The 57,671-nt window shown below is 52.6% G+C and carries 48 protein-coding genes and 2 pseudogenes (1 of these 50 cut by a window edge); 26 read left to right on the top strand and 24 right to left on the bottom strand.

Annotation, left to right across the window (positions count from 1 at the left end):
* Positions 1–484: RNA-guided endonuclease InsQ/TnpB family protein (locus GEI7105_RS29020; RefSeq protein WP_017659291.1), on the bottom strand; the 484-nt coding region annotated here is incomplete at its 3' end.
* 408 nt (positions 485–892) lie between these two features.
* Complete coding sequence (gene ispE, locus GEI7105_RS0104470; protein WP_026097426.1) at positions 893–1,843, bottom strand: 4-(cytidine 5'-diphospho)-2-C-methyl-D-erythritol kinase; 951 nt, start codon at positions 1,841–1,843, stop codon at positions 893–895.
* A 78-nt stretch (positions 1,844–1,921) separates the two neighbouring features.
* Here ispE and GEI7105_RS33115 point away from each other — a divergent pair, with 78 nt between their 5' ends.
* Together GEI7105_RS33115 and GEI7105_RS0104480 are read left to right on the top strand one after the other, a co-directional pair.
* The gene (locus tag GEI7105_RS33115) at positions 1,922–2,938 is read left to right on the top strand and encodes a hypothetical protein (protein WP_017659293.1); all 1,017 of its coding nucleotides are present in this window, start codon (positions 1,922–1,924) and stop codon (positions 2,936–2,938) included.
* Positions 2,939–2,989: 51 nt separating this feature from the next.
* Complete coding sequence (locus tag GEI7105_RS0104480) at positions 2,990–3,799, top strand: MORN repeat-containing protein (protein ID WP_017659294.1); 810 nt, start codon at positions 2,990–2,992, stop codon at positions 3,797–3,799.
* A 23-nt stretch (positions 3,800–3,822) separates the two neighbouring features.
* Here GEI7105_RS0104480 and GEI7105_RS0104485 read toward each other — a convergent pair whose 3' ends face one another.
* The 6 genes from GEI7105_RS0104485 to hypE all read right to left on the bottom strand — a co-directional run bounded on the left by GEI7105_RS0104485 (position 3,823) and on the right by hypE (position 9,203).
* The gene (locus tag GEI7105_RS0104485; RefSeq protein ID WP_017659295.1) at positions 3,823–4,488 is read right to left on the bottom strand and encodes a Uma2 family endonuclease; all 666 of its coding nucleotides are present in this window, start codon (positions 4,486–4,488) and stop codon (positions 3,823–3,825) included.
* 74 nt (positions 4,489–4,562) lie between these two features.
* A complete protein-coding gene (folE, locus tag GEI7105_RS0104490; protein WP_017659296.1) occupies positions 4,563–5,225 on the bottom strand; it encodes a GTP cyclohydrolase I FolE in 663 nt (220 codons plus the stop codon).
* An 87-nt stretch (positions 5,226–5,312) separates the two neighbouring features.
* Positions 5,313–6,290: a CobW family GTP-binding protein gene (locus GEI7105_RS0104495; RefSeq protein ID WP_017659297.1), complete on the bottom strand. Its 978-nt coding sequence runs from the start codon at positions 6,288–6,290 to the stop codon at positions 5,313–5,315.
* An 8-nt stretch (positions 6,291–6,298) separates the two neighbouring features.
* Positions 6,299–6,757, bottom strand: coding sequence for a SufE family protein (locus GEI7105_RS0104500; RefSeq protein WP_017659298.1), 459 nt, complete (start codon positions 6,755–6,757; stop codon positions 6,299–6,301).
* A gap of 177 nt (positions 6,758–6,934) precedes the next feature.
* A complete protein-coding gene (locus GEI7105_RS34405) occupies positions 6,935–7,408 on the bottom strand; it encodes a 6-carboxytetrahydropterin synthase (RefSeq protein WP_035492439.1) in 474 nt (157 codons plus the stop codon).
* 793 nt (positions 7,409–8,201) lie between these two features.
* Entirely contained in the window at positions 8,202–9,203 is a 1,002-nt protein-coding gene (gene hypE / locus GEI7105_RS0104515) for a hydrogenase expression/formation protein HypE (RefSeq protein ID WP_051044175.1), read from the bottom strand.
* 348 nt (positions 9,204–9,551) lie between these two features.
* Here hypE and hoxE point away from each other — a divergent pair, with 348 nt between their 5' ends.
* From hoxE to GEI7105_RS0104565, 9 genes are all read left to right on the top strand, one after another.
* Positions 9,552–10,103, top strand: coding sequence for a bidirectional hydrogenase complex protein HoxE (gene hoxE / locus GEI7105_RS0104520; protein WP_026097428.1), 552 nt, complete (start codon positions 9,552–9,554; stop codon positions 10,101–10,103).
* 140 nt (positions 10,104–10,243) lie between these two features.
* Positions 10,244–11,881, top strand: coding sequence for a NuoF family protein (locus GEI7105_RS0104525; RefSeq protein WP_017659303.1), 1,638 nt, complete (start codon positions 10,244–10,246; stop codon positions 11,879–11,881).
* Positions 11,878–12,240 carry an antibiotic biosynthesis monooxygenase family protein gene (locus GEI7105_RS33130; RefSeq protein WP_017659304.1) on the top strand — a complete coding sequence of 121 codons (363 nt, stop codon included), beginning with the start codon at positions 11,878–11,880 and terminating at the stop codon, positions 12,238–12,240. Before GEI7105_RS0104525 ends, GEI7105_RS33130 begins: the two co-directional genes overlap by 4 nt.
* 51 nt (positions 12,241–12,291) lie before the next feature.
* A complete protein-coding gene (gene hoxU, locus GEI7105_RS0104535; protein WP_017659305.1) occupies positions 12,292–13,008 on the top strand; it encodes a bidirectional hydrogenase complex protein HoxU in 717 nt (238 codons plus the stop codon).
* A complete protein-coding gene (locus GEI7105_RS0104540; protein WP_026097429.1) occupies positions 12,996–13,544 on the top strand; it encodes an NADH-quinone oxidoreductase subunit B family protein in 549 nt (182 codons plus the stop codon). The genes hoxU and GEI7105_RS0104540 overlap by 13 nt, the downstream gene beginning before the upstream one ends.
* Before the next feature lie 139 nt (positions 13,545–13,683).
* Complete coding sequence (locus GEI7105_RS0104545; protein ID WP_017659307.1) at positions 13,684–15,114, top strand: Ni/Fe hydrogenase subunit alpha; 1,431 nt, start codon at positions 13,684–13,686, stop codon at positions 15,112–15,114.
* 294 nt (positions 15,115–15,408) lie between these two features.
* A complete protein-coding gene (locus GEI7105_RS0104550) occupies positions 15,409–15,687 on the top strand; it encodes a (2Fe-2S) ferredoxin domain-containing protein (protein WP_017659308.1) in 279 nt (92 codons plus the stop codon).
* A gap of 131 nt (positions 15,688–15,818) precedes the next feature.
* Positions 15,819–16,337, top strand: a complete 519-nt coding sequence (locus GEI7105_RS0104555; RefSeq protein ID WP_017659309.1) for a PAS domain S-box protein — start codon at positions 15,819–15,821, stop codon at positions 16,335–16,337.
* A gap of 490 nt (positions 16,338–16,827) precedes the next feature.
* Complete coding sequence (locus GEI7105_RS0104565; protein ID WP_017659311.1) at positions 16,828–18,027, top strand: SpoIIE family protein phosphatase; 1,200 nt, start codon at positions 16,828–16,830, stop codon at positions 18,025–18,027.
* Between the two features lie 109 nt (positions 18,028–18,136).
* Here GEI7105_RS0104565 and GEI7105_RS0104570 read toward each other — a convergent pair whose 3' ends face one another.
* Entirely contained in the window at positions 18,137–25,477 is a 7,341-nt protein-coding gene (locus GEI7105_RS0104570; RefSeq protein WP_017659312.1) for a laminin G domain-containing protein, read from the bottom strand.
* 1,110 nt (positions 25,478–26,587) lie between these two features.
* Here GEI7105_RS0104570 and GEI7105_RS29040 point away from each other — a divergent pair.
* Positions 26,588–27,079 carry a hydrogenase maturation protease gene (locus tag GEI7105_RS29040; protein WP_017659314.1) on the top strand — a complete coding sequence of 164 codons (492 nt, stop codon included), beginning with the start codon at positions 26,588–26,590 and terminating at the stop codon, positions 27,077–27,079.
* Here the strand turns inward: GEI7105_RS29040 and GEI7105_RS29045 are convergent.
* From GEI7105_RS29045 to GEI7105_RS0104595, 3 genes are read right to left on the bottom strand one after another with little or no spacing between them, the layout of a single operon-like run.
* The gene (locus GEI7105_RS29045; protein ID WP_051044115.1) at positions 27,067–27,774 is read right to left on the bottom strand and encodes a DUF3318 domain-containing protein; all 708 of its coding nucleotides are present in this window, start codon (positions 27,772–27,774) and stop codon (positions 27,067–27,069) included. The two genes, GEI7105_RS29040 and GEI7105_RS29045, sit on opposite strands and share 13 nt — an antisense overlap.
* Positions 27,775–27,829: 55 nt before the next feature.
* Complete coding sequence (locus tag GEI7105_RS0104590; RefSeq protein WP_218959058.1) at positions 27,830–27,997, bottom strand: hypothetical protein; 168 nt, start codon at positions 27,995–27,997, stop codon at positions 27,830–27,832.
* Between the two features lie 35 nt (positions 27,998–28,032).
* A complete protein-coding gene (locus tag GEI7105_RS0104595; RefSeq protein WP_245555369.1) occupies positions 28,033–29,799 on the bottom strand; it encodes a sensor histidine kinase in 1,767 nt (588 codons plus the stop codon).
* Positions 29,800–30,163: 364 nt separating this feature from the next.
* Between GEI7105_RS0104595 and GEI7105_RS0104600 the strand changes: the two genes are divergently transcribed.
* Together GEI7105_RS0104600 and GEI7105_RS0104605 are read left to right on the top strand one after the other, a co-directional pair.
* Positions 30,164–31,909: an alpha/beta hydrolase gene (locus GEI7105_RS0104600; RefSeq protein WP_144053666.1), complete on the top strand. Its 1,746-nt coding sequence runs from the start codon at positions 30,164–30,166 to the stop codon at positions 31,907–31,909.
* 277 nt (positions 31,910–32,186) lie between these two features.
* Entirely contained in the window at positions 32,187–33,419 is a 1,233-nt protein-coding gene (locus GEI7105_RS0104605; RefSeq protein WP_017659319.1) for a hybrid sensor histidine kinase/response regulator, read from the top strand.
* Positions 33,420–33,439: 20 nt separating this feature from the next.
* Here the strand turns inward: GEI7105_RS0104605 and GEI7105_RS0104610 are convergent, their stop codons facing one another.
* Positions 33,440–34,435, bottom strand: a complete 996-nt coding sequence (locus GEI7105_RS0104610) for an aspartate carbamoyltransferase catalytic subunit (protein ID WP_017659320.1) — start codon at positions 34,433–34,435, stop codon at positions 33,440–33,442.
* 30 nt (positions 34,436–34,465) lie between these two features.
* On the opposite strand from GEI7105_RS0104610, the gene GEI7105_RS29050 reads away from it, so the two are divergent.
* Both GEI7105_RS29050 and GEI7105_RS0104620 read left to right on the top strand, forming a co-directional pair.
* On the top strand, positions 34,466–34,954 hold the full coding sequence (locus tag GEI7105_RS29050) for a hypothetical protein (protein ID WP_017659321.1): 489 nt from the start codon (positions 34,466–34,468) through the stop codon (positions 34,952–34,954).
* 235 nt (positions 34,955–35,189) lie between these two features.
* Positions 35,190–36,485 carry an RNA-guided endonuclease InsQ/TnpB family protein gene (locus tag GEI7105_RS0104620; RefSeq protein ID WP_017659322.1) on the top strand — a complete coding sequence of 432 codons (1,296 nt, stop codon included), beginning with the start codon at positions 35,190–35,192 and terminating at the stop codon, positions 36,483–36,485.
* A gap of 77 nt (positions 36,486–36,562) precedes the next feature.
* Here the strand turns inward: GEI7105_RS0104620 and GEI7105_RS0104625 are convergent, their stop codons facing one another.
* On the bottom strand, positions 36,563–38,398 hold the full coding sequence (locus GEI7105_RS0104625) for a ribonuclease J (RefSeq protein ID WP_017659323.1): 1,836 nt from the start codon (positions 38,396–38,398) through the stop codon (positions 36,563–36,565).
* A gap of 55 nt (positions 38,399–38,453) precedes the next feature.
* Between GEI7105_RS0104625 and GEI7105_RS36705 the strand changes: the two genes are divergently transcribed.
* Positions 38,454–38,666 (top strand): hypothetical protein, encoded by a 213-nt coding sequence (locus GEI7105_RS36705; RefSeq protein ID WP_144053667.1) that lies wholly within the window; start codon positions 38,454–38,456, stop codon positions 38,664–38,666.
* A gap of 29 nt (positions 38,667–38,695) precedes the next feature.
* Here GEI7105_RS36705 and dapA read toward each other — a convergent pair whose 3' ends face one another.
* Together dapA and GEI7105_RS0104635 are read right to left on the bottom strand one after the other, a co-directional pair.
* Positions 38,696–39,589 (bottom strand): 4-hydroxy-tetrahydrodipicolinate synthase, encoded by an 894-nt coding sequence (gene dapA / locus GEI7105_RS0104630; RefSeq protein WP_017659324.1) that lies wholly within the window; start codon positions 39,587–39,589, stop codon positions 38,696–38,698.
* Positions 39,590–39,597: 8 nt separating this feature from the next.
* On the bottom strand, positions 39,598–40,653 hold the full coding sequence (locus GEI7105_RS0104635) for an aspartate-semialdehyde dehydrogenase (RefSeq protein ID WP_051044176.1): 1,056 nt from the start codon (positions 40,651–40,653) through the stop codon (positions 39,598–39,600).
* A gap of 35 nt (positions 40,654–40,688) precedes the next feature.
* Here GEI7105_RS0104635 and GEI7105_RS0104640 point away from each other — a divergent pair, with 35 nt between their 5' ends.
* The 4 genes from GEI7105_RS0104640 (at position 40,689) to clpX (ending at position 44,901) form a co-directional block, all read left to right on the top strand.
* Positions 40,689–41,060, top strand: coding sequence for a hypothetical protein (locus tag GEI7105_RS0104640; RefSeq protein ID WP_017659326.1), 372 nt, complete (start codon positions 40,689–40,691; stop codon positions 41,058–41,060).
* 146 nt (positions 41,061–41,206) lie between these two features.
* On the top strand, positions 41,207–42,592 hold the full coding sequence (gene tig / locus GEI7105_RS0104645) for a trigger factor (protein ID WP_017659327.1): 1,386 nt from the start codon (positions 41,207–41,209) through the stop codon (positions 42,590–42,592).
* A 155-nt stretch (positions 42,593–42,747) separates the two neighbouring features.
* Entirely contained in the window at positions 42,748–43,413 is a 666-nt protein-coding gene (gene clpP, locus GEI7105_RS0104650) for an ATP-dependent Clp endopeptidase proteolytic subunit ClpP (RefSeq protein WP_017659328.1), read from the top strand.
* 159 nt (positions 43,414–43,572) lie between these two features.
* Positions 43,573–44,901, top strand: coding sequence for an ATP-dependent protease ATP-binding subunit ClpX (gene clpX / locus GEI7105_RS0104655; protein WP_017659329.1), 1,329 nt, complete (start codon positions 43,573–43,575; stop codon positions 44,899–44,901).
* Between the two features lie 4 nt (positions 44,902–44,905).
* On the opposite strand, the gene GEI7105_RS33135 is transcribed toward clpX, so the two are convergent.
* The 6 genes and pseudogenes from GEI7105_RS33135 to GEI7105_RS38220 all read right to left on the bottom strand — a co-directional run bounded on the left by GEI7105_RS33135 (position 44,906) and on the right by GEI7105_RS38220 (position 51,512).
* Positions 44,906–46,321: an EAL domain-containing protein gene (locus tag GEI7105_RS33135; protein WP_071591968.1), complete on the bottom strand. Its 1,416-nt coding sequence runs from the start codon at positions 46,319–46,321 to the stop codon at positions 44,906–44,908.
* A gap of 22 nt (positions 46,322–46,343) precedes the next feature.
* Positions 46,344–47,201 (bottom strand): annotated as a pseudogene (locus tag GEI7105_RS38975) (response regulator); the annotation flags it as partial.
* A gap of 230 nt (positions 47,202–47,431) precedes the next feature.
* The gene (locus GEI7105_RS0104665; RefSeq protein ID WP_017659331.1) at positions 47,432–47,878 is read right to left on the bottom strand and encodes a response regulator; all 447 of its coding nucleotides are present in this window, start codon (positions 47,876–47,878) and stop codon (positions 47,432–47,434) included.
* Between the two features lie 33 nt (positions 47,879–47,911).
* Positions 47,912–50,185, bottom strand: coding sequence for an ATP-binding protein (locus tag GEI7105_RS29060; protein ID WP_017659332.1), 2,274 nt, complete (start codon positions 50,183–50,185; stop codon positions 47,912–47,914).
* Positions 50,186–50,344: 159 nt separating this feature from the next.
* A pseudogene (locus GEI7105_RS34415) lies at positions 50,345–51,097 on the bottom strand (FtsK/SpoIIIE domain-containing protein).
* Positions 51,098–51,368: 271 nt separating this feature from the next.
* Positions 51,369–51,512: a hypothetical protein gene (locus GEI7105_RS38220; RefSeq protein WP_158413161.1), complete on the bottom strand. Its 144-nt coding sequence runs from the start codon at positions 51,510–51,512 to the stop codon at positions 51,369–51,371.
* 105 nt (positions 51,513–51,617) lie between these two features.
* On the opposite strand from GEI7105_RS38220, the gene GEI7105_RS0104690 reads away from it, so the two are divergent.
* On the top strand, positions 51,618–53,078 hold the full coding sequence (locus tag GEI7105_RS0104690; protein WP_017659333.1) for an AAA family ATPase: 1,461 nt from the start codon (positions 51,618–51,620) through the stop codon (positions 53,076–53,078).
* The gene (locus GEI7105_RS0104695) at positions 53,078–53,797 is read left to right on the top strand and encodes a ParB N-terminal domain-containing protein (protein WP_035492442.1); all 720 of its coding nucleotides are present in this window, start codon (positions 53,078–53,080) and stop codon (positions 53,795–53,797) included. The genes GEI7105_RS0104690 and GEI7105_RS0104695 overlap by 1 nt, the downstream gene beginning before the upstream one ends.
* A 241-nt stretch (positions 53,798–54,038) precedes the next feature.
* Here the strand turns inward: GEI7105_RS0104695 and GEI7105_RS0104700 are convergent, their stop codons facing one another.
* The gene (locus tag GEI7105_RS0104700; protein WP_017659335.1) at positions 54,039–54,446 is read right to left on the bottom strand and encodes a hypothetical protein; all 408 of its coding nucleotides are present in this window, start codon (positions 54,444–54,446) and stop codon (positions 54,039–54,041) included.
* 83 nt (positions 54,447–54,529) lie between these two features.
* Complete coding sequence (locus GEI7105_RS0104705; RefSeq protein WP_017659336.1) at positions 54,530–56,245, bottom strand: ABC1 kinase family protein; 1,716 nt, start codon at positions 56,243–56,245, stop codon at positions 54,530–54,532.
* 282 nt (positions 56,246–56,527) lie between these two features.
* On the opposite strand from GEI7105_RS0104705, the gene GEI7105_RS0104715 reads away from it, so the two are divergent.
* The 3 genes from GEI7105_RS0104715 to GEI7105_RS0104725 all read left to right on the top strand — a co-directional run.
* On the top strand, positions 56,528–56,881 hold the full coding sequence (locus GEI7105_RS0104715) for a hypothetical protein (protein ID WP_017659337.1): 354 nt from the start codon (positions 56,528–56,530) through the stop codon (positions 56,879–56,881).
* 67 nt (positions 56,882–56,948) lie between these two features.
* A complete protein-coding gene (locus tag GEI7105_RS0104720; RefSeq protein ID WP_017659338.1) occupies positions 56,949–57,314 on the top strand; it encodes a YtxH domain-containing protein in 366 nt (121 codons plus the stop codon).
* Positions 57,315–57,324: 10 nt separating this feature from the next.
* Positions 57,325–57,671 carry the 5' portion of a DUF948 domain-containing protein gene (locus GEI7105_RS0104725; RefSeq protein ID WP_017659339.1) on the top strand. The gene runs 160 nt beyond the window's last position, so the window shows 347 of its 507 coding nt (coding positions 1–347); it begins with the start codon at positions 57,325–57,327; its stop codon lies off the right edge, out of view.

Genomic DNA, 57,671 nt, shown 5'->3' on the forward strand with positions numbered 1-57,671 from the left:
AATAGCCATCGGCTCTGCGAACCAGTCGAACCCGTTTGATTTGTTCTGTACTGTAAAACGCCAAATCCCAAGTTCCAACCAGTTTTAGTCGTCCTATATTTTTCTTATCCGTAAAGACAATATGCTTGGGGTCGAGTAACTTCCAACCTGAAGTTTTATACTCAACGGAGCGACTGTTTTTCTTGAACTTGGGATATCCTTTTTTGCCAGGAACAGACTTGCGACAGTTCTCGAAAAAACGAGAAATTGCCGACCAAGCGCGTTCGGCTGAGGCTTGACGAGCCGTGCTGTTGAGTTCTCGGGCAAAGCCATACTCTCGAGCCAGGACTCGACAGTATTTGTTGAGGTCGTATTTGTTAACACCTCGGTTATCTATCCAATAGCGCAGTGCCTTGTTGCGAACGAACTGTGCGGTTCGGATCGCTTCGTCAATCGCTGCGTATTGGTGGGGTTTACCTTTGACTTTGAACTCGAGAACAAGCATTGTCGTTTAGCTTGATTGTCCTGAATACTCTAGCACAAAAAACAGGATTGCCAAAAGCCGCCCTAGAAGGCTTGCCCTGCTCGCACTGCTTGCACTGCTTGCACTGAGCTTGTCGAAGTGAGCTTGTCGAAGTGAGCTTGTCGAAGTGAGCCAAGTCGAAGGCTTGCCCTGAGCTAAGTCGAAGGCTTGCCCTGAGCCAAGTCGAAGGGGGCGGGGTTTTAGACCCAAATTTTTTGATAACAATCGATCGCCCGAAAAACGAGATGAGGTGGTGCGGAGATAAGGTGTATCTTCTTCCTTGTCCCCTTTGACAGTCAACAGTGAGCAGTGAACCGCGAACAGTGGAGACACTTGACAGGTAATAGTTTCTCCCTTGTCTCCCCTGCTCCCACTCTCCCCTTGTTTCCATCAAACCCCATCCACTGTACTAATCCCCGTGGGGAAAAACTTCGTCACCCACAAATCTAATTCCTCATCGAGGATTTTCGCTCTCACCGCATCCCGAACCCGACAAGCTTTTTCTTCAGTATCCGTCAAAGCGAACACCGTCGGTCCAGAACCCGACATCATCGCCCCGAGAACCTCGGGTTCGGCCATCGCCTCGCGCAGCTTCGCCACGTCGGGAAATTCGGGAAGAACGATTTTTTCTAAGTCGTTGTACAGCAGTCGACCGATTTTTTCGCGGTCGTGTTTGAAAAGCGCCGAAACCATCGGCCCGGCGTGGACTTCTCGGTGACGTTCGGCTTGCTCGGCTTTGTCCGTGATGTACTGATGGGAGAACCGTTCGCGGAAGGTTTTGTACGCCCAAGGGGTCGAAACAGCGAGGTTACGGAATTTACCCAGGACGACGTGGAGTCCCTCCATATTGGGGAGTGGCGAGATTTTTTCGCCCCGACCAGTGGCGAGAGCGGTTCCTCCGCTGATACAAAAGGGTATGTCCGATCCGAGTTCGGCAGCCAGTTCCTGTAACTCCGGTTGCGTGAGTCCTAACTTCCAGAGTAAGTTGAGACCGACGAGGACGGCGGCAGCGTTGGCTGACCCTCCGGCCAGTCCGGCAGCGATGGGAATCTGTTTGTCGATATGGATTTCGACACCGCCGAGGTTGGCGAAGGTCTCTGGAAACCGTTCTGCCATGAGTCGCGCTGCCCGATACGCGAGGTTGCTGCGATCGCTCGGAACGCCGGGATGGGAACAGCGAACGCGAATCGTATCGGTGGAAATGGAGTGCAGGTCGATGCGATCGACCAAATCCACGCTCTGCATCACCATGGCCAGTTCGTGGAATCCGTCCGGGCGATCGCCGATAATCTCTAAGTACAGGTTAATTTTAGCGGGCGCTATCAGGGAGCAACGTTCCATAAGGTCAGTTCAACGCGAGAATACATAACAAGTAGCATCGATCGAGCTATCGTAGAAGAAGGTTTTTGGAATATGGCTATGCGTCAACGCTCATTTGCGGCATTCGGCCTGACTCTGGCTGTCGTTCTCGGCGGTTGCGGGTCGCCGCCGGAAGAACAAGCGACCCCAGAAGCAACTGAAACGCCTACGGCAGAGGAAGTCCCCGTAGACGGCGAAACGACTGCTGAAGGGGAAACACCCGAGGCTCAACCCTTCGAGACGCCTGTGGTGGAAGAACAACAGCCTATGGCCGCCGCACCGAGCGGTTTGACCACGTCTACCAATCCCCAGGAACGCGCCAGACAAGTCCAACGGGCGATCGAACAGCAAAGACAACAAGCTGAAGATCCCTTTGGCGTGTTACCCATCGAACCCGTCCGCACGGAAGAGGAACTGGAAGAGGTGGCAACGGGCGCTCCCGCTCCCAGAGATGGAGAAACTGCCGATGAGGAAGCTGCCGATGGGGAAACCGTCGCCGTCGGCCCCCCCCTCCCGCCCCTCGCCCCGCAAACCCTCGCCCCATTACCCGATATTAATTCCCAGGCTTTCCGCCTGCCTCGGTTAGAACCCCCAGGCGCTCAAATTCGAGAAGAAGGGGACGGGACGACAGCAGCTGATGGCACCGGAATTCCCGGCAACCTGCCGCCTGCGGTGACTGACGGAACGGGTGCGACAGATGGTGAAGAAATGCCGTCGCAACCTATGGCTCCGCCACCGCCCTCGACGGATTTAGCTCAAGCGGTCGAAGTGACGGGAGTTATGCAATTGGGTAACGAAATTCAAATTATCGTCCAAACCCCCGACAGTCCCTTCGGTCGCTACGTGCGAGTAGGGGATCTTATCGCCAACGGACGAGTTCGAGTCGTGCGTGTCGAACGCTTGCAAGGGGAACCGATCGTGATTTTGGAACAAAACGGCGTCGAGATCGCCCGAGAAATCGGTCAACCGGGCGTTTCGCCAGTTGAGGAAAGTGAAACAGCAGGACTGGCAACCCATCGCAGCGCTTCGGGAAGCCACAAGTTCGGCCAGGCGCGATCGCTCGTTTCAAGTCGTTAAGTTCTAGGTCTCTGTTGCCTAGGTCGTTGGAATGTGAGTTGAGGAGTCGCCATGTTGAAAATCTTTCGTGCGGTTGCAGTGGGATTGTCTAGCCTCAGCGCGATCGCCTTTACCTTATCCGCTGAAGCACAAGAGGGCGTTCGCAATCCCCAGTGTCTCCCAGCTTCGATTCTCGAAACGGGTTCGGGTTACGGACGCTGTAACTACGGCCCCGGCATTAGTTATATCGGAACTTACAGCGACTATCTTCCCAACGGGCGCGGTATTTATACCTTAAGCGACGGAACTCGCTATGAAGGGGAGTTTGTCGATGGCGCTCTCGAAGGACAAGGACGGTTGATTTTGCCGAGCGACGCTCGTTATGAAGGGGTGTTTCGCAATGGAGCGATTCGCCAAGGTACGGCGTTTTATCCCAACGGCGATCGCTATGAGGGACAATTCGGCGTCACGTCTCGCACGGAAGTCGTCACGGAAAACATCATCGTCGATTTGAACGTGGCCGGAAGACCCATTCTCGAACCGCGCGAGACGACTCGACAGTTCGACCGCAGCCAACCGGACGGACAAGGAACCTATACGTTCGCCAACGGAAATCGCTTCGTCGGGGAGTTTTTTGCAGGGGAACCCTTCGGACAAGGGACGTTCTATCACTCGACGGGAACGGTGTGCGAAGGCTATTTCTACACGCGTAATTTCGACGCTGAAAACGCAACCTGCAACTATCCCGACGGTCGCCGCTACGTGGGAGAGTTGAGGCAGGCGCGTCCCCACGGAACGGGAACGATGACCTTACAAGACGGCCGCACGATTCCGGGTGCGTTCCGAGCCGGTCAACCCGTCAATTTTAGCGGTTATCAATAATCTTGTATGGCGACAGAATCGTATCAAATCGAAGTGAGTCGATCGCGAACCCAGTCTCGAAACTCCCGCTTCAAACCACTCATCGACTCAGAGGCCAAACGGGGCAAAAATAGCGCCATTCCTTCTAAAACCGGCATTTCCGGCAGCACCGAGCTTTCGGTATGTTGTCGGTATTGTCCCTCGCACCACTGCCAAATTTCTACCGTTCCATCTCGATATCGCCACAACTCCGGTACGCCTAACTGTGCGTAAGCCTCCAGGCGAGTCGGCGAGGTAATATCCACCTCGATCGCCAAATCCGGTGGCGGATCGACTTGCAAATCGACTCGACGCAATCCCGTCATTCGCGCCGCGTTCTGCACGTAAAAACAATCGTCTGGCTCGATTCCCGCACCGATATCCTCTCGTTTAAAGGTGGTGGAGCCATAGGGTTCCCAGTCCAAATTCAGCGCGTCGAGCCAAATTTCTACCGCGATCGCGATAAAACGCTTTACCTTCTCATGTTCCGGTGATGGCATTCTCAGCTCTAATCTGCCGTTGACGTAAGCCAAGCGCGATCGCGATCGCTCCCCGAACGCACTCGAAATACGCTCGAACTCCGGCCAGTCGATATCGCGCAGTGTCAGCGTTCGACCGGCTGGAAGTTCGATTTTTCGCAGGTCGATCGGACAAGCAGAAACAGTCAACATCAACGTCGATCTCCCGAGCGGACAAAACGAGTAGAGCAAGCAACGCTCGCCCTACTCACCCATCCTATTGAAAATTAGTGGAATTGGGGATTGTGACGAATCAGACTCATGAACTCGTGGCGGGTTTTCGGGTCTTCTGCAAACACGCCGCGCATCGCCGAGGTAGTCGTCCAAGAGCCGGGTTTCTGAACCCCGCGCATCACCATACACATATGAGTTGCTTCGACAACGACCGCCACTCCTTCCGGTTTCAGCACGTCTTGCAGAGCGTTGGCAATTTGTCCCGTCAACCGCTCTTGAACCTGCAAGCGGCGACCGAACATATCGCAAATTCGCGCGATTTTCGACAGACCGATGACTTTTCCGTTGGGAATATACGCCACGTGAGCGTGTCCGATAATCGGTAGCATGTGGTGTTCGCAGGTGCTAAACAGGGTGATATCGCGCACCAACACCATCTCGTGAGAGTCCTCGGTGAAAATCGCACCGTTGAGGAGTTCTTCGAGAGACTGGTTGTAACCCGAGGTCAGAAACTGCCACGCTTTGCTAACTCGTTTGGGAGTATCGCGCAATCCTTCGCGATCGGGATCTTCTCCGAGTTCCGTTAGCAGGGTACGAATTGCGGTTTGCATCTCGTCGTTGGTGACGGCTTTACGGCCGTTTCCATTCCCGTTGGCGAGAAGCTGCTGTTCGAGTTTGTCTGCACCGATTAAGTCGGAAGAATTGGGTAAAGTCATTACGCTGTCGGTCTATCTTTTTACAGTTGCTAGAAAATCAAAGCGGAAATTGGATTCGTTCTCAATTAAGCGGGCAAAAAAAATCGCTCATCGAGCTAAACAGTTCGTTAACTGCTGTTGAATCTGGAGGGCATCGAGATTTCTCCCTATCAAAACGAGCTGGTTTTTGGGTGAATTTTTCCACGGCTCGGTCACCATGTTGTAGCGCTCGCCACAGAGTTGAAAAACGTGACAGCGCTGACTTTCTTTAAACCAGAGAATCCCTTTTGCTCGAAAGACGTTGTGACTGAGTCGGTTAGATAAAAAGGTTTGAAATTTGCTGACTAAAAAGGGGCGATCGCTCTGAAACGAGACTGAGGTAAAGCCATCTGTCAGAACGTCAGAAGTCCCTGTGCCTGAGTTTTTTAAGATCGGTTTACGAGTTGGGGGTGCTGCCCTATCTAGAATAAACTGTAACGGCACTCGTCCGAAACTCGCCTTCAAAATTCTAGCACTTTTTTTGAGCGATCGCAGAAAATTTTCGAGAGTTTCAAGTTTTTCGGACGCCACGAGATCGACTTTATTTAATACGAGAATATCGCTATAGACAATTTGATTGACCGCGACTTCACTCTGACGTTTGACATCCTCGAAGTTTTCGGCATCTACCATCGTGACGATCGCGTCTAAGCGAGTGCGATCGCGCAATCTCTGGCCGGAAAAGGTCACGAGAAGCGGACGGGGATCGGCGACGCCAGTGGTTTCGATGACGATCGCTTCCATTGGGGGCGATCGTTCTAAAACCCGTTCGATCGCGTCTACTAAATCTTCATTAATCGAACAGCAAATACACCCGTTACTCAACTCCACCATGTCCGACGTTTCGGACACCAAAAGCTGGCGATCGATATCGATCTGACCGAGTTCGTTCGCCAAAACCGCCACCCTCATCTCGGGGCGCGTCTCGAGAAGATAATTGAGAAACGTTGTTTTCCCGCTTCCGAGAAACCCAGTAACGACCGTGACGGGAATCTTATCCGAGAAACGTTCGGCGCTTGCACTTCCGGTGACAGTCGGGGTTGACATACCTTGGGTTAGTTCGCCTCTGCGTTCGAGATTTCGCTCGACGCCAACAACAGCGCCTTTTGCTTCATCGTTTTGAAAATGTTGTAAAACCCGTTGGCGCGAGATGGCGTTAAACTCGTTCGCAATCCGGTTTCCTCAATAAAATCCGGCGCGAGTTTCACCACTTCTTCCGGCGTCAAGCCGTTGGTACCTCGAATCAAAAACGCTAATAGTCCTTTCGTCAGTTGCGCGTCTGAATCCCCCTCGAACAGGACTTTTCCCTCGTCGTCCAAGTGTGCGATCACGTAGACTTGCGACACGCAGCCCTGCACCTTATTATCGGGAACTTTTTCAGAGTCGGGAAATTCGGGAAGCTTTTTCGCCAGCCACAACAGTTGTTCGTAGCGTCGCTTAGAATCGCTGGCGCGTTTGAAGCGTTGAACCATCTTATCGAGAGCAGGCGGTAATGCGTTGGCGGGAGTAGTCATCGTTACGGATCGAGGACAGTCCTCATAGTAGTATACAGTTTGTAACTTTTGGTTGCCATTTGGTTAAGAAGCCGCGATCGCGCGATCCCCACTTGCTTTTCAGTCGGTTTTAAGGGAGTGCGATCGGCAAAATCTCTCAAGGATCGGTTAGATCGAGCCACCGGCGATCGCTCGAATCTAGACTAAAACTAACTTAGGTTTAGCCGTTGTTGCAGGGGTAGCAGAATTGCTCGAACGCGTTCCGTAAACCTCACAAGAGTTATTCGGACTTTCGTACAATTTCACCTTCTCTAAGGTAACGCCCAACTGACGTAACGGCTCTTGTAAGATGTCGCGAATGTAAATGGCAATATGTTCCGCCGTCGGCACGCGATCGGCAAAATAGGGAATATCCTTATTCAAAAAGCGATGGTCGAGGGGTTCGATAACGATCTCCTGTAACACCCCATGTAACGCCCCGAGTTCGACCACCATTCCCGTACGAGGGTCGATCGTACCGCGAACCGTCACGTCTAGGTGATAATCGTGACCGTGACCGTGGGGACGCGCGCACTTCCCGTAAATCCCGCAATTCGTATCGTAGTCCAGATCGGGACGGGCGAGACGATGAGCGGCGCTGAAGTGGGTGCTGACAGTCAGACTTGCTTGCATGATGAAGTTTTCGCTCGGCTGACGATACAAAACTTTACTTATTATCCCATGTTATCGAAAATTTTGGGTCTAAAACCCCGCCCCCTTCGACTTGGCTCAGGGCAAGCCTTCGACTTAGCTCACTTCGACAAGCTCACTTCGACAAGCTCACTTCGACAAGCTCAGTGCAAGCAGTGCAAGCAGTGCGAGCAGGGCAAGCCTTCTAGGGCGGCTTTACAGTACAATGGACGTGAATGGTTAAACTGGCTAACGAAACCCAAGTTAGTAAGTTTGCCTAAAACTCCAATTGAATTGGAATTTTGGCGGTGGGACACACCGTTACAGCCTGTGAAGCGAGTGTAAGACTTGAAGGATCTCGATCCGGAGAGCAACTGCGAAAAACTCGAGAGAGAAGGAAGCAGGAACCCAAATCGCGAGGTTTGGGAATCACCGTCCTTCCAGGGCGGTGAGGATGTCAACGCTAACTATTGGCAAATGGGGAGATGAGTACATTGGCGGTGCGCCTCTTTCAGGGAAGAGTTAAGAGTCTAGAGTGAAGAGTTAAAGAGGAATTCCCACTCTACACTCTGCCCTCTGCACTCTACACTGATAAACACGCACCCTTGTATGTGGGCGGTGCGTGACGCGGCAACAGAATTTATCTGACTTCGGCCACAGTACATTGGCGGTGCGTGACAGATCGATCGGTCTCACGTTCGACACCCGATTTTTCAAGTCACGCACCCTACCACTACCACTTCTGTTTGTCGCTGTCCTCACTGTTCCCCGTTCCCTGTTCCCCGTTCCCTCTCAACTAACAAATACGCGGTAACTGCTCCCCACTAAGGAGATCGATCGCCCGCGTGGAACCGATTTGACTGGTCATCGTCACTGGAGGCGACGCGGCTTCTGTCACGACGCCAATTTTCTGAGCGTTGGGTCCTAAAATTGCCAAGGCGCGATCGACATCGGACGGGGGAACGAAGGTGACGAAGCGCCCTTCATTGGCTAAATACAACGGATCGAAGCCCAAAATTTCACAAGCCCCCTGTACGTCTTCCCGTACCGAAATCGCCCGTTCGTCGATGTGGATTCCCACCTTCGCCGCCGTCGCCAGTTCGTGAAGGGCGCTGGCTAACCCGCCCCGAGTGAGATCGCGCAAACAGCGAACGTCGATATCGGCTTCTAACAACGCCAACACCGTTTCGGAAAGGGGTGCGAGATCGCTTTCGATCGCCGTCTCGAACATCAATCCCTCCCGCACGGCCATAATCGCGATCCCGTGGCGGCCGATGTCGCCGTTGAGGAGAACCGCATCGCCGGGACGAATCGCTTTCGGAGAAATGGTGCGATCGCCCTCCACTTGTCCCACCCCAGCCGTATTAATAAAAATGCCGTCGCCTTTCCCGCGATCGACGACTTTCGTATCGCCAGTTACAATTTTGACCCCCACGCGATCGGCCGCTTGGCGCATCGACTGTACCACCTGCCACAACACCGACATGGGCAACCCTTCCTCGAGAATAAAGCCGACCGTCAAATAGAGCGGACGAGCCCCAGCCATAGCCAGATCGTTCACCGTTCCGTAGACCGCCATCGAACCGATATCCCCACCAGGAAAAAATAGCGGATGCACGACATAAGAATCCGTCGTCAGCGCGATGCGATCGCCATTGAGTCTTACCGTCGCTGCATCGTGCAACACGGTCTCAGGAGACCCGAACGCCGGAACGAACACCTGATGGATGAGTTGCTGCATCAGCTTGCCACCGCCCCCATGTGCCAGCAGAACGTGGGGGTATTGCTCCAACGGCATGGGACAGGACAAGTTCGACAGGTCAAACTTATTCACAATTTCCGATCGATTTATTTAAACTTCTTTATATTATCTTAACAAAACCTCTATTGTAACTTCTGTAAAGTTAGTTGATTTTATTGCTCTCAATTACCACAATAGATCCTAGCAGGAATTTTATCGATCGAAGGAGAAAAACAACAGTTCGATTACTTTAATTTTTTCTTAAAGATCGTGCCGAGCTGTTCCAATAAATTCTCCAACCCGACTCTACTTTTCAAGCCGTTCGCCTCTCCCGAAAATGCCTTCAACAGACGACCGAAAGATCGAGTCGCCCGTTTTTTGCTGAAGCGACAGGATAGTCAACCTATGGCCTCTGTAACCTCATCGTCCAAACCCGCCTCCGAAACAGTTGGAACCCCCCCCACAAAAAAAGGATCGTCCGCCCCAGACAAGCGCTTCAAAGTTCTCGACATCACCATGAAGCGCAACCAGTACCGCCAAGACGCCCTGATTGAAATTCTCCACAAAGCCCAAGAAGCCTTCGGCTACCTCGAAGAAGACGTACTCGAATACATTGCCCACCACCTCAAACTTCCCCTCTCTCGCGTTTACGGCGTCGCCACCTTCTACCACCTGTTTTCCCTCAAACCCAGCGGCGCCCATACCTGCGTCGTTTGTTTGGGAACCGCCTGCTACGTCAAAGGCGGCGGCGAAGTCCTCAAAGCCCTCGAAGAGAAAACCGGCGTTGAAGCCGGAGAAACCACCCCCGACGGGCAAATCTCCCTCGTTACCGTGCGCTGTATCGGCGCTTGCGGGATTGCCCCTGCCGTCATCTACGACGGCAAAGTCTCGGGACAGCAAACCGCCGAAACCGCCTGCCAAAACGTCGCTGAATGGCAAGACGGGGACAAACAGTGAAGAGGGAAGAGTCAAGAGTAGAAACGGGGAAAAGAAGACAAGGAGACAAAGAAGAAACGGATTACCGCTCTCCCCATCTCCCCCTCTAAATCTCCCCCTCTAAATCTCCCGCAAACGCGCAACACCCAAGGAGCATTGCTATGGATTGGAGCGAACTCATTGAAATTGCAGAACAAGAGCGCAACGCCCAGAAAGCGATTCGCGTTCACTGCTGCACCTCCACCGGATGTCAAGCCACGAACTCGATCGAAGTCAAAAAACGCCTCGTCGCCGCTGTCAAAGAAGCCGGACTCAACGCCGAAGTGCAGGTGGTAGGCGTCGGGTGTCCCGGCTTGTGCGGTCAAGGGCCGATCGTCGAAATCCCATCAGAAGGGTTGCAATATCAGAAAGTCACCCCCGACCAAGCCGAATCGATCGTTTCAGCCCTCCAAAACGGTGGAGAAGCCGACGCCCTACAAGGCGATCCCAACCATCCCTTTTTCAGCCGTCAAGTCCGAATCGTCCAAGAAAACAGCGGCAAAATCGATCCCGAACGGATCGAAGAATACCTGATGGCGGAAGGCTATCAAGGCTTGCATCACGCCATCTACGAAATGACTCCAGCCGAAGTCGTCCAAGAAATTACCAAATCTGGATTGCGGGGTCGCGGCGGTGCCGGATATCCCACCGGGTTGAAATGGGCGACCGTGGCCAAAATGCCCCCTGGCTCAAAATACGTCATCTGTAACGCCGACGAAGGCGACCCCGGCGCGTTCATGGATCGCAGCGTTCTCGAAAGCGATCCCCACCGGGTTCTCGAAGGCATGGCGATCGCCGGATACGCCGTCGGCGCCACCCAAGGCTACATCTACGTTCGCGCCGAATATCCCCTCGCCATCTCTCGCCTGCACAAAGCCATCCAGCAAGCCAAACGAAAAGGCATTCTCGGGGCGCAAATCTTCGGCTCTCCCGTCGATTTCACCATCGAAATTCGCGTGGGGGCGGGGGCGTTCGTCTGCGGCGAAGAAACTGCCCTCATCGCCTCCGTCGAAGGGGGACGCGGCACGCCCCGACCCCGGCCGCCCTATCCGGCCGTATCCGGCTTGAAAGGCTGTCCGACACTGATTAACAACGTCGAAACCCTGGCGAACATTCCCGCCATTCTCCGCAAAGGCGCCGACTGGTTTTCCAACATCGGCACCGATACGAGCAAAGGAACGAAAATCTTTTCCGTCACCGGGAAAATTCGCAACACCGGACTGATCGAAGTCCCGATGGGGATTTCACTGCGGGAAATCGTCGAAGACATGGGGGGCGGCGTTCCCGGTGGCGGCAAAGTCAAAGCCATCCAAACCGGAGGCCCGTCGGGGGGCTGCATTCCCGAACAGCTTCTCGATACTCCCGTCGATTACGACTCCTTGAAAAAACTCGGATCGATCATGGGGTCTGGGGGCATGGTGGTCATGGACGACAGCACCAGCATGGTGCAAGTCGCGCAGTTTTACATGGAATTCTGTCGCGGCGAAACCTGCGGAAAATGTATTCCCTGCCGGGCTGGAACCGTGCAGATGTACCAACTGCTGACCAAAATCCTCAACCAACAAGCCACCGCCGCCGATGTGGAAAAACTCAAAGAACTCTGTGGCATGGTGGCCGCCACGAGTCTCTGTGGGTTGGGACAAACAGCACCGAACCCGGTCATGAGTACCCTGCACTACTTCGAGAACGAGTATTTGGAGTTGCTGCAACCCGCCTCCGTTCGTCCGAGTAACGGTAAAGTCCCCGTGCGTCCGTCATGACATCCGGTCGGTTCTCGGTTCGCGTGATTTACCGCTGGCGCGTCCGCAGCCATCGCGAAGGTGACTTTGTACGGGCGTGGACGCAAGCGACGCGGACGATTCGCGATCGCGTTCCCGGTGGGCGGGGAAGCTTGCTGTTGCGCTGCCAAGCCGATCCCCAACTGTTCATTGCGATCGCCCGTTGGGACAGCCTCGAAGACTGGCAACATTTTCGGTCCGGGCCGCCCCCCAACCCGAAAGCCTTCGCCACCCTAGAAGCCCTCAGTCACCTGCTGTCTCACGAGGTATTTTACGAAATCGAGGACGACCGATCGCCTCTCTTCCATCCCGACGACCCCAAAGACGAACCTAACGACTGAACGCACTTCCCACTCGACGAAATAAGCCAGGATAGTTAAGGACGATCTGCTATGTCAGTTGTCACCCTCAAAATTAACGATATCGATGTCGCAGTAGAAGCGGGAACCACCCTTCTCGACGCGGCCAAAGAAGCGGGAGTTCGCATCCCGACCCTCTGTCACCTCGACGGCGTGTCCGACGTGGGCGCCTGTCGCCTCTGTTTGGTGCAAATCGAAGGCATTCCCAAACTGCTTCCGGCCTGCGTGACTGAAGCCACCGAAGGCATGAACGTGACCACGGAAACCCCGGAATTACAAGAGTATCGCCGCATGGTGGTCGAAATGCTCTTCGCCGAAGGAAACCACGTCTGCGCGGTCTGCGTGGCTAACGAACACTGCGAACTGCAAGACGTGGCGATCGAAGTGGGGATGGACCACACCCGCTTTACCTACCGTTTCCCCGAACGGGAGGTGGATATTTCTCACCCCCAATTCGGCATCGACCACAACCGCTGCATTCTTTGCACCCGCTGCGTCCGCGTTTGCGACGAAATCGAAGGCGCCCACGTTTGGGACGTATCCGGCCGGGGGCCGGCGGCGAAAGTCATTACCGGACTAAACCAACCCTGGGGCGACGTCGATGCCTGCACAGCCTGCGGAAAATGCGTCGATGCCTGCCCGACGGGATCGATTTTCCGTAAAGGTACCACCGTCGCCGAGATCGATCGCGATCGCGGCAAATTGGACTTTTTGGTAACTGCCCGAGAGGAGAAAAAATGGACAAGGTAAAACTCGCGACCGTCTGGCTGGCTGGCTGCTCTGGCTGTCATATGTCGTTTCTCGATTTGGACGAATGGCTGTTTGAAGTGGCAAAGTTCGCCGATATCGTCTACAGCCCGGTCGGTTCCGATCTAAAAGACTATCCTGAAGATGTAGATGTTTGCCTCGTGGAAGGGGCAGTGGCCAACGAAGAAAACCTGGAACTGATTTATACCGTTCGCGAACGCACGAAACTTCTGATTTCCTTCGGAGATTGCGCGGTGACAGCCAACGTTCCGGCGATGCGAAATATGCTCGGCAGTACCGAACCGGTTCTCAAACGCTGTTACCTGGAACTCGGAGACGAAACATCGCAGCTTCCCCACGAACCGGGGATCGTCCCCGAACTGCTCGATCGCGTCCGTCCAGTACACGAACTGGTCTCGGTCGATCTGTTTATCCCTGGATGTCCGCCATCTGCACCTCGCATCCAAGCGGCGATCGAACCCCTCCTCAAAGGCGAAAAACCCGTTATGGAAGGGCGGGAAATGTTGAAGTTCGGCTAAATGCCAGAGGGGGAGAGGGGGAGAGGGGGAGAGGGGGAGCAAGGGAGAAACTTTTACCTGTCTTCCCCGTTCCCTGTTCCCCGTTCCCTGTTCCCCGTTCCCCGATCTACCGTGAATCCGTAATCGTGAGTCCGTAATCATGGCTAAGACAGTTGTTATCGATCCCGTTACCCGTATTGAGGGTCACGCGAAAATCTCAATTTTTCTCAACGACGCCGGAGATGTAGACGACGCCCGCTTTCACGTCGTCGAGTTTCGGGGATTTGAAAAATTCTGTGAAGGTCGTCCAATGTTCGAGATGGCGGGGATTACCGCCCGTATTTGTGGCATTTGCCCCGTCAGTCATCTGTTAGCGTCGGCGAAAACCGGCGACAAAATCCTCGCCGTGCAGGTGCCGCCAGCCGGGGAAAAACTACGCCGTCTGATGAACTTGGCACAGATTACCCAATCCCACGCCCTGAGTTTCTTTCACCTGAGTAGTCCCGACTTCCTTCTCGGTTGGGATAGCGATCCCGCCAAGCGCAACGTTTTCGGGTTGATGGCGGCCGATCCCGAGTTGGCGAGGGCTGGAATTCGGCTGCGTCAGTTCGGACAAACCATCATCGAACTGTTGGGGGCGAAGAAAATTCACGCAGCCTGGGCGGTTCCGGGCGGGGTGCGATCGCCCCTGTCTGAAGAAGGCCGTCAGTGGATTGTCGATCGCCTCCCAGAATCCCGACAAACCATCGAAACCGCCCTCGGACTGTTCAAACAACTCATCGACGACACTCTCAAAAGCGAAATCGACATTTTCGGGAAGTTCGACTCGCTGTTTATGAGTTTGGTCGCTCCCGATGGGACTTGGGAACACTACGGCGGACATATCCGCTTCGTGGACAGCCAGGGAAACATCGTCGCCGACGGACTGCGGGAAGAAGACTATCAAGACTTTCTCGGCGAAGCCGTCGAACGGTGGTCTTACTTGAAATTCCCCTATTACAAACCGATGGGATATCCCGATGGGATGTATCGCGTGGGGCCGTTGGCGCGGTTGAACGTCTGCGATCGCATGGGAACGCCAGACGCCGATCGCGAACTGCAAGAATTCCGCGATCGCGCCGGGGGACGTTGCGCCACCTCTTCCTTCATGTACCACTACGCGCGACTGATCGAAATTCTGGCGGCGATCGAACGCATCGAACAGTACATGGAAGACCCCGATTTACTGTCTCCACGCTGTCGTTCCAAAGCGGACATTAACGCCCTCGAAGGCGTCGGCGTCAGCGAAGCCCCTCGCGGCACCCTCTTCCACCATTACAACGTGGACGAAAACGGCTCGATTAAAAAAGTCAACCTCATCATCGCCACCGGACAAAACAACCTGGCGATGAACGAAACCGTCAAGCAAATCGCCCAACATTACATCCACACCAACGAAATTCCTGAAGGGATGTTGAACCGCGTCGAAGCCGGAATCCGCAACTTCGACCCCTGTTTGAGTTGTTCGACGCACGCCGTCGGACAAATGCCCCTTCACGTGCAGTTACTCTCGAGCGATCGCCAAGTTCTCGACGAAGTATATCGAGAATAATCAGGAGATGAGGGGATGATAAGGAGAGGAGGTGAAATCTCCCCCTCTAACTAGGGGAACGGGGAACAAGGAACAGGGAACGGCAAAGACCGATCGAAGTTTCTCCCCCTCTCCCTCTCTCCCCCTCTCCCTCTCTCCCCCTCTCCCTCTCTCCCCCTCTCCCCCTCTCCCTCCTCTCCCCCTCTCCCTCCTCTCCCCCTCTCCCTCTCTCCCCCTCTCCCTCTCTCCCCCTCTCCCCCTCTCCCTCTCTCCCTTACTTCCCTCCCAGTACGTCGTTCGTTTCTCGACAAACTGATGTCTAAAGAAAACCTCTACCTCTGTATGGGGTCAGCCTGTCACCAACTCGGTGTTTACGAAGTTCTGCCGAAACTTCAATCGCTAATCAGCGAGTACGATCTCGAGGAAAAAGTAGAACTCAAAGGATCGTTCTGTCTCGAAACTTGTAGTTACGGCATCGTGATGAAATTCAAAGACCAGCATTTCATCAATATCAATCCGCAAAACATCGAAGATAAATTTCTGCAAGAGATTTTACCTGCAATTCAAAGTGAAAAAGTCACGCGAGAAGCCTAGAATCTCAAAAAAATCACGGCTTAGCTATGCGTTTGTTGAGTTTATAATCATTGAATTCTAGCGATCGCATAGCTTTATCCCATTGACCCTTCACGCCAACACTCATTGAATTCTCAAACCCTATTTTCAAAATGTTAGAACAAAGCCAAAATAACCTTTGGCGACTTCTGTGGGAATACGATCCTAACGGACTGATCGCCGTCGATCCCGAGATGACGATTAAAATTGTCAATCCGGCATTCTGTAAGATGTTCGGTATCGAACAAGCTGACGTTATCGGACGATCGGCGATCGATATTTTAGGAAATGTCGATCGCTTTCAAAAAGTCTGGAAAACCCAGAATGTCGTTCGGGGATTAGAACGAGAATATCCCAAACAAAAACTTTACGTCAAAGAAGTTATCTTCTCGATTCCTGAAGAAGAAATTATTGCGTGTATTTTGGTCGATATGTCTCACGAATACGAGCAAAAAAAAGAGTTACAGCGTCTTAAGAGCGATACTGTTTTAAAAGTTAAGGAAGTGGTAGACAATCAAATGAAAGTCGCTCAAGAAATTGCAGGGCTGCTCGGTGAGACAACTGCCGAAACGAAAGTCAGTTTGTTGAAAATTATTGAAGCAGTTGAAAAAGAAGTCATTGGCGGCGGTTAAGTGCAATTTTTGAACTTGTCTAGACTCATGTAAATTGAGTTAAAACGACGAAACCTAATACCCCATTGATTGGAGAAATTAACGTAAATTGAGTACGATTATTGCAACTCTAATTCGCGCCATTCTCTAACATAATTCCATAAAAATGTCAACTCCGAGCCATCGCAATAAACAATAAAAAAACTGTTGATTTTGTAGGTTGGGTGGAGTTTACGAAACCCAACAACCCATCGCTAGAATCACTCAACATTTGTTATTCTTGAAATTTTATGACGACGAATGCATTTTCCATTTCAAGCATTATCTTGGTCTTCCATCGCTCGTTCCAAAATTTCAGTTAGTTTGTTGGGTTTCGCTTTCGCTCCACCCAACCTACAATCGAGCTTTCGATCGCTCACCCAAAAATCTCAGTTTGTAGGTTGAATTTCGCAAGACTCAACTCAACCTACAACTCAAATTCTCGAACCCTATGAATTGAAACACGCGCAAAATGGTTACAGTGACGCCTCCCAAAACGGAATCCCAAAAAGCTGACAATTTCTTCGACATTTGCAATCTCAGTCTAAATAAAAAAGGCGAAGAACTTTGCGGTGACAAGGTTAAATTTATTAAAACCGAGCGTAAAAGTACCATCGTCCTGTCGGACGGGTTGGGAAGCGGTGTGAAAGCCAATATTTTGGCAACTTTAACCAGTGAAATTCTGATTACCATGTTGAACGCCGACGTTCCCCTCGAACAGGTGATGGAAACGGTCATCGGAACGCTACCGATTTGTCAGGTTCGTAAAATTGCTTATGCGACGTTTACGATTATTCAAATCGACCATTTCTTGAATAAATTTAAAATTATAAATTTCGACAATCCGCCTGTTTTTTATTTTAAAAAAGGGCGAATTATTAAACTTGAAGAACGAATCGATCGAATTTTAGATCGAAAAGTCAAATGTGCCACAGGAACCCTAGAACGCGGCGATTTTCTCGGTGCGATTAGCGACGGCGTTCTGTACGCCGGACTCGGCGACACCATGAATTTCGGTTGGGGATGGGACAACATCGCCAAATACATGGAAAACCTGTTCGTCCATCAAGTCCCGACAGCGCGAAGTATTCTGCAAAGTGTTCTCGACGAAACGCGATCGCTCTACCGGGGACAGATTGGAGACGATGCGTCTTTAGTGGGGGTTTACGTCCGTCGGCGCAACCCGTTAATGATCTTCACCGGCCCGCCGCTAGACGTGACACAAGACGAAGTGTACGCCGAACGGTTGCTGAGTTTTCCGGGTCGAAAAGCCATCTGCGGCGGTACTACGGGAAACATCGTCGCCAACTATATGGGGGAAACTGTAGAAATGGATATTTCCACCATGCGAAAAGAGTTACCGCCAATTGGAAAACTCAGCGAAATCGACTTGGTAACAGAAGGAATTCTAACGATTTCCAAAGCCACAGAAATTCTGCGAAAATGTCACTGCGATATCGATCGCCTTCCGTTCGATCGCAACGGCGCGATTTTATTGGCACGAGAAATCCTCGAAGCAGATTCGATTTTCTTCCTCATCGGCCAGCAAATCAACGAATTCTATCAAAACCCCTTACTTCCTAAAAATATTTCGATTCGGCGAAACTTAGTCGAAGAACTGGTGCAACTGCTACGCGACCATCAAAAAGAAGTCGATCTCGAATATTGCTAACCCAAAATCCCTAACCTCCGTGTCCTCTGTGCCTCTGTGGTGAAAAAGGAAAACCCCCGGTCGGGGCGTTGCATACAGCCTTCCAACCGGGGTTTCTCTTCACAAGAGGTTAAACCTCCTCGCGAACATCAAAATAGAGCGCCGCGTACTTGACAATTTCCGCCACGTGGGGCTTCAGTTCCGGTAGATAGGTATCGATCGCCTGCCGCACCGCGTTAGAAAACTGCGCGAAATCCTCAGTTTTGTCTTTCACAAACGGCTCCAAGCGCTCGATAAGCTGGTAATTACTATCGACATGAGCCGCTTTCATGGCTTTCTCCAACGGCGGTGCTGTATCGTCCACAAACTCCGGCAACAGGCGACTGACGAACGTAACCCGGTGGAACACCCGCCAGCAGGGGGGTTTCTTCTCCGTTTGACGCGCCTGGCGCATCGCCGCCGCGTTGGGATGACTGCTTTGTTCGAGCCAAATCGGATCGACCACCTTACCGAACAAATCCTCGAAGTTGTTCGAGGAACCTTCCAAATAGAAGGTCATAAAGCGGTAAGCATCCACCTTACCGGAGACGTTAATTGGATTTCCATCGTCGTCGTACACCCGCGTTAGCGTAGCGTCGTACTGCTGCAAATCTCCCGGCGTGTCCACAGACACCTCGATACTAAAAGACTGCTCCGACTCTTTGGTCTTCGTCTTCGTCAGATTCAGGCTTCCTCCCACCGAGGCGTCCATTTCCATGTTGACCCCGGCGCTGAACACCTCGACATCAATGCCGACGTTCATTCCCACGCTGCCGCTGAAGCTGTAGGAACCGCTCGTGCTTTCCTGCTTCACGTCCGTCAGTTCCGTACTTTCAGAAAAGAAACCGCCGTCCGCCGTCCAAACATAAGTATTGACGAGGTTGCGCTTAGCAAACTTATCGGGAACCGTGCGATCGCCCGTTAAAGCCCCGATTAAACTGCCAAACGTCGCACCCGCTGCTGCACCGATGGGGCCGCCACTTTGAGCCATCAAACCCGCGCCAGCCTTCGCACCTTCGACCCCCAGCGGCGAAGCGTCGAAGTTCTCGTAATAACTGGCCAGTTCTTGCTCTTCCCGTTGGATGCGCCGCTTGATGGCGTAGGCTTCCTTGGGTTTGAAGTAGCTGTATTCGCCGTAACCCGTGGCGTTGGCATAATCCGGGTCGCAAACCTTGCCCGTTTCCGTGTAACCCACCGCCCCGTCGAGGGTTCCTTGTTTGGTGTAACGGGGATTGAGCGGAAAAGGAATAATATTCCAATCCTTGGGAATATCGGGATTCGGCTGGAAGCGGAACGACACCAGAGCGTTATTGTGCTTCAAACGCAGCGCAAACACATCGGCGGTTTCCGACTGCACCAGCGCAAATCCCATATTCACCGGGACGAAACGGCGACCCAATGCCGGGTTGAGCAGATGTTTGGGATCTTCCCAGTTCCCACCGAGGGCGACCGTGGTGTTTTTGCTGGTATTGCGACCCGAACCCACCGTACTGTCAGAAGACCAACTGTTACTCGACTCGAAGTTGGCGTTGATTCCGGCGCTGATGTCGATGTCGGTGAGTTCCTTGGCAACCCCGAAGCCCAACGGTGCCGCAATCAGCAGGTCGTTGGAACCGAAGCCAGCGGTGGCGGACATCCCGAAGGCGGTGTTAAAACTGCCTTCTTGGGAGGCGGAGAAGGAATAGCTGACGTTGTCGGCTTCGATGACTTCCAAGGTGCTGACGTTGTTGTAGTCCCCGATCGCAGGATCGACCGGCCCGGCGGTGATGTTTTCACTGGGAACCGGGGGCGCACCTTCGACATAGCCGATAATTTGCGGCGCGAACTGCACTTGACCAATCCATTCTGTAACTAAATTGCCCACCTTGAAGCCGGTAATCAGATGCCACTGGCCGTTTTCGATGTAGCCGTAGCAGCGTTTGAGAACTCCAGTCATGTTCCCGGCGTCGTCAGTTTGGGTGTCGCCGTATTCAGCGATGGCGGGACGACTGTGCAGGAAGCCGTTAAACTGGGTTTCGATTCCGGCGAGAGCCGATCGCACCTGGGCAGTGTCGTCGCCGATGGGGGCAGTGGAGAGGACTGAGGTGGGTTGATTTTGACCTTGGGCGATCGCCAGATGGTTGCTAAAGAGGGAGTAGTCTAAAACGCGATACTCTTCGTCGCTGTCGAAGGTGTAGTTGGCGATGAGATCTTCTTTTTCGCCTTTGAGACGGGTGAAGAGGTTATCTTGTAACTGCTCTTGGGTGCGGGCGACTTTCCAAATGCGGACTTCTTCGAGGATACCGTCGAAGCCGTTTTTCACGCCGTTTTCTCGGTACGCGCCGATCGTAAATTGGCGATCGCCCCAAGACATGGGATCGACGGGTTCGGTTTCGACAACGCTACCGTTGCGATAGAGGCGGAAAGTGGACCCGTTGGGGTCGGGATTTTTCACCCAGGTAATGCCCCCGGTGCGTTGACCGTGGCTTTGTCCCTTGCTGTCGTAGGCAACGTTCCCTTCGTTTTCTTCGAGTTGCCACCAGGAAACGAGTCCGGTTTCACTGCCTTTGAGACGGCTTCCGAGTTCAGTTTTGTTGAGGGCTTTGTTCCAAATCCGTACTTGGCTGAGAATACCTTTGAACGGCATGGTGTTGCCCCCGGAGACAGCGCGACCGAGTTCGAGGGCTTCGTTGTTGTTGCCGGTGTTGGCTTCGGCGTATTTGAAACTTCCCGCTTCGGCGTTGTCGATGTAGAAGCTAATCTCGTCCCACTGGTTGACTTCCACGGATTCGACGATTTCGACCCGTTCGCCGTGGATGACTTGGGTGCTTTTCTTCTCTTCTTTGTCGGTGCCTTGTTTGCGAGTAACGGCGATTGTGTGGAAGTTTCCGGCGGTGAGGGAAGCCGTGGAAGTAAAACTGCGACTTTGTCCTTGACGGGTTTCAAAGGCAAAGACGAGATGGCCGCTGGTGTTGATGTAGAGAGCGTAAGGAACGCTGCGATCGCTGCCGTTGCCGAGATGTCCTTTGGCCAGCAAGCCCCGAGGCTGGTTGAAGTTCTCAACTCGACAAAAGACCTCTAACGTCAAATCTCGAGCGATATCGAGGGCGGCATCGTTGCCACAGTCGAGATGGCTGTCGGTACCGTCGAATTTCAAAGCGTAAGATTGCTTGAAGACCGCAGCCAGATGATACCAGTCTTGGCTGGTGACGCCGTTTTTTTCCTTGACGAACCGATCGCCCACTCCCGCCACGATCGAATACGCCGCAGTAATGGCAGAGTCCGTCGGTTGCGGGTCGCCGCAAAGCCGACCGTCTAGGGCGTTGGCACCGTAGTCTTTGGCGATGCGATCGCTAAACTGCCAGTAGGCAAACAGACAATCCTCTTTTCCGTGGAGGCGACGCTTCATGTTGGCGCGGATTTCTTCGGGCGATCGCGCCGTCGTCCACAGCCGTACTTCGTCGAGGCTGCCGCAAAAATCCCCGTCGCTCGACCAGTTACTATGACCGATGTAGTTGCGGCTGCGGCGCGTGTCGTCGTCTGGCAATCCCCCCTGACACCGTTCGACTTCCTGCCCGTCTTTGTACACGCAGGTCGTACCGTCGGGGGCGATGGTGATGGCGACGTGAATCCACCGTCCAGCCTCAAAATAGTTTTCAATAGAAAGGCGGTGGGTGGTGTATCGCGTGTAAATATGCAGTCCTAAATTTCGGGTCGTTCCCTCGTTGGCGAGAATGATGTTGTCCCGTCCCGAACCGTTGCCCAGGTCGAAGATACGCGACCAGCTTTGAAATCGGTCGTATTTCACCCAAGCTTCCAAGGTCAAGCCTTCCCGCGTCGGAAGCCGGAAGGAGGGTACATCGATGTAATCGCCGTTACCGTCGAATGCCAGTGCCGACTGCACGTTTTTGGCGGTAATTCCCAACAAATACTGAGAGCGATCGCCTCGGTGGTGGATAATGCGTCCGGGCTGCTTCCAGGTTTTCGGCTGAACCCAGGCTTCTAAGGTCAAGTTTCCCGTGGCGTCGAGTTTGTCGAGTTCTTGGTGGGACAGTTCCAACAGGGTATCGGTACCGTCGAATTCCAAGGCGCTACCGGGAGAGTCGGCCACCCACTGACAAGTCGGCGTTGCCCCGGTGCTGCTGGCGCTGCCGTTTTGAACTTTACCCGTAGCGCTTCCGGCTCCCGTCACGACTTGCAGGGAACCCCGTTTGAGGCTGTAACCGGGTTGGTTGGCGCGGGCGTTGCTGCTGTAGTCGTACCGCAGCCAGTACAGGGGCGCTCCCAGGTTGGCGACGGGGGCGATGTCGCTGAGTTCGAGGGTCGTTTCGCCTACGGCGACGGCTTTGGCCGTGTGGACGGGGGCGTTTTGCAACAGCAACGTCGCCCCTGCTGGAATCGGCTGTTTCATGGGTTCGCGCAGCGTCAGAGTTTGACCGCCCAGGGTTCCTTCGGACAGTTTGCCCAAGAAGACGGGCTGTTGGGCTAAGCCGTTCAAGACGGCGGCAAACTGGCGGGTTTCGCGGGGGACGCGCTCCCAGGTTTCGGTCAATCCCCCCTTCGCCCCCCTTACCAAGGGGAATTGGGGGGATGCGATCGTGACGGTGCAGGTGTCGGAGTCTCCGTCAGTGTCGCTAATTTCGATGGCGATCGCATCCATTTCGGGTTCGGCGGAACGGGCAATTAACGTTAAGTTCCCGGTTTCGGCTGCCAGTAAATATTTCGCCTTGGCGCTGCGGGTGTCGTAGTAGGCGGCGAAGAAGCGATCGTTTTTACCCCGGAAGTACAAGGCTAGTTTTCCGGTGGCACTGTCGAACAGTTGTGGGGCGTCTTTGGCGGCGGCGAATTCCAGCAAACCGCCGGAAACCGTCAAGCCGAAGCGATCGACGTGCAACAAGGGTAGCGGCAGGGGCGTCGCTTCTCCCAACAGGCTGCTTTTGAGTTGGCGCAGTTGGGTTTCGCTGTGGCTGAGTTCGGTTTGTTTGCTGTTGAGTAAATCCCGCAGGCGATCGCGCTCGGCCCGTTTGGCGTCTAAGGTTGCAGCCCCGGCTCGAATCTCGTTGAGTTCCCGTTTCTTGCTGTCGAGTTGCCGCCCGGTGTTGCGTTTGTTTTCCCGCAGGGAATCGCTTTCGAGGACTTTGATACTGGAAATTTCGTCGTTCGTCCAGTTCGTCGCACCGGGAATCGTCCACTTACGCCCGCCGTAATGGGCGTGCTGGTAGACCTCGATTTTCATGTCTTCGGAGCTGTCCCATTTGATGGAACTGATGCGATCGTTCCACCAGTCTCCCACCCAGGAATTGGTTTCGCCCACTTTCATCTTGAAGGACGCGCCGCCGTAGCCGCTGTGTTCGTAGAAGGTGGCGTACAGGGGGCGGTTGTAATGGGCGAGGGTACTTTCGAGGGTGGCGATTTCCTGTTCTAGCGTCGCGATTTTCGCGGCACTGTTTTCCAAGATGGCGATTTCTTCGTCCAAGGCGGCCAGGTTTTCCGTCAGGCTGCGGATTTCCTGGCGTAACTGAGTGATTTTGCGTTCTAACCCCCGAATGGTTTCGATTTTTTGGTTGAGGGAACCGCCGTCTTTGTCGGGGGTCAGCGGCGGTAAACTCAGGTTGTCTGGCGCGAGGGCGAGTTTGCCTTCGCGAGACAGGGCGAAATCGAGAACGGCCACGTGACCGAGGCTTTCGTCGTCGCGGTTCTCGGTGGTTTTTGTCGTCAGTGCCAGCATGACGCGGGCGTTTTTCTTGACGGGTTTTTCGGTGCGATCGTATCCCGAGGTGGCGGTTTCTTGTTGGTAGTACAGCAGAGCCGACATTCCGGAAACGATCGCGCGATCGCTCAGTTTGATGCTCGATCGCCGCATTCCCACGCGATCGCCGATGGGGGCTTCGGAACTGACCCAGTTTACTGCACCGCCAACGATACCGTGGTGGGCGTTATCGGTTTGGTCGTAAAGGCGATCGCCCCCGCCTTCGTCGCACCGCCAATACGCCGCCAATCCGGGTTCGTTCCCCACCAATCGCTGTTGTGCGTCGGCTGTGATTTCGCTGGCACTACGCGATCGCATCCACACTCGCACTTCGTCGAGTTGTCCTTGGAAATACTTCTCTTGCCCTTGTGCCCCCAGGACGAAGCGATCGGCGTTGCTGCCCATCGTACCGGATTGGGTTTGGCTGTGGAGTTCGACGCCGTTTTTATAGACCCGCTGCGTCGTACCGTCGTAGGCGATCGCCAGGTGATACCAGATTCCGGCTGTCACCTCGAACTCTTCGACAGCCACTGTTTCACCGGGTTTCCAGTCATAGTTCAATACGCCATCTTTGACGGTTGCTGAAACCAAATCTCCTTTGCTGTAGAGTCGGTTTTCGCCTTCGGTGCGATCGCAGCGGAACCACAGTTCTACGGTATAGCCGCCGTCGCCGGGATCGAGGACGTTGCCGAAATCCGCCACAGTACTGCTACCGTCGAAGGACAACGCCGATTCGGAATACCCCGATTGACTGATGGCGGGAACCAAATCTAACCCAGTAAACGGACAAGTTCCTGGCTGACGTTCCAACACTGCCGTTTGATATTCGGGATCGGGGCTGGTGTAGAGAATGGTTCCCCGCGTGTTAAACAGTCCGTCGCTAGCCCGTTCGACGTTAAAGGAATCGAGCAAATCGGTTTTGCTGTTGTGGGCGAAAAACTGCCAGCGTTGAATGCCGGAGACTTGCGTGGGAAGTAATAATACAGAAAACCGCCCCCCTTGCAGGTGACGGATGAAATCGAGTTCTTGGGTTGGCTCGAAGAAGGGATTTTTTTCCATATCCCGCGCCCCCAAGCTGTCTTTACTACCGTCGGGGCGGTATTTGCTGCGGCTGCGCTTGTAGCGGACTTCCATTTTCGGCCGCAGTTGGGAACCGGAGAGGACGAAGCGATCGACTAATAGGGTTTCGTTGACGAGGGGGACGGGATTTCCTTCGGCGTCAGTGACGGGAGTGCCATCGGCGTAGCGTTTGAAGACCATATCGGGATGGTCGCGATCGATGGCTTGGCGGAAAATATAAATGTATTTTTCGTCTGAGAGGGCTTGAAACGGCGCGTCGGCGGTAAACCGTCCCGTACTCGAGAGAAACGGATCGATTTCTTCGGGTCGTAATATACCGGGAAGGACTTCTTCACCGCTTCCTTTTTTGACGGTGGGAATCACAGCGCGATCGGCGACGCCGTAACCCACTTGCAGGAGTTCGTTACCGAATTGCAGTTCGGTGGGATTTCCCGGCCAGTAATTTTTGTCAACCCAGCCGAGCTTTTCTTGGTTGTTGTTAAAATCTAAAACCGCGTAGAAGATGCGGCGGTTTTCATCCAAGGCAAAGGCGATTGCAGTTCCGTTGTGCCGTACCATCGTGGTATGGCGATAACGGCTTTGGGAAGAGGTATAGACTTTGAGGAAGTTTTCAATGACACCCATAGCAATTTACAAATCCTGAAATAGAAAACAATTGAAGTAGAGAATAGAAAAATCGACAACAATTTTATTTTAAAAAACTTGAAAATATGTCTTGATTTCAGTGTAGGATAAACCCTTCGCGATTGGTAAGAAAAGAGCGATCCTAAAACAGGATATTTTTCATCAATTCACTTTTCAATTTTTTTAAAAATTGTTGTCTTGTATGGATCGTCTGAGTTTGAGGCGATCGGCTGATTTTAGATTCGGTCAAAACCCTGGCTTCATGAGATTTTCTGCCGTTCGCCTCTACTCAGATCTTGTCTTTAGAGCGCCAATTCAAGCTTGAATTGAAATGCTACAAATTACACTGGAATCTCAGAAGACCTTTGACATCAAGAACAGCTTGCAATTATACCTACCAAGACTTAGTAAAAGACTAATCAAAAACAAGTCGCAACATCGAATTAAATTGCGACGTTATTGAAGTTAAAAAGTCTCTCTTGCCACATCTCGATCGATAAAACATACACAATTGTAAGATGGGTAACAGTATGGTGCTTGCTTTATACACAATCTTATACAATTCGATACAATTTAGTTACAATTTAGGGGCGAGTAACAAACTAATTGCGACTGTTGTTAAGTCGATAAATACCCAACAAGAAATAAAAGCAGAGACGAGCTTCAGTAATTCCCAATCGAGCGAACTCACGCTAAATCGCGATCGCCATTCTCGAAGTCGATACAATTGAAAGTACGATCTCGATGCTATCTAGAGACTTAAGTTTAGCGAAGAACGACCGACAAATCGCGATCGCCTCCGTAGATTCCGAATGTATAGCAGTCCCAAATGAGTTAAAACACCAGAAAAAATCTGATTCCCCGTTCCCCGTTCCCCGTTCCCGATTCCCTTTTTGTCTCAATTTTGTTACACAACTGATTTAGGGTTGCTATAGTTATTGCGTAAATATCGCATTGATATGCTCGATCGCGATCGAACAGAAAGCGATCGCCCCTCCTCTTAAATTTTTCCGAAAGCCACACCTTCAGCGCCCCATTGCCAGTATGTTGTAGAAGGCGAAAACTCCCGTCACCATTGCCAAGCCAAGGCGAAAACTCTCAACTCTCCAAATGCTAGTCATCGGATACGGAAACGCCCTACGGGGAGACGACGGAATCGGACGAGCGATCGCCGAACAGGTGGCGTCGTGGAACCTTCCCCACGTGCGATCGCTCAGCCTCCACCAACTCACCCCAGAACTGGCCGAAGAACTCTCTAGGGTCGATCGCGCCGTATTTATCGATGCTTGTATCGACAGCGACAGCATCCGCATCGAACCCATCGACGCCGACAAAAACAGCCAAGTTCTCGGCCATTCCCTGACGCCGCGATCGCTGCTGGGGATGGCACAATGGCTGTACGATCGCGCCCCCGAAGCCTGGTTGATTTCCGTTCCCGGCGAAACCTTCGAGTTTAGCGATCGCCTTTCCCCCACCGCCGAAGGTTACGTCACAGAAGTTCTCGCTCTCGTTCGAGACTTATTCACCAAAAACCCCGATTCCTCACAGAAACCGGGGTCAAATACCTCAAAACCATCGAGTCGAATCGATCAATACTCGTAAGGATTCGATTTCGGCATCGTGGGATTGGGAATCGGATTCGGCGAAGCCGGGGGAGATTGACGACCGCGTTTGGTTTTCGCTTGCGCTTTCGCTTTCGAGGCGCTGCGGCGCAACGCATCCAATCGCGTTTCGTACTGCTTGCGAAGGCGTTTCTTCGGCGTTTGTTCGATGAGCGTTTTCAGAGCGCTTCCCAAACTCTTATAAGCATTCGGTAACGTATACCCGAACCGAGACGCCAAAGCGACCGCTTTTTCGTCCGCCTCGATCGACTCCCGCAACGCCTTTTCACTATTGTTTTTCTGATACAGCCGATATCCCGACACGCCGCACAACGCCAAGGCCAGCAACAACAACACGCCGTCTTGAACCCACAGTTCGCCGACCGCACCACCGAGACCGATCGCCAACGCCGCCATTTCCCACCCTTCGCGGGGAATCGTATCGTTTTGAATGCGGGCGACTTCGTGCCAAAACAGTAAATTCCGTTGGTCGAGGGCGAGATTGTCCCACTTCACCAAATCGATGGCGATTTCAACTTCGTCCTTACTGAGTTCTTCGCAGCGAATCAAGGGCGGATCGATTTCCGTGGTTTTCTCCACCGTCACCCAGCTTTGCAGTTCCGGGGGGAGCAACCCTCTCAGACGACGGAGTTCGTTAATTTCAGCCTTAGCAGCAGACGTAGCGTAGGAGGTCATAGAACGGATTCAGGCAATAGACGACTAAAGACGAAGATACCTCGATCGTAGCAAATCACCACCGTTTTGAGTTTTCCCAGGCAGTGAGGATACCCGTCGCGATCGACACCAATACCCCCACCCACAATACGCCGCCGGGAATAAAACCCAACACCTGAAAACCTCGCAGAATCCAAATCGCAAAGGTCAAACCCACCAAACTCAAAAAAATACGAAACATCATACAATTCTCCAACCCTCTTGAAATCGCCATCGACGTTACCGTTTTTTCGCCGACGATCGCCCGACCGGAAGCGTGACCGTCACTCGAGTTCCCTCACCCGGTCGAGACTGAAGTTCGATCGCCCCTCGGTGTTTTTCGACGATGCGATAACAAATCGACAACCCCAACCCCGTACCTTTTCCCACCGGTTTCGTCGTAAAAAACGGATCGAATACCTTTTCGCGAACTTCAGCCGACATTCCGCAGCCGTTATCGGCGATCGCGACCCGAACCGTTCCTTGATGCGGTCGGTCTGTCGTAATGACGATCGTGGGTTCCTCCACATCCCCCTCCAAAACCGCATCGATGGCATTGCCTAACAAACTCATCCACACCTGATTTAACTCCGAAGGATAACATTCGATCTGCGGCAACGCTCCATATTTCTTCAACAAACGGATCCGATTTTTCAAACGGCGGTCCAACAACACCAGAGTACTCTCGATGCCCTCGTGTAAATCCGCCATCTTTGACGCTGACTCGTCGAGTCGCGAAAAATTCCGTAGAGATTCGACGATCTGACGAATGCGTTCGGCACCGTGTTGAATCGAATCTAACGCCTTGGGTAAATCCTCAAACAAATATTCCAACTCAATTTCTTCGATGGCGATGCGAAGGTTCGCCGTTCCGTCGGGAAACTCCTGTTGGTAAAGGCTCAACAACTGCAAGATATCCTCGACGTACTCTTTCGTATGAATGACGTTACCGTAAATAAAATTGACCGGGTTGTTGATTTCGTGAGCGACACCGCCGACTAACTGTCCCAAACTGGACATTTTTTCAGTTTGAATCAGTTGAGCTTGGGTGGTTTGTAAGCGATCGAGTGCGTTTTGCAGGTCTTGATTTTTCTCCTGAAGTAGTTTTTGCGTTTTATCGAGGGCATCCATCGCCTGTTGGCGTTCGCCAATTTCCCGGCTCAGTTCGGCGTTCGTCCGTTCGACGGTTCGGTGGGTGTAAATGTAATCCAAAATCAACCCAAATAGCGGAACCCCGTAAGCGACGATTTTTAAAAAGTGGGCGATGTTAAAGTGGTTGTCGAACAGCATCTGCGATCCGAACGCCATGTGGAGCTGCGTTACGGCGTTGGGAATCGTGCTGATAATGAGGGCGTGGGAAAACAAGCTGGGATAGAGCTTGTAAAACGCCGGGTAGAGGACGAGTCCCGACAGAAGGAACAGCAATAACGGCACCACGTCCCAGGGTCGCGTGACGAAGGCGTCGGGAAACTGCGTTTCTGGGAGAACGGCACTGGTGGCACACCAGCGAACGACGGCGTAGGCTAGCATCCCGCATCCGAGGCTAATGGCGAAGACAAATCCAATGCTGCGCTGCCATTTTTTAGGTTTGGCGACGAGAAAAACGCTCACCCCAACGGCTGCCAGTACAGCGTTACTCAAGCGACAAATCGCCCAGGTGAAAGGGATGAGGTTGTGGTTGTCGGCGACGACTTCGATGAGGCGATCGGCCGCCAGCGTGTGGAACGCGTCCATAACGCCTGCGAAAAACAAGGCGACGCCGATGGTGGGAGTTGTCACGTCGCGCACGATCGCGAAATGAGCCAACGCCAGTATGACTGTAAAAATCGCCGTACAAAAGGCACTCCATTCGAGTAGTGTATGGGTAAAGCTACCCGCCAGCGTTTGGTGAAGAACGTCTGTCAGTCGATCGGGCGCAATACCGTCGATCGCCTCGAGGTGGAGAAGGTCTTGGGGCGTGCCGAAATCTACTCCTAAGAGGTTGAGGAGCGTCGGAATCGCACACACGAGGACGACCAGAAAGATCGATAATTTGGGAAGTTGGGTTCGGATCTCGTGTGTCTGTGAGGGAATTCGAGCAAACAAGAGCATTCAAAATCTGAGAACCGTTAACAGGTCGATCGACGTTCTAAGACGGGCGATCGCGTTAGTCTTTCATTGGGTGAGGGGCAATCCCGACTCCTCAAATTCTACGATCGTTGCTGCGATCTTTGAGAATCTCTCCTAACAGCGAAGGTCGGGGAAACGTTTCAATAATACTCGAGCGCTCTACGATCTCCCCACGGCTTGCCCGATCGAGACGAGATGGAGATCCTTCTAAAAAAACCTTGTTAAAGTAGGGATTAACGCAACTGTTCGACCGGGCAGTTCGGTGGTTCGACCGCTGTTGTGTTCTGTAATTTTAATGGTTTCGTTTCTCAGCCCCGTAGCGTTTTTGACGCGGCAGCACAACAGAATTTTATCTTTGCCGATCGCCAACCGTCGCCGATTTTGGGGCAGTCTGTGGGTTGGCTTGGCGATCGCCTGGGGACAGCCTAGCCTCGGTGCAGAACAGGTGTCCGCCACTTACGGCGTGTTCGAGCGCACCCTGTCGGTCGATGCCCTCGAAGCCTATGCCAAATACGGACAGGTCGATGGCGAACTCGCTCCCTATCTGAACTTGGCTCCCCGAGACAGCCGCGATACCTTGCGCGACGTTCTGTCGGCCCGTGCCGATCTCGACCCCGTCGCCGTTTCGCAATTTTTGTATACTCCCCAAGGAGAAGCATTGTTACAACGACTCGGACAGGCGATTCAATCCGGGTCTGGCGGGTCTGGCTTTAAAGGACTGCGATCGGCACTAATCCTCGCTGCGGCAGACGAAGAAGGCTTAACCTTGCTGAACGTATTGCGCCACTTTCCCACCCCCACGCTGCGGGTCAATTTCAATCAGACCTTTCGCATGGCGCAACAGTTGCAAACTCTCGTCAACGCCAGCGAAACGGCTTTAGCTGAGGTGCGAGAACAGTCCCAGCGAGAAGCTGACACAGAGAACCTTTCCTCCGATGGATTCGTCGATTTGAGCCAACCGGGACGACTGACTTGGGACGAAATTTCGATGACCTTGCGAGATCCCAGTCGCAATCCCCCTTGGGGTCATCGTTTCCCCGTCGATTTGTACGTTCCGAGAACGACCGAACCGACGCCGATTATCGTCATTTCTCACGGATTGGGGTCCGATCGCAACGCGTTTCGCTATCTAGCCGAACATTTGGCCTCCCACGGGTTCGCGGTTTTCGTCCCCGAACATTCTGGCAGCAACGCCAAGCATATGGAAGCGCTGCTGGCCGGTCAAGAACAGGAAATTGCCAAACCGCAAGAATTCATCGATCGCCCCTCGGACGTCAGTTTTCTTCTCGATACCATCGCGGTTTTGTCCCGCAGCGATCCCCAGCTACACGACCGTTTCGATTTCGATCGCGTCGGCGTTGTCGGTCAGTCTTTCGGCGGCTATACAGCCTTGACACTGGCCGGTGCCGAACTGAATTTAAGCCATTTGGCGCAAACCTGCGATCGCGCTCGGGAAGAGCAATCGTGGAACGTCTCGTTTCTCTTGCAATGTCGGGCTTTAGCGATTTCGGGCCAGCAGCGGCAGTTTCGCGATCCCCGCATCCGAGGGGCGATCGCGATCAACCCCGTTGGGAGCGCCCTGTTTGGTCGATCGGGCTACCAGCGCATCGAGATTCCCATCGCGATCGTTGCCAGCGGTGCCGATACAGTCGCCCCTGCCCTTCTCGAACAAATTCAACCCTTTCGTTGGTTGAACGTTGCCGAACGCTATCTGTTCGTGTTGGGCGGCGGTACCCATTTCTCGACGATCGGCGAGTCCGAAGAGGAAGCGGTGTCCCTTCCGTCGGCGGTGGTCGGGCCCGATCCCAGTTTGGCTCGCGATTACGTCAGAGCGTTGAGTCTGGCGTTTTTCCAAACCTATATTGTCGAAAATCTCGAGTTTCGCGACTATCTCAGCGCTACTTACGTCCGAACGCTCAGCCGCGACCCGATTTCCCTGCACTTGGTACGCCAGCTCGAGGACGCCCCCCTCGAAACTGCCTGTACGACCGTAGCGGGTTGTTGGTAAGAAATTTCTCGTGAAGTTCACGGTGTCGGTCTTATCGTTCCAGAGTCTTGGAGCGATCGCACTGAGCGATCGACCGCGAAATGCGACAATAGTTATAGCTGGGTGCGTTGCGATCGCAACATACAACCGTCGTGCAACCGTGGTGAACCCCAATGATAGAATAGCTCAATTTCCAGGGTTCGATACGACACAGCCCACTCGAACAAAACGAAGCCCGACGCTCGAGGTAAGAGTAGGAAGCGATCGATCTACTTGTGAAGAGAATCAAGTATGTGAAATGGAAGACATCCTCATCGTAGACGACCAACCGGACAATTTACGAGTGTTATCGAGTCTATTAGAGCAAAAAGGCTACAGTGTGCGTCGTGCCATTCACGGAAAAATTGCTTTGAACGCAGCTCGAGCCGACCCGCCAGTTTTAATTTTGCTCGATATCATGATGCCTCAAATGGATGGCTATGAAGTCTGTCAGCAGTTAAAAGAAAACGAGCAGACGCGCGATATTCCCATTATCTTTCTCAGCGCGCTCGGCGATGTCACTGAAAAAGTCAAAGCCTTTGAAGTCGGAGGCGTCGATTACATTACCAAACCGTTTCAATTTCCTGAAGTTTTAGTCCGCATCGAACATCAACTGACTCTTCAAGCTCTCAAACAAGAAACTCAACGTCAAAACGAATTTCTACAACAGTTAAACTCTCAACTCGAAGAGCGGGTTGCCAAACGAACTGCTGAACTGCAACAAAAAACGGAGCAGTTAATTTCTGTTGAAGAAGAATTACGACGTGCGTTAGCAAAAGAAAAGGAAATCAATGAGTTTAAAAGCCATATCATTACCACTATTTCTCACGAGTATCGAACGCCACTAACTACGATATTTTCTACGTCCGAACTTCTCGAACATTACCGTCATAAACTGAGTGAAGAAAAGTTTGTTAAATATTTAAAACGCATTCAAGAATCGGTGAAATATTTAACATCGCTGTTTAACGATGTGATATTCGTCGATCGAATGCAGCTCGGACAACTCGAACTCGATCGTGAAGAAGTCGATTTAAATTTATTGTGTCGCGAGGTTATCGATCGCTTAAACCCGAATAGAAAACCCGGACAAATTTTAAACTTTTCTCATCAAATTATCGAACCGATCGCACCCAGTATTCAAAATACTTGGGATAAAGATATTTTATTCCAGATCTTACATAATTTGCTGTCAAATGCTATTAAATTTTCCTCAGAACAGAGCGAGATCGATCTTGAGTTAATCGAAACACAGCACGCCATTCAATTTAAGATTGGCGATCGGGGTGTGGGAATCCCACCGGATAGCTTAGAACGCTTGTTCGAGTTGTTTTATCGCGGCAAAAACTCGAAAAATACTCGCGGAACGGGCTTGGGCTTAACCATCGTCAAAAAGTGCGTCGATCTCTGTAACGGCGAGATCGCCGTCGAAAGCGAAGTGGGGGCGGGAACCACTTTTACGGTCACGCTCCCTCGACAAAACCTCTCTTGACGCGATCGCTCGAAAGCGTTTCACAGACTCGAACCGCCACCCATGAGATAGAGGAGTGCCATTCGTACGGCGACCCCACTCGTCACTTGAATTTGAATCAAACTCAACGCCGGATCGTCCATCACGTCAGAACTGAGTTCGACCCCGCGATTGACCGGCCCGGGATGGAGCAGGCGAACGTCGGGACGACAAGCTTTCAGGCGATCGCGTGCGATACCGAAATGTTGGTGATACTCCCGCAAACTGGGCAATAAGTGTTCCGTCATACGCTCGTGCTGTAAGCGCAGTGTCATCACGAAATCGGCATTTTCCAACGCGGGTTCGAGCGCCCAGTGTAACTGTAACCTGTCCGGGTGGTGGAGACCCATCGCCTCGACAAACAACTTCGGCAGTAACGTCGGCGGTGCGGCCAAATGAACCTCCGCCCCACTTTCAGTCAAACTCCAAATATTCGATCGCGCCACCCTCGAGTGCAAAATATCCCCGACGATGGCGATCTTTTTCCCCTGCAACAACTCCGTTCGTGGATGTTCGGGATCGAGAAACCGACAGATCGTAAAGAGATCTAACAACCCTTGTGACGGATGTTCGTGCTGGCCGTCTCCCGCGTTGAGAACGCCCACGCGAGTTCCGAGTCGCTCCATTTCCCGAGCGATCGCCTGGGGAACCCCGGCTTCCCGATGGCGAATTACCATCATGTCAGTTCCCATGGCAAGGTAGGTCTTGGCAGTATCTAAAATGGTCTCTCCCTTCGTCAAAGACGAAGAACCGGGGGCAAAATTAAGAGTATCGGCAGACAGGCGTTTCGCCGCTAACTCGAAACTGCTGCGAGTCCGAGTCGACGGCTCGAAAAACAGGTTCGTCACGACTCGCCCTTGAAGCGTGGGGACTTTCTTCGTACCTCGGGATAACACCTCCCGAAAACTCGCGGCCGTTCTCAACACGATGTCGTATTCCGACACCGAAAAATCTTCGAGTGAAAGAATGTGGCGGCGCGTCCAAGGGGTTGTAGCCATTACCGAAAAATCGATTGCGGAGGTCGTCTCATGCACAGTATCCAATCATATCTGGTATCGGTCGTTACGGGGGCGATCGTCAGTTTCGGCGCGTCGGGAGCAGTATTCGCCGAGGTGATGCCGAACCCGTTGCCTTCCCCCGCGACGGCTTCGGATATCGAGCAAGATACCGTCGAACTCACGGTGTACCGCCCCGATTTATTCTGCGAAACCCTGTTACCGGAAACGGTAGAAGTGCCGCGAAGCAATCCCCTTGAAGGGGCAGTGGGTCATGTTTTGAAAGACTGGGCGCGGGGCGAGTTCCGTATTGCTGGATATCGCACCTCTCGCGACGCGGTAACGGGGACAGTGACGGTGGATTTGCGCGTTGCCCCCGACGCTCCCCGTCAGTGGACTTCGCTATCGACTTGCGAACAGTTTGCCCTCTTCGGCAGCCTGCGATCGACCCTGACACAAAATCCTCGCCTGCAAACTCAGACAGTGGAGTTCGTCAGCCAAGGGGAGCCGTTGGCGTTTTAGGAAGCTTCTGGAGAGGGGGAGAGGGGGAGAAGATAAAATCTTTTACCCAAAAATGTAGGGGCGTTGCATTGCATACAACGTCCCTACGAGGGGTTTTTTTAACTCTTCACTCTACCAAGATCCGTCGCAGTGCTCCGCCCATAGCCGAGGGCTTGGGGGGTGGTGAAGCAACGGGAGGGAGTAGTTCGCCTAAGCCTAGGAAACAAATATTTATTTTCTAAGCTAAGATAGTTTCATGCTAAACATGACGTGGGAATTCAAGCTAGAGCCAACGGCGGAGCAGGTTTCAGACATCGAACACATTTTGGATGTGTGCCGCAATGTCTGGAATTTTGCCCTGCGGGAACGTAAGGATTGGCTAAATTCCCGAAAGTCACCCGTGAATGCGTGTTCGATTCGGCAGGAATTTATCTGGCCAGCAGATGCACCATTTCCCAGTTATGCGCGGCAGTGCAAGTCGCTAACTGCGGCCAAAGCTGAATACCCCCGATTAAAGACTGTCAACGCTCAGGTTCTTCAACAAGTCATCCGAAAACTGGAAGCCTCCTGGGAGTCGTGGCGGTTAAAGCGTTCGGGTCTTCCACGGTTCAAAAAACCCAACCGGATGCGAAGCTTTGTCTTCCCCCAGATGCTCAAAAACTGTGTGTCTGATGAGGGTATAAAGCTGCCGCAACTGGGATGGCTTCGGGTTCGGTGGTCGCGGAAAATTCCTGATTTATTTCAGGTTAAGCAAGCCCGGATTGTCCGCAAGGCATCCGGGTACTTTGTCGTGCTTAGCCTTCAAGCTGACGTCGATCTTCCTGCTGTAGCCCCTCACGGACATCCGGTAGGGATTGACATTGGACTGGAGTACTTTCTCTCAACTTCTGATGGAGAGCAGGTCAAGCGACCTCGCTTCTTCAACAATCTGCACCGCAAGCTGAAATCGCTGCAACGCCGATTGAAGAAAAAGCAGAAGGGGTCAGCTAACTGGCTGAAACTCCAGAAGAAGATTGCCAGAGTCCATCAACGGATTGCCGATACGCGAAAAGACTGGCATTTCAAGCTGGCTCATCACCTCTGTGATGGTGCAGGGATGATTTTTGTCGAAGATCTCGACTTCCGCATCATGGCTAAGGGAATGCTGGGCAAACACACTCTAGATGCTGGGCTGGGACAATTTGTGAATCAGATCCTTCCCTGGGTGTGCTGGAAGCGCGATGTCTTTTACGGCAAGGTGGATGCCCGTGGCACTTCTCAGGAGTGTCCGGATTGTGGAGTGGAGGTTCGCAAAGACCTCTCAACTCGAATCCATCACTGCCACAACTGCGGGTCAACAAAGCCCCGTGATGTGGCGAGCGGACAAGTTATCTGTACCCGTGGGCAACGGGGAATCGAAACTGCCTGTGGAGGGGATGCGGCGGGGGCTGAGTTGGCTCAGTCTAGCTGGCACCTGTTGAAGCAGGAAATCTTTGGGGCGACCCAAGGAATCTCCCTGCATACCCGGAACGGGTTGCTGGGAGAGGATGTCAAATTCTTCACTCTTCCCTGAAAGAGACGCACCGTCCTCAAGCGAGAGAGGGGGAGAAACTGTCAACTTTTCTACACCCCCATCCCTCAAAACACTCTCTATGAGGCAACTCGGGCAGTCGATCGCGTGCGTCGGCGTCCCGGTCGAGTCGAACCGTTTGAGGACGAAGACACGGTCGCCGATGCATCGGCTTCGGGTTTTTGTAGCAAAATCACCAGAAGTGGGTCGCAGCGCAGTTCGCGGCGAAGCATTCGTTGTAAGTTCCGCTCGATGTGAGATTCCAGACCCGCCCAATCTACTTCGACTTTACTGTTTTCAGTGCGGGCGTAGTCCGACCAGCGATTTCGCAAGACTCCCTCGAGGGTAGCGCGGGTTTCTTCGTTCAAGCGATCGCCGTTGACGCTAGCCGCGACGCCGCGCACGCAGACATCGGGTTGGGTTAGAAGGTTGCCATCGAGGCCGATGGTGGCGGCCACGGTCACCACACCGTCCTCGGCGAGTTGCTGGCGTTCTTTGAGAACGCGATCGTGGACGGTTCCCGCGTGGGAGGAATCCACCAGTTCGATACCGGACTGAACGCGATCGCCCAAGCGGATACTGTCGGGAGTCAGTTCTACCACGTCGCCGTTATCGACGATGAGAATGTTTTCGGGCGGAATCCCCATGCTTTCGCCGGTTTTGCCGTGTCGAACCAGCATCCGGTGTTCCCCGTGAACGGGAACGAAGAATTTGGGACGGGTCAAGGCCAACATCAGTTTGTGGTCTTCCTGACAGCCGTGTCCGGACACGTGAATTCCTTGATGGCGGCCGTAAATCACGTTCGCCCCTTGCATCATCAGACGGTCGATCGTATCCACCACGGCTAGGGTGTTACCGGGGATGGGGTTGGCAGAAAACACCACCGTATCCCCTTGGCGAATTTTGATTTGACGGTGTTCGCAGCGGGCGATGCGACTCAGGGCGGCCAGGGGTTCGCCTTGGGAACCGGTCGTCAAAATTAAGACTTTATCGTCCGGTAAACCTTGGGCTTCCTGAATCGATTTGAACTGGCTGTCTTCGCATTTGACGTATCCCAAGTTGCGGGCGTGGGCGATGACGTTGAGCATCGATCGCCCCAATACCGCCACGTAGCGATCGTTCTTTTTCGCCAACTCCAAAATCATGTTGACCCGATGCACGGAGGAGGCGAAGGTCGTCACGAGGATGCGTCCTGGGGCTTGGCTGAAGGTGCGGTCTAAGTTGGGATAAACAGACCGTTCGGAAGGACAAAAGCCGGGGGTTTCGGCGTTAGTGGAGTCACTGAACAGGCACAGTACGCCTTTTTCTCCGTATTCAGCCAGCTTTTGGATGTCGAACTGTTCGCCGTCCACGGGGGTATGGTCGAATTTGAAATCTCCCGTGAAAATGACCACGCCCACTGGAGTCGTCACCGCCAGGGTGAAACTATCCGCCATCGAGTGCGTGTTGCGAATGAATTCAAAGGAAAAATGTTTGCCCAAACGCACCACGTCGCGAGGTTGCACGGTTTTGAGTTCGGTGCGATCGGCCACGCCTGCTTCTTCGAGTTTGCCGCCGAGTAGTGCCATGGCCAGTCTCGGGCCGTGGATGACGGGAATGTCAAACTGTTTGAGGTGGTAGGGAAGGCCGCCGATATGGTCTTCGTGACCGTGGGTGACGATCGCCCCTTTAATTTTGTGGCTGTTGGCCTTCAAATATTCCATGTCGGGCAAGACAATGTTGACCCCGTGCATGGCGTCAGTGGGAAAGGCCAGCCCGCCATCGACGAGAACCATTTCGTCGTCGTATTCAAACACGCAGGTATTTTTCCCGATTTCGTGCAGTCCTCCCAAGGGAATGACGCGCAACGTCGGTGTTGTCGATTCGGATTGTTTTTTCTTGGTGCGAACTTTGGGAGAGTTTGTCGTTTTAGGCATAATTCGTCCTTGAGTGATTGGTCTTTTTAGGAGAGTTCTTGGAGTGGAGATCGCTTTGAAAGTTGTTCTCCAGCTCGTGTCAAATTCAGTCTTTTTAAGCCTTGCGAGGTCGAGTTCGACAGAAACCTCGTCAGTCGTGAAGCTATCTGGGGCGATCGCGTTTTGCCTGAAGTGGCTCTCGGGGCGATCGCCGGTGGGAGTTCCCACGAAGTCCCGCCTGAAGTGGCCGTCGCGGGGTCTCTCGCACACCCACGAGGCGACGCTTTGAGGAACGCGCGTGTCGAGAACGGTTTCGAGTCAGGTTTGACTCCGCAACCCCAACCGATCGAGGACTTCGGCGATGGCTTGACTGACGGCTTCAGATGCTTCGCACAGGGGTAAGCGTGGTTTCCCAACGTTCCAACCGCAATGCTCGAGGGCGCATTTGATGGGAATCGGGTTCGTCGTTAAAAACAGTGCCTTAAATAGAGGCAACAACTCTAAATGGATTTGCGTGGCCTCTTGGTGACGGCCGGCTTCAAAGGCACCGATCGCCTCTTGCAAGCGATCGCCGACGAGGTGGCTGGCCACGCTGACCACGCCTCGAGCGCCCACCGACAACAGCGGCAGCGTCATGGCGTCGTCTCCCGAGTAGATGGCGAATTCCGGGGGCGTCAGACGACGGATTTGAGCGGCTTGTTCGGTGCTACCACTGGCTTCTTTGATCGCAACGATGTTGGATAGTCGAGCCAACCGCGCCACGGTTTCGGGCGTGAGGTTCGTTCCGGTGCGACCGGGAATGTTGTACAGCACGAGCGGGAAGTCCGGACAGGCTTCGGCGATGGCGCGAAAGTGTCGGTACAGCCCCTCTTGAGGGGGTTTGTTGTAGTAAGGAACGACTTGCAACGAACCGTCTAGCCCTAAAGCGGCCGCTTTACTCGTGGCTTCGATGGCTTCGCGGGTGGAGTTCGATCCCGTTCCAGCCATGACTTTCGCCCGACCCGACACGGCGTTTTTCACCACGCGAAACAGTTCGTATTCTTCCTCCCAAGTCAGGGTTGGGGATTCTCCGGTCGTCCCGCACACGAGGAGCGTGTCGCTGCCTCGATCGACCAGGTGAACCGCCAGTTTTTCCATGACGGCATAGTTGACGTTCCCGTCTGCGTCAAAGGGAACGATCGTTGCTGTAATGACTCGTCCGAAATCGACCACGCAACCTCCTAATTCGCCGAGGTGGTCGAGGACAGCGGCGTCCGTTGCGTTCTTCCCGCTTCGGAGACTAGCAACTCCGCGATCTGCACGGCGTTGAGAGCCGCGCCTTTGCGAATTTGATCGCCGCTGAGCCACAGTTCTAGACCGTTCGGATGCGAGATATCTTGGCGGATACGTCCCACGAGAACGGGGTCGCGATCGGTGGCTTCGATGGGCATGGGGAAGTAGTTCGACTGCCAGTTTTCGACGACTTTCACACCGGGGGCGTGGCTGAGAACCTCGCGGGCGCGATCGCGGTCGAAGGGGCGATCGAACTCTAAATTGATGGCTTCGGAGTGGGCCCGCAATACGGGAACCCGAACGCAGGTGGCCGTGACACGCAAGTCGGGCGCTCCGAAAATTTTGCGCGTTTCGTTGACCATCTTCATTTCTTCCTCGCAATATCCCCCATCGGCGATCGGGGAATTGTGGGGGAAGAGGTTGAAGGCCAGAGGATACGGCAGAACTTCCGGCGTCGGCGTTTCCCCCTCTAAAATCGCTCGAGCTTGGTGTTTGAGTTCTTCCATCGCCCGAGCGCCCGCACCGCTAGCTGACTGGTACGTCGCGACGACGATGCGGCGAATGGGTTGCACTTGATGCAGCGGCCAGATCGCCACGGCCATCAGAATCGTCGTGCAATTGGGGTTGGCAATTATGCCTCGATGCTCCCGAACGGCTTCGGGATTGACTTCTGGCACCACTAACGGCACGCTCGGATCGAGACGGTAGGCACTCGAGTTGTCGATGCAAACGGCGCCGGATTCGACGGCTTGCGGCAGCCACGCTCGGGAGGTAGATCCTCCAGCCGAGGCCAACAGGATATCGACATCCTGAAAACAGCCGTCAGCAACTGCTTCGACGGCGATCGATTCTCCTCTAAACGACAGGGTGCGTCCCGCCGAACGGGATGACGCCAGCAGTTTGAGATCCGAAACGGGGAAGTTCCGGCTTTCGAGGAGTTTCAGGAGTTCGGTTCCCACCGCTCCTGTCGCTCCCAAGATGGCAACTCGGTAAGATTTGGGCAAGTTGTTTTCCTCCACTACGGTCGGTTGGCGATCGAATGTCGAACGTTTTCCAACGGTTCGGACTTAACGGTATTTATAAGGTGAAACCCGGTTGTAATGCCGAGGATGGCTTCGATAGTCAAAAAACTGATATGACAATTGTTTACAGCCACTCGAATAGTAAGCTGAGCGTTTTAGATATTACCAGCCTTGGATGTCTTTTGACAGCCCAGACGCGATCTGTCTTTAAATATTCTAGCGGATTTGGCAAGCTGACTCAATTTACCACAGAAACGGCCGCTTCCAATGCCGAACGAGGGGACAAGGGAGCTTCTTCAGTGAAGAGGGAAGAGGGAAGAGTGAAAAGTGGGGAGTTCTCCTCATCCCCTCACCTCATCGTCCCCTCACTGGTGACTGGCGACTGGTGACTGTAAAAGGCTCGATCGAACCGAGCGATCGATGCAACAATGATAGATTGGACTCGCAAGCCTCGCAACGGAACTAACAGAAAACCGTTGTGAGAGATGTCCGTACCGAACGGTTTGAACTCAGTCGTCCAACATCGAAGCACAGCATGAAAGTTACCCAGCAAAAGCTGCCCGCCTCTCAACTCAGCCTCGAAATTGAAATTCCCTCCGACATTTCCCAGAAGACCTACGATCGCACCCTGGCCAAATTCAAGCAATCGGCCAACATCCCCGGATTTCGTAAAGGCAAAGTTCCCCAACAGATTCTCGTGCGTCGGCTGGGCGTCGATCGCCTGAAGGCGGCAGCCCTCGAAGACATGATCCAATCGAGTCTCGAGAAGGCGATCGAACAGGAAAACATCGACGCTTTGGGTAACTACCAGCTCAGCAGTTCCTTCGAGGAACTCGTGGCCAACTATACCCCCGGTCAAACTCTGACCTTTTCGGCGACGGTGGACGTGCCGCCGGACGTCAACGTCAACGACTACACCGGCTTAGAAATCCAAGCCGAAGAAATTCCCTATGACGCGGCGAAAGTCGATGCTTTCTTTGAAGAACGACGTTCCGAACACGCCAACCTCATCCCCGTGGAAAACCGTCCTGCCCAAATGGGCGACGTGCTGACGGTGGATTATGAAGGAAAACTGGTTTCCCCCGAAGGCGAAGAATCCGAACCGTTTCCCGGCGGAACGGCTGAAGACACTCAAATCGAACTCAACGAAGAGCGCTTCATTGCCGGTTTCGTCGAAAATCTCGTGGGTCTCAACACTGAAGAAACCAAAACGTTCGATGTTACGTTTCCTGAAGACTATCCCAACGAAGACCTCGCTGGCGAACAGGCACGCTTTACCGTCACCGTTAAGGATATCAAGGAAAAAGAACTGCCCGAACTCGACGACGACTTCGCCCAAACCCTAAGCGACTACGACACCATGCAGGAGTTGCGCGAGTCGATCGAAAAACAGTTTAAAGAGGAAGCCGAAAGCCAAACCACGGCTAACATCGAAAAAGCGATCGCCGAAGCCCTGATCGAGCGCGTCGAGGTGGAACTGCCCGAAACTCTGGTCAAGCAAGAAGTCGATGTCATGCTGACCCAAACGGCCATGCAATTACAGCAGTACGGTTTGGACGTTCAAACTTTCTACACCCCGGAAAACCTGCCGCAACTGCGCGAACGCTCTCGTCCCGAAGCGATCGAAAAACTCAAACAAGACCTGGGGTTGAAAAAAATCGCCGAAGTCGAGCAACTTAAGCCCAGCGATGACGAGATTCAAACCCGCATGGACGAAGTGCGCGAACAACTCAGCGATCGCGATATCGACGAAACCCGCCTGCGTAGCTTTGTCGAAGACGAACTGGTTTCGCAAAAAGCCCTAGACTGGCTGCGAGAACGCGCTAAGATCGAATTAGTCCCTGAAGGAACTCTGTCCGAATCTGAGGAGGACGAAGTCGAAGCAGAAAGCGACGTCGAAGCGTCCGAATCTGCCGAGTAATTCCTCAAAACTGCCGAGGTCGGCGGCAGCAGCGGCTAGTATCGTCGCGCTGCCAGTCGCCAACCATCTAAGGCATAATATAAGGAATACCGATCGCGTCCTCCTTCGGCCGCACGTTCCGACGCTCGAACACACGCCATCACAGCCGAGAGTCTATGCTGAAATCTTTTGCCTTCGATCGCGACCCGATTAGTTTGTCCCACCCGCAAATTTACTCTAGCGCCCAAGGCACGATTCCGATGGTAGTCGAACAGTCGGGGATGGGCGAGCGTGCCTTCGACATTTACTCCCGACTGTTGCGAGAGCGGATCGTCTTTCTCGGGACTCCCGTTGACGATGCCGTGGCCGATTCCATCGTCGCCCAACTGCTCTATCTCGATGCTGACGATCCCGAAAAAGACGTTCAGCTTTACATCAACTCTCCCGGCGGTTCCGTAACTGCTGGTATGGCCATTTACGACACGATGCAGCAGATTCGCCCCGATGTCGTCACCATCTGCTTCGGACTCGCCGCGAGTATGGGGGCGTTTCTCCTGGCCGCTGGGGCTGCTGGAAAACGGATGTCTTTGCCCAACTCCCGCATCATGATTCACCAACCCCTTGGCGGCGCACAAGGGCAAGCCGTCGATATTGAAATTCAGGCTAAAGAAATCCTCTACCACAAAAACACCCTCAACCGCCTGCTCGCCCATCATACGGGCAAACCTCTCGAACGCATCGAAGCAGACACCGAACGGGATTTCTTCATGTCGGCAGAGGAGTCGAAAGACTACGGTTTAATCGACCAAGTCATTTCTCAACCTGCCCTTGCCGTTGCTTGATGCCCGATGCCAACGGACGCGGCGCGGATCGAACCGTCGAGCATAAGCTGAAACGCCTTCAGCCGATGTGTCTCGTCTCGCTCTTCTCCAAACGTCACGTTCGCTTTTGTTTGACAACACGCTCACCGATCTTGGCCGAATTCCCGCACGAGACAGCTTATGCCGAACAAGTACGATTCCCACCTCAAATGCTCCTTCTGTGGCAAGTCCCAGGAGCAGGTTCGCAAGTTGATCGCAGGGCCTGGCGTATATATTTGCGACGAATGCGTGGACTTGTGCAATGAAATCCTCGATGAGGAACTGTACGATTCTGGGGCGACAGCTCCCCAACCGACGCCACGCTCGGAACCTCCCGAACGGCGAAGGCCGCGTTCGGCGAAGCTGTCTTTGGGGCAAATTCCCAAACCGATGGAGATCAAGCGCTACCTCGACGAACACGCCATCGGACAGGAGGAAGCGAAAAAGGTTCTGTCAGTGGCGGTGTACAACCACTACAAACGCCTCAGTGTCAATCAGGCCGCACAGGGTTCCGACGACATCGAACTGCAAAAGTCGAATATTTTGCTCATCGGTCCGACGGGCTGCGGTAAGACACTTTTGGCTCAAACCCTGGCCAAAATTCTCGACGTTCCCTTTGCTGTGGCCGACGCCACTACGCTTACGGAAGCGGGATACGTCGGCGAAGATGTGGAAAACATCTTGCTGCGCCTGCTGCAAGTGGCCGACCTCGATGTCGAAGAAGCTCAGCGAGGTATTATTTATATCGACGAACTCGATAAAGTCGCCCGTAAGAGCGAAAATCCCTCGATTACTCGAGATGTATCGGGCGAGGGAGTACAGCAAGCCCTGCTGAAAATGCTCGAGGGAACGGTGGCAAACGTACCGCCCCAAGGGGGACGCAAACACCCCTATCAAGATTGCATTCAAATCGATACGCGCAATATTTTGTTTATTTGCGGTGGGGCGTTTGTCGGATTGGAAAAAATCGTCGAACAACGCCTGGGTAAGAAAAGCATCGGTTTCGTTCAGCCTGGGGAGGGTAAAGGCCGCGACAAGCGTGCGTCGGATTTGCTGAAACACCTGGAACCGGAAGATTTGGTCAAGTTCGGCATGATTCCCGAGTTCATCGGGCGCGTTCCCATCGAGGCGGTTCTCGAACCGTTAGATGAGGAAGCGTTGGTCGCGATTTTGACCACGCCTCGCAATGCGTTGATCAAGCAGTATCAGAAGCTGATGGAAATGGACAACGTGAAGTTGGAATTCCGTCCCGAAGCGCTGCGAGCGATCGCCAAGGAAGCCTATCGTCGCAAAACGGGGGCGCGGGCGTTACGCAGCATCGTCGAAGAGTTGATGCTCGATATTATGTACGAACTCCCGTCTCGTAAGGATGTGACCCGCTGTATGATTACACGCGAAATGGTGGAGAAACGTTCGACCTCGGAAGTGTTGATGCACCCATCTTCTTTACCGAAACCCGAATCGGCTTAACGGTTCACGCATCGATCGCCGATTCAGCCCGTGCTATCAGCGCGGGTCTTTTTTTAGTCGAGCGCACCGGGGACTTTAGCGATCGCGCGTTCCAAGGGGTCAGGCGATCGCACTCGAAGGGTTTGGGGGTATCGATCCCGAATCCTTGTACGAAATCGACTCCCAGCAAGCGGACTTTTTCTAAAATGGCGTCGTTTTCTACGAATTCGGCGATCGTCTGCAATCCCATGACGTGGCCGATATGGTTGATGGCTTCGATCGTCGCCGCGTCGATAACGTCGTGTTCGACGTTTTTAATAAAGTGACCGTCGATTTTGAGATAGTCTACGGGAAGGTTCTTGAGGTAGTTCAGCGACGACATCCCGCTGCCAAAGTCGTCGAGGGCGAAGCAACAGCCGAGTTGTTTGAGTTGGTAAATAAACTGCGAGGCTTGGTTGAGGTTGCGAATGGCCACGGTTTCCGTGATTTCAAAGCAAATGGTGGCCGGAGATACGTGGTGCAGCCAAAACTGCTCTCTCAGAAACGCCAAAAACTGCTCGTCGTTGAAACTCGCCCCCGATAAGTTCACCATATACAGCGGTTTGAGGTCGCTGTGAGTTTCTCCAGTTAAGGCCAGGCGAGAAAACAGCGTCCGCACGACCCAACGATCGATCGCTGGCATCAAATCGTAGAGTTCGGCGGCGGGCATGAACTCGCCGGGAGCGACGAGGTTGCCGTCTTCGTCCCGCATCCGTAACAACAGTTCGTAACGATCGCGCGATCGCCGCTGCACGTCGCTAGGAACGATGCGCTGGGCGTACAAACAAAAGCGGTCTTCTTCTAAGGCTTTGACAATGCGCGAGACCCATTCCATATCGCCGTGACGCCGCACGATATCGCGATCGTCGTGTTGGTAGACGTGGAACCGGTTTCGTCCGCCTTCTTTGGCGGCGTACATGGCGGTATCGGCAGCACTCAAGACCTTGGCACGGCTTTCGGCGCGGTCGTCGATTTCCACTAAGCCGATACTGACGCCGATCGTGAAGGTTTTATCGTGCCAGAGGAAGCGGAACGCCCGCACGCGATCGATCAGTTTCTCGACCACCGATCGCGCTTCTTTTAACGAACACTGATACAACAACAGCCCGAATTCGTCGCCGCCGAGTCTAGCGAGCAGGTCGCTTTTTCTCACGTTGCTGTGCAGCAACACGCTGATTTGACGCAGGAGTTCGTCTCCGGCGGAGTGACCGCAGGTATCGTTGACGATTTTGAAGCGATCGAGGTCGAGATAGCAGAGAACGTGGCTTTCTTCGCTGCGGCGTCCGTCTCCGATCGCCCGTTCCAAGCGACGCTCGAACTCGCGGCGGTTGACCAATCCCGTGAGGGGATCGTGGCTGGCTTGCCAAGATAGTTGGCGGGCCAGCGATCGCGCGGGGGTCACGTCGCGACAGACTTAAGACTGCCCCGACGATTTCCCCTTCGTTGAGGCGAATCGGTGCCGCCGACAGCTCGACACAGAACTCTTGGGTGTCGTTGCTTCCCACCAAACGATGGTCTAAGGGATCGAGACAAGCCCCGTCGCGCAAGACACGATCGAGTAGGTTTTCAACGGGAGTGCGCGTCACTTCGTCCCACAACCGCAATACGGTTTCGAGCGCCTGTCCCCACGCGGCTTCTGACGTCCACCCCGTTAAGGTCTCGGCTACGGGGTTGAGGGACTGCACGCGGCCTCGAGCGTCGGTGGAAATGGCGGCGTCGCCAATTGAGTGCAACGTCACTTGCGCGAGTTCTTTTTCGTGAACTAGGGCTTGTTCGATACCCTGACGATCGCGAATTTCCCGTTTTAGCTGTTCGTTGGCTCGAGCTAACTCTAAGGTTCGCTCCCGCACCCGCGCTTCTAGGTCGTTTTTGGCGCGGCGCAAGGCTTCTGAGGCTTGTTTGCGTTCGATGGCGTAGCGAAGGGATTTGACCAACAGTTGGCTGTTGACATGGCGTTTGACGAGGTAGTCCTGAGCGCCCAAGCGCACGGCGTCTAAGGCCAAGCTATCGTCGTCGGCGTTGGTTAACACGACAACGGGCAGTTCTGGCGCGACGGCGACGATGCGATCGAGAGATTCTAATCCTTGGCTGTCGGGTAAGGTCAAGTCCAGTAGCATCACGTCGAACCGGCTGGCTTTCAGGGCGGCGATCGCCCCCTCGAGACGAGAAACGCTCGTCCACTCAAATGCTGTGTGACGAACGCTTTTTAGGTGTTCTTGGAGCAATCGCGCTTGGGCGGGATTGTCTTCGACCAACAAGATCGCGACGGAGTTTTCGGACATTATATAAAAGTTTATGTATCTTAAAGTCTTCTTTCTATTATGCAAGTTTGCCTCGAAAATCGTATAACAAATCACTTCAAACAATACAAAACTTAGTATTTGTTAAAATAACATAACAATTAGATCGAGACGAACGTAGTCGTTCGTTCGGCGTTAAAAGAGTGTCAACTCAGCGATCCCCAAGGAGTCGAGAGCGTGACGATCCCGACTTCAATAGCGATGACAAACTGTCAGATAGCGCGATCGATGCGATCGGACGGAAGCGTCACAGTTTCGAGCCAAAATTGCTGAATTCTATCGACGATCGATAACAGTTGTCTTAAATTTTGGGGTTTTTTAATATAGCAATTCGCGTGTAGGTCGTAACTGTCCCGAACATCCTGCTCGTTGCTCGAGGTGGTCAACACCAGCACGGGAATGTGTCGTAGGGTCGGATCGCTCTTGAGTTCGGCTAAGACTTCGCGGCCGTCTTTGCGGGGTAAATTGAGATCGAGTAAAATCGCGTCGGGAAGTAGAACGTCAGCGTATTGTCCCTCGCGACGTAAGTACGCCATCGCCTCGATTCCGTCTTTCACCGCGATCGTTTCATGTAGTAGCTGACTTTCCCGAAAGGCTTCGCGAATCAAGCGCACGTGAGCTTGATTGTCCTCAACCAGCAAAATAGTACGACATTTCATGGTTGTTTCGTCCTCGTCGAACGTAAATCGAACTTAAGATATTGGGTCTTTAAATTTGGGAAGCGTGAAGTAAAATGTCGCTCCTTCTCCAAGCTGGGAAACAACCCACATCCGTCCGCCGTGGCGCTCGATAATCCGCTTGCAAATCGCTAATCCAATTCCCGTACCGGGATATTCATCTCGGGTGTGGAGGCGTTGGAAAATAGAGAAAATACGATCGGCAAATTGTGGGTCGAGACCGATGCCGTTGTCTCGAACGGAAAACACCCAGGCGTTCTCCTCGTCTCGGGCGCTGGCGTGAATTTCTAAGGGGCGATCGCTGCGGAACTTGAGGGCGTTTCCCAGTAAGTTTTGAAAAACCTGCGTCAGTTGAGTTTTGTCGGCTTTCACGACGGGAAGAGCATCGTAAGACAGTCGCGCCCCCGTTTCTTCGATGCGACCGCGTAGGTTCATCTGTACTCGTTTTAACACTGTTTCGACAGAGACTTCCGTGAAGGGTTTTCCCCGAGATCCCACTCGCGAATAGGCTAACAAATCTTCGATCAGGCGCTGCATATGGGTGACACCCTGCACGGCAAAATCGATGAATTCCTTGGCGTCATCGTCGAGGCGATCGCCGTAGCGCATTTCCAGTAACTGTACGTAACTCGATACCAAGTTTAGCGGTTCCTGGAGGTCGTGAGAGGCGACGTAGGCGAATTTTTCTAATTCTGCGTTCGATCGCTCCAGTTCTCGCGTTAATTTTGCTAGTTCTTCCGCTTGACGCAACACAATTTTAAAAATTGCATCCCGCAAAGCCAGGGCTGCTTCGAGGGAACTCGATCGCCAGGGAAGGGATTTTCCGCGTACCAACTCTCGCCATTCTTTAAACGATTCCCGAGGGGACAGGCGTACCGTTCCATCGTCGTCCCGCGTTTCCTCGATCGCGTCGTAGGGATTTCCCGCCCAGCGTACCGTCTGTAAAGTTTCGGGGCGGAACCAGAGCAAATAATGACCCAGGTTTTGAGAAATCGCCACCGCCAAAATCCCGCTGGCCACGTTGCGGAAGTCCTTCGCTTGGGGAACCCACGACGACAAGCGATCGCTATAAAACAAATCCTGTTGGAAATGAGGCTCGAGCTGGGCGACGAGGTCGCGAATCTGGTCTTGAGAGGGGGTATCGCCCACTGTCTGACAAGTTCCGTTGAGGAAAACCGCCGCCCCTGACGCTTTGACGATTCCCAGCAGAACGCTGGCGTTATCGGTCGCCCCCCGTACCCAGTCTTTCGCCTCGGACATGGCCTCGACCAATTGCGAGAGCTTGATTTGCGAGGAGACGCGATCGTCGTAGGCGCTGCGGTCTTCCTTGACGGACAGTTCGATGGAGGTGGTGCGAGCGACAAACTCGCAGGCGTCGCGGATTTCGGGGGACAGCTCGGTCGGTTCTCGATGGTGACAGGAAACCAACCCCCACAGGCGCTGTTGTTTCGTCAGAGACATTACCAGCGTCGATCGACTTCCCATGTTTTCCAGATAAACTTGGTGACAGGGGACGACACCGCGCAGCCACGACCGACCTAAATCGAGGGGTTTGTCCGTTCCCTGGGGCGTCGGTGGAACGAGGGAGGCTTCCTCGGCGCGAACGTCGGGAATCCACCGCAGATAGTTCGCCGCGAAGAGGTGGCGACAGGAACGGGTATCGGCGTCGGGGTAGTGGAGTCCCACGTAAGACTCGAGGTCGGGGTGTTTGGATTCGGCGATGACGCAACCGTGACCGTCTTCGTCGAATTGGTAGGCCATGACGCGATCGAATGCGGTGAGGTGGCGCACGGCGTTGACGGTGGTTTGACAGAGATCTTCGAGGGTGGCCGACTGTTGCAGTTGGCTGACGATCGATCGCACCTGTTGGTAGAAGCGAGAAAAATTCATCGATCGCCGGGTTCCGTTCGGCTCGAATTCCAAGACGATCAGTCCGTCATTGTTGCGGTGAACGCGCGTGTGATAGGTGCGGCGATCGTGGGGGTGAGAAATCTCGAAATCGAGAACGAGGGGGGTGTGAGGCGTCAGGTCTGGAAGTTCGCTGTAGAGGCGTTCGAGTTGAGCGGCGCTTAGCAGTTGGGAAAGGGGGTGTCCGACGACAGCGTCAGGTGAGAGTCCGAAAAACGGTGAGATCGCCTCGCTCACCTGTACGATCGTCGAGTTGGATTCGTCAACGACGACGAGGACGCCGTGAGATCCGACGCGCTCGTAATGTTCGATCGGGGAGCTATCCTCGAGATCGATGTCGGAATACGAACGGGGATGGGGGGGATTGGGCGTTGAACTCACGCGAGCGATCGCTCCTCTGTCTACTTCACGTTACCTCGATACGTCCGAGCGACAAATCTAAGTCACTCCAATTGTACTCAAAAATATGTTTTTTCGATCGAAATTCTACTCGAGTGTAACGATATTAGCAAACAAGCTTTGAAGGCGATAAAATTTCGATCATTTTAAATACAGTAAGTCTCCTTTTCCTAATAAATTGTTAACTCGTGTTTTTTTAGGGACTAAAATAATATCGGAATCGGCTTCGCTTGCCGTTCGCAATGCTACGCGACCCGGTAAGTTAGATCGAATAATTGGTGTTACCACTTGCGCCTCTGGTCTTTGCGTGGTGATAATCAAGTGAATTCCAGCAGATCTTGCCATCGCGCCCAATTGTTTAATCGAATATTCAAGAGTTTTTGCCATTTCTTTATCTGCCATAAAATCGGCATATTCATCAAAAATGCAAACGATTGGCGGTTTAGGTTCTTTGCCTTTTTGTGATTGATATTGATTGTATTTCGGCAAATCGTTACAGCCACTTGCCTCAAATTTTTGATAGCGAGATTCCATTTCTTCGACTAACCCAGTCATCAATTCGATCGCGCGATCGCTATCTTTCACAACAGGCGATAACAGCTAGGGCATTTTCTCGAATTCCGGAAACGTCACCCGCTTCGGATCGACGAGAGCAATTTTCAAATGTTGGGGCGATCGACGCTGAATCAAACTCAACAACAGCGCCCGTAAAAACTCACTTTTTCCGCTTCCCGTCGTTCCCCCCACCAAGAAATGACAAGTATTCGGATCGGATAAATCCGCTTCGACAAGTTTTCCCTCTAAATTCACGCCGATCGCAATGCGAACTGGTGCCGTCGGCGGAAGCGTTTCCCGTCGGGTGCATCTCACTTTTGCACCCGGAACCCCACCCATCCTCCCCTTAGTAAGGGGAGGTGCCGAAGGCGGAGGGGTCGTTCTACGAAATTGAGATGCACCCTTCCCGTCGGATATATAGCAGTACGACTTCGTTTGCGGATTGTTTTCAGGATAGATCGTTACGGAATGGGGTTTTCAGCCGATCTGTTTCCGCAAACCATTTAGGATTGCTATACTGCTCGGGTAGTAATGAGGAGTAATGCTACTTTGGTTTTTGAATCCTGGCCACGAAAGGATTGTGACTGACCAGAATCATTAGAGTACAGCACTACCGAGGAAGGAAATTCCGAACCATCTCTCGCAGTTCCTCCCAGTCATAGCGGTAGGCTTGGAACTGCGGAAGGACGCAATACACCGCTGCGTCGATGGGTTGTTGCTTCTGCTGGTGTAGCAAATCGGCGTACGATCCCACCTGTAACACTTGCGCCGAAGGATCGGCGGGCGATCGAATTTGCGACGGTTCAGTATAGTAGGATAAAAAGTAAGAGTAGAATCAAAACATTGGAGACAGCCCTCCTTGAACTTTCAACCCTCGCTGTGTCGTAACGAGAGCGAAGTCGAAAGTAAACTTATCGTTCAATATTTACTACCTCAACTCGGCTATCCTCCAAACACTTGGCATCAGGAGGTCGCGTTTGGTAGTATCCGTTTAGACTTTCTTGCCTTTGCCACTCAGGTCTTACCGTTCGTCCTCGATGCCAACTCTCCGCTCAGCGTTGTTTTTGAAGCGAAGAGTCCGCGAGAAAATTTAGATTCTCACGTTCGCAAACTACAGCGGTATCTGACTCAGTTGCAGGTTCGCTATGGCTTGTTGACAAATGGGAAAGAAATTCGTATCTACCATCGAAAGGGAAAGCGTACCGAATTAATTTTTCAATGTTTGGGCGACGAAGTGTCCGATCGAATCGATGAAATTCGTCAGCTAGTCGGTAGAGACAGTTTAAAGCATTACATTCCGCAAAAAGCGAAATTTTTGAGTTCTTCCGATCGAGAGCGATCGCAGACTTCCAGATTGAGTTTACCGGAAGACGAAAGCATTACAATAAAGCTGTCGAATTCGCGTCAAGATACGCTAGATTCATCAGAAGCAAAACAGATAAATCAAGTTTCGAGGAAATATTTTGTGAAAATAATTGCCGTTTATCACAATAAAGGTGGAGTTGGAAAAACGACAACCGTTGTCAATCTTGCTGCCGCACTACGAAAACAAGGAAAACGAGTTTTAGTGGTCGATCTTGACAGTCAAGCCAACACGACATTTGCGGCTGGATTAGTCAAATTTGACGACGAACAATTTGACGATATCAAAGATAGTAATATCTATCACGTGATCGATTCTAGAAGTAAATATTCTATCCCAGAAGTTGCTCGAACGAGCCAGTTTTGCGATCCGGAGTTCGATATTATTCCCGCTCATATTAGCTTGATGGAATACGAGCGAAAGCTAATTGAAATTGAGCCGGCCAAAAAGCGGTTGTATGATAAACTCAAACAAATCGACGATCGCTATGATATTGTAATTATTGATACGCCACCCTCCTTAAACCTTTATGCTAGAATTGCGCTCATTACCGCTGACTATTTGATTATTCCATCAGACTTGAAACCTTTTGCTAATGAAGGTTTGAAAAATGTCAAAAATTTTATTGAAGATATTGACGAATTTCGTGAAATGCTTGGAAAATCGTCTTTAAATATTTTAGGAGTACTACCATCCAAAGTTTCAACAAATAAAAAATTCAGGGACTATACCTTACCAAATCGAGAAAAAGTCATTCGAGAACGTTATGGTTTTGAACTGATGACCTCTCGCATTTTTGAACGAGAAGATTTAGCTAAGTCTGTTGACAACATGATGACAGTTGGCGATTTAGATATTCCAGATCCCAAATCGATTTTTGATTATAAGCCTGATTCTCAAGCTGCCGAAGAATTTGAAATTTTAGCTAACGAAGTAACGAGTAAAGTAGGATTATAATGAGCTTAGACTTAAGGACTTCTTTAGTCGATATTGCGAGCATCACCTCTACTAAACTTCGATCTACATTTTCAGAATCAAAACTGGAAACTGTAGCCCGATCGATATTAAAATCTGGTGGTTTAGTCAAGCCAATAATTATCAAGCGTATTGGTCTCGACAGCTATCAAGTAGTTGCAGGAGATTTTGAATATTATTCATCATTGAAAGCCCAAGAAATCGACGACAATTTTGAAATGATTCGAGCCTTTATCGTCGATTCCGAACAAGAAAGCTTCGTCGTCGAACAAGCATCGGAGATTGCAAAACAGTATGAAATTAAAGCAATATCAGTTCCTTCATCTGAAGGGTCTAGCGAATTAGAATCTCGATTGTCTAATTTAGAGCTTAGGCTCGAACAATCTCTGAACGATATTCGTCGTGAATTTTCTCAAGAGAGAACGCAAATTTTCGAGCGATTTCAAGGTCTGGAAAGCCAAATTTCTAAACCTGTCGATCCCTTATATGAATTGAATGTTTTACCTTACGATAAAATCGCCATTCGTCTCAAGCAGGCGAAAATTGCTAGAGCTGAAAAACTAGCAAAAACTATTTGTGAAGCTCGCAGTAAAAAATCTGATGGTCAATTTGAAAACTATCTGGATGTCGTCGAATCAGTAAAGGGACTCGGACAAAAGACAATTTTAAGTATTATTGACGACTGGTCATCGCGTCGCTAACGGAGGGTGCATCTCACTTTTGTAAAAATATAAGTGTAAAAATATAAGTCTGGAGTAGGTTGGACTTCGGCAACGCTGCCGTCCATGAGTGGAGCGATCGCGAAACCCAACCTACCTCAAACTGGGGCAAACCCGTGTTTGAGATTCGGATTCCGCATGAATCCTGCTATCGGCCAAAACCAGCCCCCCAGTATCTCGACGATACCGGGGGGCTTATCGCGTCTCTTCTGAAAACCGTCCGTTAACTGTCCGAATCTCCGCCGAGAATGCGAATTTCTCCCAAACTAAACTCCTCGAGTTTCAAGGCTTTCGTCCCGCCTTTTTCCAAACGACCTAACAACGTCATCAGTTGATTCCACACCAACACCGCCGACAGCAGCGAAACCACCGCCGAAAAGCCGTAAGCAAAGCGATCGGGAATCGCAAAAAACAGCAACGCCGCCGACAAAAACCCCACCGCCGCGATCGCCATCCCAGTAAACGGGAACAACAACTGCAAACCGCGAAGCGACGCTAACAAGCGACTCGATCGCGATTTCGACCATTCCTTCAACGTACCGACCAGCGTAACGTAGAACGTATACCCGCAAATCGCCGCCGCCACCAAACTAACCGCCATCAAAAAATAGGGAGGATCGGAATAAAACATCGTCACAAACCGCCTAAATGCAAAATTGACCCAAAAAAATGGGAAAGACTCGCGAACTTTCCCAAGTTATACCTTAAACGGGCTTATGGTTGTTGAAAAGCAGCAAAAGCAGCCTCTGGAAACCAATCCGACGCGACCTCCGAGGCGCGACGCATAGAAAACTCCGAAATCGCTTCAACCGCCACATCCCATAATTTTTCCGGTTTCACGTCTTCTTTCACCAAATTCCACAGACGTCGCACCTCTTCCGTGTGAAGGCGATCGTCTTCCGTCAACGCCAGTAACAACTGACGCCGCAAAAACTTCCCTTCGTCCGACAGCAAATATTGCAATCCCAATTGCGCCGTAGGAACGATATCGAAATTTCCATCCGTTTGGGCGATTTGGATGAGGTTTTCCAACCGGTGCCATTGGAACTGTCCGTCTTTAAACAACACCTCCAACAAACGGCGACGTAACTGGGGCGATTCTCCCTGTAACAAACGCTGTGCTAAATAAGGATAGCCAATATCGACGATTTTAAAACTGGGGTCGAGACTCAAGGCTAAACCTTCTTGAGTCACTACCGATCGAATAATTAACGCAAACTTCGCCGGAATTCGGAACGGATACTCGTACATCAATTCCGAAAAGCGATCGGTGACCGTCTTAATATTGAAGTCCCGAACGCTTTTCCCCAAAATGTCCCCGAGAACCTCTTCTAACGCCGGAACGATGGGGTAAATGTCTGTTTCTGGCGCGAGAAAGCCCAGTTTTACAAAATCTCGGGCGAGATCTTCATAATCCTTATTCAGCAGGTGAACTAAGGCATCGACGAGGGTTTCTTTCATCCATTCTTCGAGTTGATCCATCATCCCGAAGTCGATGTACGCCATTTGATTGTCTTTCGTGGCGAACAAGTTCCCAGGATGGGGATCGGCGTGAAAAAACCCATGTTCGAGTAGTTGTTGTAACCCGCTGGTGACGCCTACTTCAATAATAGCTTGAGGTTCGATTCCCGCCTGTTCTAAATTGGTGGTTTCCGTGAGTTTGTATCCGTGAATCCACTCGAGAACTAAAACCCGTTTGCTGCAATAGCGCCAATAAATATCAGGAACTTTGACGCGGGGGTTGTTTCGGAAATTGTGGGCGAATTTTTCAGCGTTGTGACCTTCGTTGATATAATCGATTTCTTCAAATAGTTTCGTTCCGAATTCATCGACTACTAAAACTAAATCGTGACCTAAATTTAACGGTAAAAATCGATCGATCCAAGTGGCCGCCCAGCGAATCAGATATAAATCTCGGGTAAGAATGGGGAGGAGATTGGGACGTTGAACCTTCACCGCCACTTCTTCCCCACTGTGGAGACGGGCGCGGTACACTTGCGCCAAACTGGCCGCTGCGATGGGAGAGGGAGAGAGTTCGCGGAAAATCTCTTCTGGCGTCAAATCTAAATCCGCTTCGATAATGCGTAATGCGGTGTTGTTATCAAACGGCGGAAGTTGGTCTTGAAGTTTGACGAGTTCTTCGAGAAAGTCTTTACGGATTAAATCCGGTCGCGTCGAGAGGGCTTGGCCGACTTTGATAAATGTCGGCCCGAGATGGGTGAGGGTTTCTCGCAGTTGCTTGGCGCGTTTGGCTTTGTTACGCTCGGGGCGATCGAACCATTCATCGAATTTCAAGCCCAGGAAAAATCCAGCCAAGAGCCAGAGAACCACGATCGCACGCCAAACCGCTTCCCAGGGACGACGCTGGAAGTAACGGGCGATCGCTTTGGCGTTGTAGCACCGTAACTCAGCTAAAGGGTGAGGATTCACGCTAACTTTTGCCTCTTTCAGAACGAACGACGGTAGGGAACTTTGGGACGAAACTCGCGTTGCTTTAGACTTTCTTTAGACTAAGGACTTTAGAGATCGATATGACAGTTCCTTAACTAAAGTATACAAAACTACAGAATCTTTGGAGTCGAAATAAACCTCGACGCCCGCCGGTCAAACCCTCGAATTCCCCGAGATCCCTATTGCTGTAGATTCGCGACTTCGCTAGGATCGCAACCATCTCGCGTCGTTTCTCGAGCGATCCCCACTGAGATTTCTGTCATGTTTTCCGTCCCGTTCGATCGCGGCGAACTCGTTGCGGTTCTCAGCATCAACCTGTTCCTTTCCCTCGGAGGATTCGTCTTGGCCGGCTCTCTCTGGCAAGTGCGATCGCGCCTGTCCCAATTAGCCGACACGCTATCTGAGGTCGAACGTCACGCCGCCGAAAATTTGCCCCGAGTTCCCGACCTCCTGCACGACCGACAACAGCAAATCGTCCAGACCCGCGATCGCTACCATCGCCTTCTCCACACCCTTTCTCTATTCCAACAACTCCTACAGCTCAGTCTTTGGCTGCTGCGCCTGACACGCCAAAATAACCGTTTCAACCCCTTCACCGAGTCTCCCAATCGATAGACTCCCAAACGTCCAGGGAGAGAAAAGCCACGTACAATAAGGATCGAGACTCATTCGATCGAAACCCATGCCGAACAACCGAACAGGCGCGTTTATCGGGGGAGTGTTACTCGGTGGCGTCGTCGGCGCTGTCACCGGCGTATTACTCGCACCGCGATCGGGACGCGAAACGCGAAAACTCCTGAAAAAATCCGCTCGAGCCATGCCCGACCTCGCCGAAGACCTGACCTCCAACGTGCAACTGCAAGCCGATCGCCTTTCCGAATCTGCCCTGCGGAACTGGGAAGATACCCTGGCGAGACTGCGCGAGGCTGTATCCGCCGGAATCGCCGCTTCCCAAGCAGCTACTCGAGACGACGAATCTGAGACGTCCGAGCCTCCCGCAGACTCCCCAAACTCCCAACCCTCCGTCCTCAGCGATCGATCGACCTAACCTCAAACCCGTGACCGAACCCGTTTTTTGGCTAGGACTATCCCTGGGAATAGTCGCCTTCAGTCTCGTGGCTGTGACTCTGACTTTAATTCCCGCCGTCCGCGAACTCCAACGCGCCGCCAACAGTATTGAAAAACTCGCCGATACCCTCTCGCGAGAACTGCCACCCACCCTCGAAGTCTTTCGCTCGACCGGATTAGAAATTGGCGAACTGACCGACGAGGTGAGTACGGGGGTTAAAAACGCTGGCGAAGTCGTCGGTCACGTCAACCAGAGCGTCTCGAGCGTCAAGCAGCAAACTCAGCGCGTGCGCGGAACGACGCGGGGTTTTGTCGCCGGTGTCAAAGCCGCATGGCA

This window comes from Baaleninema simplex PCC 7105 (assembly GCF_000332355.1).
In the GTDB taxonomy this organism is placed as follows: Bacteria; Cyanobacteriota; Cyanobacteriia; order Cyanobacteriales; family Geitlerinemataceae; genus Baaleninema; species Baaleninema simplex.

Bases quoted from the DNA above. Each gene is read 5' to 3' on its own strand.
- GEI7105_RS34405 (WP_035492439.1), bottom strand. From the start codon at position 7,408: ATGCAAGCAAGTCTGACTGTCAGCACCCACTTCAGCGCCGCTCATCGT.
- hoxE (WP_026097428.1), top strand. From the start codon at position 9,552: ATGGCCTCTGTAACCTCATCGTCCAAACCCGCCTCCGAAACAGTTGGA.
- GEI7105_RS0104620 (WP_017659322.1), top strand. From the start codon at position 35,190: ATGCTAAACATGACGTGGGAATTCAAGCTAGAGCCAACGGCGGAGCAG.
- GEI7105_RS0104610 (WP_017659320.1), bottom strand. From the start codon at position 34,435: ATGGCTACAACCCCTTGGACGCGCCGCCACATTCTTTCACTCGAAGAT.
- tig (WP_017659327.1), top strand. From the start codon at position 41,207: ATGAAAGTTACCCAGCAAAAGCTGCCCGCCTCTCAACTCAGCCTCGAA.
- folE (WP_017659296.1), bottom strand. From the start codon at position 5,225: ATGACTTTACCCAATTCTTCCGACTTAATCGGTGCAGACAAACTCGAA.
- GEI7105_RS0104590 (WP_218959058.1), bottom strand. From the start codon at position 27,997: ATGATGTTTCGTATTTTTTTGAGTTTGGTGGGTTTGACCTTTGCGATT.
- GEI7105_RS29040 (WP_017659314.1), top strand. From the start codon at position 26,588: ATGCTAGTCATCGGATACGGAAACGCCCTACGGGGAGACGACGGAATC.
- GEI7105_RS0104700 (WP_017659335.1), bottom strand. From the start codon at position 54,446: ATGTTTTATTCCGATCCTCCCTATTTTTTGATGGCGGTTAGTTTGGTG.
- GEI7105_RS0104545 (WP_017659307.1), top strand. From the start codon at position 13,684: ATGGCTAAGACAGTTGTTATCGATCCCGTTACCCGTATTGAGGGTCAC.
- GEI7105_RS0104720 (WP_017659338.1), top strand. From the start codon at position 56,949: ATGCCGAACAACCGAACAGGCGCGTTTATCGGGGGAGTGTTACTCGGT.
- GEI7105_RS0104495 (WP_017659297.1), bottom strand. From the start codon at position 6,290: ATGTCAACCCCGACTGTCACCGGAAGTGCAAGCGCCGAACGTTTCTCG.
- GEI7105_RS0104540 (WP_026097429.1), top strand. From the start codon at position 12,996: ATGGACAAGGTAAAACTCGCGACCGTCTGGCTGGCTGGCTGCTCTGGC.
- hypE (WP_051044175.1), bottom strand. From the start codon at position 9,203: ATGCCGTTGGAGCAATACCCCCACGTTCTGCTGGCACATGGGGGCGGT.
- GEI7105_RS0104480 (WP_017659294.1), top strand. From the start codon at position 2,990: ATGTTGAAAATCTTTCGTGCGGTTGCAGTGGGATTGTCTAGCCTCAGC.
- ispE (WP_026097426.1), bottom strand. From the start codon at position 1,843: ATGGAACGTTGCTCCCTGATAGCGCCCGCTAAAATTAACCTGTACTTA.
- GEI7105_RS0104640 (WP_017659326.1), top strand. From the start codon at position 40,689: ATGTCGAACGTTTTCCAACGGTTCGGACTTAACGGTATTTATAAGGTG.
- GEI7105_RS33130 (WP_017659304.1), top strand. From the start codon at position 11,878: ATGACATCCGGTCGGTTCTCGGTTCGCGTGATTTACCGCTGGCGCGTC.
- GEI7105_RS29050 (WP_017659321.1), top strand. From the start codon at position 34,466: ATGCACAGTATCCAATCATATCTGGTATCGGTCGTTACGGGGGCGATC.
- clpP (WP_017659328.1), top strand. From the start codon at position 42,748: ATGCTGAAATCTTTTGCCTTCGATCGCGACCCGATTAGTTTGTCCCAC.
- GEI7105_RS0104695 (WP_035492442.1), top strand. From the start codon at position 53,078: ATGAGCTTAGACTTAAGGACTTCTTTAGTCGATATTGCGAGCATCACC.
- GEI7105_RS0104605 (WP_017659319.1), top strand. From the start codon at position 32,187: ATGGAAGACATCCTCATCGTAGACGACCAACCGGACAATTTACGAGTG.
- GEI7105_RS0104500 (WP_017659298.1), bottom strand. From the start codon at position 6,757: ATGACTACTCCCGCCAACGCATTACCGCCTGCTCTCGATAAGATGGTT.
- GEI7105_RS0104525 (WP_017659303.1), top strand. From the start codon at position 10,244: ATGGATTGGAGCGAACTCATTGAAATTGCAGAACAAGAGCGCAACGCC.
- GEI7105_RS0104570 (WP_017659312.1), bottom strand. From the start codon at position 25,477: ATGGGTGTCATTGAAAACTTCCTCAAAGTCTATACCTCTTCCCAAAGC.
- GEI7105_RS0104715 (WP_017659337.1), top strand. From the start codon at position 56,528: ATGTTTTCCGTCCCGTTCGATCGCGGCGAACTCGTTGCGGTTCTCAGC.
- hoxU (WP_017659305.1), top strand. From the start codon at position 12,292: ATGTCAGTTGTCACCCTCAAAATTAACGATATCGATGTCGCAGTAGAA.
- GEI7105_RS0104565 (WP_017659311.1), top strand. From the start codon at position 16,828: ATGGTTACAGTGACGCCTCCCAAAACGGAATCCCAAAAAGCTGACAAT.
- GEI7105_RS0104625 (WP_017659323.1), bottom strand. From the start codon at position 38,398: ATGCCTAAAACGACAAACTCTCCCAAAGTTCGCACCAAGAAAAAACAA.
- clpX (WP_017659329.1), top strand. From the start codon at position 43,573: ATGCCGAACAAGTACGATTCCCACCTCAAATGCTCCTTCTGTGGCAAG.
- GEI7105_RS0104665 (WP_017659331.1), bottom strand. From the start codon at position 47,878: ATGAAATGTCGTACTATTTTGCTGGTTGAGGACAATCAAGCTCACGTG.
- GEI7105_RS0104555 (WP_017659309.1), top strand. From the start codon at position 15,819: ATGTTAGAACAAAGCCAAAATAACCTTTGGCGACTTCTGTGGGAATAC.
- GEI7105_RS29045 (WP_051044115.1), bottom strand. From the start codon at position 27,774: ATGACCTCCTACGCTACGTCTGCTGCTAAGGCTGAAATTAACGAACTC.
- GEI7105_RS0104550 (WP_017659308.1), top strand. From the start codon at position 15,409: ATGTCTAAAGAAAACCTCTACCTCTGTATGGGGTCAGCCTGTCACCAA.
- GEI7105_RS0104485 (WP_017659295.1), bottom strand. From the start codon at position 4,488: ATGTTGACTGTTTCTGCTTGTCCGATCGACCTGCGAAAAATCGAACTT.
- GEI7105_RS33115 (WP_017659293.1), top strand. From the start codon at position 1,922: ATGCGTCAACGCTCATTTGCGGCATTCGGCCTGACTCTGGCTGTCGTT.